The sequence below is a fragment of the Cytobacillus sp. SAFR-174 genome (genome assembly GCF_051964675.1).
Classification (GTDB): Bacteria; Bacillota; Bacilli; order Bacillales; family Cytobacillaceae; genus Cytobacillus.
In genome coordinates, this window is sequence record NZ_JBQCMZ010000009.1 from 115,343 (window position 1) to 160,748 (window position 45,406).

Consider the following 45,406-nt stretch of genomic DNA (forward strand, 5'->3'; position numbering starts at 1 on the left):
GCTCCCATTTCCAATGCAGTAATTCCGGCGGAAATTAATTCTATTGCTCCGTGGCCTACCATGTGGATCCCCAGAAGAACTTGTTTTTCCCTGCAGCTGATCACTTTTATAAATCCGTCTTTTTTCCCGCTCAATGTGCTGAATCCGTTGGCAGATAATGAGGATACACCAATTTCAATGTCATAGCCCATGTTAATGGCTTCCTGTTCCGTTAACCCTGCACTCGCAATAGGAGGCTGTGTATGTGCAGCAATCGGAATGAAGTGGAAATCTGATTCCGATTTAATTCCCGCAATTGTTTCAGCGGCTGTTTTTCCTTGTTTGATAGCTTTTACAGCAAGTGCAGGACCTTCTGTTACATCACCGGCTGCGAAAATATGTTTCTGTGTTGTCCTGCTTTGACCGTCAACCTTAATAAACCCTGCTTCACATTGCTCGACCCCTATACGGGAGAGTCCCAGCTGGTCAGTATTTGGTCGAATGGAAGATGAAACAAATAGATGTGTGCCTGAAATGGTTTCTCTTTTTCCTTTACTCTCAAAAGTTACTGTTAACAGTCCTTCATTAGTCTGCAGTTCCAATACATCCGAGTTTCTTACAATGTCTATCTTTTTCTTTTTTAAAATCCTCTTCAGTTCCCTGCAAATGGACTGATCAAAATCAAAATCCTCTTTCCCATCTTCGAGGATCAGAGTAACACTAGATCCCAGAGCCTGATAGGCCATACCTATTTCGAGGGCAATGTAATCACTGCCATAAATTAATAGTTTATCGGGTATTTCACTCAAATTTGAAACGGAATGCTGATCTAATACCATTTCACTTAACTCTCTAGTCCAAAGAGGCTTTTCCGGTCTCCCGCCAGTCGCAATGATGGCATTCTGAAATCGGAAAACATCAAATTGGTCTCCTTTTTCGATGCCAATCTTGTCCTCTGACAGAAAAAAGGCTGAACCATTGAGAACTTCTATTTTATTAGCTTGACAGAGGGCTTCAATTCCTGCCCGGAGCTGCTTAATTTTCTTCTGCTTGTATTCCTGGAGCTTGTTTAAGTTTAATGAAATATTTCCTCCTTCAAGCCCCCAATTTTCCCCTTCCTGGAATGAAGTGAATTTTTCAGCAGACTGTGTGAGGATCTTGGAAGGTATGCAGCCTTTATTTAAACAGATCCCGCCAAGCTGATCGTGTTCAACTAATGTAACATTTCGTCCCAGCTGAGCAGCGCGAATCGCTGCATGATAGCCCCCTGGGCCGCCGCCGATTACGATGACATCACACTCATGTGCCAGTTCTCCAACTACCATTTATACCATCTCCAGAACAAGCATTTTCGGATTTTTAATCAATTCAGCAAAGCGGTTTGTAAAGCGTACAGCTGTCGCCCCGTCTGCAACTCTATGATCAAAGGACATAGATATATTCATCATCGACCGAATGACAATCTGGTCATCATCGGTCACAACAGGCATCTTTTTTGTTTTATGGAAAGATACCAAAGCGGTTTGAGGATGCTGGATAATCGGAGTCGCTCCAAAGCTTCCCCCAAGCGGCCCCACATTGCTGATTGTGAATGTCCCGCCAGATATTTCTTTAACAGAAAGCTTATTCTCCACTGCTTTTTCCGTAAGCTGTTTCATTTCTGCATGAATTTCTCTGATTGTTTTATTTTCGACATGCTTTATAACCGGAACGATTAGACCTTCGTCCGTATCAACCGCAATACCGATATGATGTTCACCTGCCAAATGTATTTCTTCCTTTTCTTCATGCAGCACTGCATTGAACACAGGAAATTCCTTCAGGCAAATTGATAAAGCCTTCAGGAAAAAGGCTGTAGCAGATATATTTAGGTTTAGAAGCTTAAGATCTTTTCTGAAAGCAATCAGCTCGGTTACATCAATCTCTTCAAAATGTGTACAATGGGGAATGGTAAAGAGTGATTGTGCCATTTTCTTGGCAATCTGCTTTCGTCTGCCCCTAAACGGAATGATTTCTTTCTCAGCAGGGGGCGTTTTTGAATTATCCTTCAAAACTGTTTGCTCCTGTTCATCATGGGCCGGCTTCGTTTGAAGGGAAGCTATATACTGATAGATGTCTTCATCTAAAATTCGGCCAGCAGGACCTGTTCCCGTGATTTTCTCAATATCAATGTCATTATCGCGCGCTATTTTTCTTGTGAACGGAGAAGCAAGAACCCGTTTTCCTTTGAATGCCACAAAAGAATGCTTTTGCTTCTGCGGCGAATCTGTGTAGACAGGAATAGAAACGGCATTCTCTTTTTCAGCGCCTTCCTCACCAGCCGATTCTAAAATTAAAATGGTCGAACCCACTTTAACCGTATCGCCAGGCTGCACTGTAAATTCCTTAATAATGCCTGCTCTCGGGGCAGGTATTTCAGCAGTCATTTTATCAGTTTGTACTTCAACAAGCGGATCGTCTGCTTTCACTGCATCCCCCGGCTTAACTAAAAAGCAAGTAATATCCGCTTCCGTCATTCCTTCACCAATATCGTGCAGTTTCACCTCCACGGCTTCCCCTCCTAAAACTTCATTACTTTTTCTATTGCCTGCTGAATCCTTGCCGGAGTTGGCAGGTAATGGTCCTCAAAACCAAAGTATGGAACTGGCGCATCAAATCCAGTAACCCGTTCGACAGGTGCTTTCTGATATAAAAAGGATGTATCATTAATGATGGCAAGCACATCATTTCCGACTCCGCCGGTGGCATGAGCTTCATGAACAATAACCGTTCTCCCTGTTTTTTGGACAGATTCTGCAATCATGTCTTTATCCAGTGGAAATAGGGTTCTTAAATCAATGAAATCACAATGTACGTTATTTTCTTTCATCTGCTTTGCCGCTTTCATAGCCTCTGGCACCATTGCTCCCCATGTAATAACCGTTACATCGTCCCCATCCATGAGTTTTTTGCCTTTTCCTATTTCAACCGTATACTTCCCTTCAGGCACTTCCTCCCTGGCCGAACGATAGCAGCGCATCGGCTCAAGAAACAGAACCGGATCCGGGTCTTCAATCGCAGCAATCAGCAATCCTTTGGCATCATAAGGACTGGATGGGCAGACGACCTTGATGCCGGGCATATGAGTGAAAATAGCTTCTGTGGAATCACAGTGAATTTCCGGAGCCCTAACCCCCGCACCATATGGAGCCCTTATTACCATCGGAACAGTAAAATGTCCCATTGTCCGCATCCGAAGCCTTGAAGCATGTGTCATGATTTGTTCATATGCAGGATAGATAAAGCCGAGAAACTGAATTTCGATCACCGGCAAAAATCCATTAACAGCCATTCCGATCCCCGCTCCGACAAAACCTGCTTCACTTAAAGGCGTATCGATAACACGGCCTTCGCCATACTTGGCCTGGAGACCCTCGGTTGCACGGAAAACTCCGCCGTTCCTTCCGATATCCTCGCCCAGCAGCAAAACCTCTTCCTTTTCATTCAGCATAGTATCTAAAGCATCCGTAATGGCTTGAACTAATGTCATGGTTTTTGCTCCAACTGCTGTTTTCATTATCGGCCGCCTCCAATCAGCTTCAGATATTCTTCTTTTTGCTGCTTGATTTGCCATGTAGGCTCAGCAAAGACATAGTCAAAAATTACTGCAGGATCTGCAGGAGGAAAATCTTCCATTGCAGCTACAGCTTTATCTATTTCAGCTGCTGCTTCCTCTTCTATTGCCTGTTGCCATTTTTCATCAAATATTCCTTCGTTTTTCATCCAGCGCTCCAGCCTTAAAATAGGGTCAGTCTCCTGTCTTCTGCTAGTGCTTTCCGATTGATCGCGGTATTTGGATGGATCATCTGCTGTAGTGTGTGCACCATATCTCCATGTCACGGCTTCAATTAGCGTCGGCCCTTCACCTTTACGGGCCCGCTCTATGGCTTTCAGTGTTTCAAAATAAACCATGAAAACATCATTCCCATCGATCCTGACTCCTGGAATATCATATGCCAGGGCTTTCTGGGCAATCGTTTTTGTATTCATCTGCTTCTCAAGCGGAACAGAAATGGCGTATTGATTGTTCTGATTAAAAAAGACAACCGGAGCTTTAAATACGCTGGCAAAATTTAAGCCTTCATGGAAATCTCCCTCTGAGGTGGCACCATCACCAAAATAAGCAATAGCAGCATTGGCAGTGCCTTTTTTCCTTTCAGCAAATGCGGCTCCTGCTGCATGAGGGATTTGTGTCGCAATCGGAATGCCTGGAGGGAAAATCTTCTTTCCGTCAGGCGGCACACACCCTTCATTTCTTCCGTTCCAAAACAACAGGATGTTTCGCAGTGAGTGGCCAAAAGTCATAGCTGCTCCGTGGTCGCGATAGGTAGGAAACATCCAATCGTTCTCCCCCAGCGCAACAGCAGTTCCGACCTGGGAAGCCTCCTGTCCTTCATAAGGAGCATATGTGCCTATTCTGCCCTGCCGCTGAAGTGAAATAGCTTTGCGGTCAAAAGTACGGATTCTAACCATATGTCTATACAACTCTTTTACAAGCTTTTCAGTTACTTTTTCTTTATATTCGGAATTGATGATCGTTCCATTTTCGTCCATTATTCGCCTGATCGGAAAGTGATTTTCCATCTTCTCACCCTTTGGCTGGTAAATTATTTTAATAACTTTTATACGGTACAAATATTGTTATCCAAGCAAAAAAATTATGTTCTTACTGCCCACTTCGGGCGTTTCAAATGGGAGAAAAAGCTGTTTCTGCGTGTGCGTGCTTCAATGCGGCTCTCGCAGAATTGGTTGGATGCTTCAACTGTTGTAATTCCATTTGCTTCAGCATGTTCGTAGATGTTCAGAAGAGAGTTATAAATAGCTTTTGTTTTACGGAGTACCCTTTCTTTATTAGGTGTATATAATTCATCTGCGACCTGGATTAATCCCCCTGCATTTACAATATAATCGGGAGCATATAAAATCCCCTTATCTTTAAGGATTTGTCCATGGCGCATATCCATTAGCTGGTTATTGGCAGAGCCAACGATTGCTTTTACTTTTAAAAGGTCGATTGTGTCATCGTTAATGATTCCACCCATTGCACAAGGAACAAAAAAGTCGGCCTGGGCCTCATAAATCTCATTGCTGGATAATACCTTCACGCCGGCTCCAATTTCTTTCGCTTTGCTGAGAAGCTGGTCGATTGCCTGCTGGCTGATATCTGTGACAAATAAATCTGCCCCTTCCTCCAGCAGTCTTTCTGCGACTTTATATCCCACTTTGCCAAGTCCCTGAATGGCATAACTCTTGCCTGAAAGGTCGTCTGTTCCGCTCAGTGCTTTATTTGTTGCCTGGAGGCCGTAAATAACACCCTGCGCTGTTGGAACAGAAGAATCGCCGCTTCCCCCATAAACCTCATCAACCCCCACAATGCAGTTCGTTTCCTTTAGGGCATGAACGAAATCCTCTGTAGAAGTACCCATGTCTGTTCCTGTATAGAAGCGTCCGTTCAATGATTCAACAAATTGGCCAAAAGCACGGAACAGCTCAGGTGTTTTATCTTTTAATGGATCCCCGATAATGACAGCCTTCCCGCCTCCGAAGTCACAATCACTAGCCGCACATTTATAGGTCATGCCTTTTGATAATCGGAGGACATCCTCAAGGGCATCATCAACGCTTTTGTACGGAAACATGCGGCAGCCTCCCAATGCCGGCCCCAGCCTTGTGCTGTGGATAGCAATGATTGCCTTTAGTCCGGTAGATTCATCGTTGCAGAATACGACTTGTTCATGGTCTTTAATTTTTTGAAACATATCTGTCATTTCATTCTCCCCTTTATATATGATAGCGCTTACAATAAAATTGAATTAAAATCCCTTTTTTCCGGCTCTGATTCTGCTATTCTTTTAATCTTTCTTTAACAACTGTGCAATCCTGCTTTTCTTCAGAATCACCTGTTTGACTTCACCTTTGCCAGCAAGGATTTCTCCATTATGGACGGTTACAGTTGAGTAAACTGCATTTCCTTCCAGCTTGGATACGGTAGCTGTAATAACAATGGGGGATCCTTCAGGTGACGGAGATAAATGCCTGGCAGAAACAGCTCCACCCATCCCTTCTTCTTCCTCATCCAAATAGGGGGTGATCAGGAGTCGGGAGGCCCACTCCATGTGATAGATCATGGTTACTGTGGAATAGACAGGATGAATGACCTCTCCTTCAAATTGTGCGAACATTTCAGGTGAGACCACTGCACGGATAACTGCCTGGTTCCCAATCTGCAGCCCAGGTTTCATAACACCCCTCCCTTTTTGATCATAAATATGTATGACGTTTATTTAACGATATGATACCATTACGTTAAATGAATAGTCAATAAATTGTAAAAACTTTAAAAATTCTTTTGATTTGACGCATGTAAAAAGGATTAACCGGCAAATTGGCTAATCCTTTTTATTATTCTAAGAAAGCAGCGCACGATCACTTGCCATTTTTGTTCCGCGAATTCGCTGAAATTCATTCAACAGCTGTTCAATTGTCAGATGCTGTTTCTGTCCATCATCTACTTCAAGGATAATCTGGCCTTTATCCATCATAATCAGCCTGTTTCCTAAATCCAGCGCCTGCTGCATATTATGAGTGACCATTAAGGTTGTTAAATTGTACTTTTGAACAATTTCTTTTGTGAGATTGGTAATAAGCTCTGCACGTGCCGGATCGAGAGCTGCTGTATGTTCATCCAGCAAAAGAATCGAAGGCTCTGTGAAGGTTGCCATTAATAAGGAAAGTGCCTGCCGTTCTCCTCCCGATAATAAACCGACCTTAGCATTTAGACGGTTTTCCAGGCCAAGATGAAGGGTCTCAAGAACTTCACGGAAATAGTCTCTGCGCTTTTTCGTCACACCTTTTCGTAATGTTCTTGTTTTATTCCTTGAATATGCCATGGCCAGATTTTCTTCAATTGTCATGGATGGGGCAGTGCCGGCCATCGGGTCCTGAAAAACCCTGCCTATCAGCTTTGCCCGGTTATATTCCGACATGCCTGTGACATTTTGACTGTCGATAAAAACAGACCCAACATCAGGAATCATGACGCCAGAGATAATATTCATTAAAGTGGATTTCCCTGCCCCATTACTTCCGATAACGGTGACAAAGTCTCCCTCATTCAATGTAAGATTGATCGTATCAAGTGCGATTTTTTCATCTGGTGTTCCTTCATTGAAGACTTTATGAATCTGATTTAATTGCAGCACCAGCCTCACCCTTTCTGCCTGATGGCAACTCACTTATGTTCATGCTTCCTGCCAGTCTTTTAGCTTTCCTTTTCTTCTCCTTCGTGCGGTCAATAATCTTCGGCATTATTAATGCCAGGATGACGATAGTTGCTGTAATCAGCTTCATATCACCCGGCTCAAGGAACTCTACCCTTAGCGCCATGGTAACCACGATACGATAGATAATTGCTCCGCCAATGACCGCTAATGTAGTCCTGGCAATTGTTTTTGTTCCGAACAAGGCTTCACCGATGATAACTGAAGCCAGTCCGATAATAATCATTCCGATACCCATACCAACATCGGCGAATCCGCCCTGCTGGGCAATCAGTGCTCCTGAGAAAGCGACCATTGCATTGGAGAGGCCAAGCCCCAAAATCACCATCATGTTGGTATTGGCAGAAAGACTGCGAATCATCCTTTTGTTGTCACCTGTTGCCCTTAAAGCTAAACCAATCTCAGTCTGAAGAAAGCGATCTGTCAAAAATTTTATAGCCAATGTGACAACTAACATAAAGAGAATTATGCCCCAAGTTCTTGGGAGGCTGTCGCTCAGCCCAATCACCGACAGGATTGCATTGAAAAAAGAATCGATTCCTGTTTTATCCCAAAAATCTCTTACATGTGTAATGGCTGTTTCTGTGTTCAGGAGAGGAACATTTGATTTACCCATGATGCGGAGGTTTATCGAATACAGAGCAATCATCATCAGGATTCCTGATAACAGAGCATTTATTTTTCCGAAAGTATGAATAATACCCGTTAGGCAGCCGGCAATAAAACCGGCAAATAATGCAGTGACCGTAGCAAGAAAAGGATTAGCCCCGCTGACAATCATGGTTGCAGCTACAGCCGCTCCGGTCACAAAACTTCCATCCACCGTTAAATCCGGAAAGTCCAGTACCCTGAACGAAAGATATACTCCAAGTGCCATAATTGCGTAAATAATTCCTGACTCAAATGCACCGAATATCGCTGTAAACACTAAGAATCACACCCTTTATTTGTTTTAGCTTAAAAAGCAGCCGGCCGGATATTTGCGTTCCAGCCGGCGGATTTTTTACTCTTCATGGAACTCTGCAAAATCAGCCCATTCCTCTTTTACTTCAAGTCCCTGTGCTTCAGCTGCTTTTTTATTAATGACCAATTTCAGGCTTCCAGGAAGCTCAACCGGGATTTCAGAAGGCTTTTTGTTTCCTTTTAAAATCTCAGCGGCCATCTTGCCTGTCTGGTAACCTAAATCAAAGTAGTTGAATCCGCTTGCTGCTATAGCTCCGCGTTTCATGGAATCAAGCTCACCAACGAATAGAGGAATCTTTTTGCTGTCAGCGACAGAGATAACGGATTCAAGAGCCGACACAACTGTATTATCCGTAGGGATATAGATGGCATCCACTCTTCCAACTAGGGAGTCGGCAGCCTGTTTTACTTCAGCAGAGGTTGAAATAGAGGCTTCTACAATCTTGGCTCCTTTTGGTTCAGCAAGATCTTTTACCTGTTTAACCTGAACCTCGGAATTTTGCTCTCCGGAATTGTAGATGATGCCAATATTTTTAACACCCGCTTCATCAATCATAAAATCAATGGTTTTAGCAGTCCCTTCCGGATGGTTATCAGTAGTGCCTGTAATATTGTCTCCAGGCTGATCAAATGATTCAACAAGACCGGCTCCAACAGGATCTGTAACAGATGTAAAGAGAATTGGAATATCTTTAGTCGCATTAAGAGCGCTAACGGCACTTGGGGTAGCATTTGCAAAAATCATATCCACTTTATCGCCGACAAAATTATTAGCGATCGTCTGTGTGTTGTTCATATCAGCCTGAGCATTTTGGAAATCAAATTTTACATTATCGCCTTCTTTAAATCCCTCATCCTCCAAAGCTTTTTTAAATCCCTCTGTTGCTGCATCCAGGGAAGGATGTTCGACAAATTGTGTGATTCCAATTGTGTACTGCTTCTGTTCATTTACTTCTGAAGAAGAACCACTGGATTTCTCCTGTCCGCAGCCGCTCAAAACAAGCATGCCTGCAGCCATTAATAAAGAAAAAGCTTTCAACGATTTTTTCATTATATGACCCCCTATACTACTTTATTTAACTATCAGCTTGCTGATAGCTTATACCCTTAATGTATACGCTTACATGGTGAAGTAAATAAATGGTTATTACCATTTATATGATATTTACTTTAGATATCGTAAATACAACGTTATATTATCACCCTAAGCCCAAGAGTGTCAATAATATTCTAAAAATTTGATATATTTTAATAAATCATTTTAACAAAAAAGCAAGCAGGTGTGAAACCCTGCTTGCTAATTTAATAGCTTCTTAGCCTTTTGAAGCTGAAGATCAGCATCCTCTATCATTTTATCCAAAAGTTCCTTTACGCTCGGGAGATCACCAATCAGGCCGGCTATTTGGCCGCTGTTCATAAAACCTTCCTCGCCGTTTCCACTTATTGCTCCAATTTTATGATAATCTTCAGAAGTTAGTTTATTAAACTCATCCAGAGAGATTCCTTGTTTTTCGTAATCCAGCAATTTATTGGCATAACCGGTGGAAAGCACTCTTCGTATTCTGCCAACTGAACGCCCCACTATAAGGGTTTCATGATCAGATGCTTCAATGATTTTCTTTTTATACTCCGGATGAAATGGCGCCTCTTTGGTTGCTATGAATCTGGTACCCATTTGTACACCGCACGCCCCCAGGGCAAGCATGGCAGCAAGACCTTTACCATCACCGATTCCTCCAGCTGCCACGACAGGAACTGAGACTTTGCCTATTATTTGAGGAATCAAAACGAGTGTGGTGGTTTCAAGAGCACTATTGATTCCAGCTGCCTCATACCCTTCCGCCGCAATGATATCAGCTCCTGCTGCCTCTGCTTTTAGCGCCTGTCTTACAGAAGCAGCCACTGTAATGACCTTCACCCCATTTTCATGCAGCTTAGGTATAAAAGAAGCAGGATTTCCAGCCGAAAGGGATACTGCAGGAATCTTATGTTTAATGATAAGGGATAAGATTTCCTTAACATACGGGGAAACACTTAAGGCAATGTTAACGGCAAATGGTTTATTTGTTAAACTCTTAGTTTCTACTATTATCTTCTCAACTTCCTCCGGTGGCATTGTTCCTGCTCCGATCGTGCCAAGCCCGCCGGCTTCAGAGACGGCGGCTGTCAAAATGGCGTTGCTGATATTCCCCATGCCGCCCTGAATAATTGGATATTTAATATTTAAAATGTCTGTTACTCTATTCAATAAAATTCCTCCTTCGTTAAAATAATGTTATACTAATCTCAATAGTTTGACAATTGGAGAATTACAAAAAAAGAGCCATCCTGCTTCCTATGCAGAAGAATGGCTCTTTTTTTACTCAACCATGTAAGGGTGATTTAATGCGTCATAATCAGCATCTCTGTTTTTCAGTTCATTTCCTTCTTTAAAAACACTTTCAAAGAATCTGGATGCGGGTTCTGCCAGTTCTTTGTAATATTCACTAAATAAGGCAGCAGCATGACTGCCCAGCCACTTATCAGGCAGAAGCTCTTCAGGCAGACCAGGGTCCACAAATAGGAACTTCCGGTATTCATGCACAAGCTTCGTTCTTTCTACGAAACATTCTGCATCAGTCATATTTCCCTTCAGAATCTTATTTCTATCAATTATATATTTCTGGCTGTATTGAGAAATAAACTCCTGGTATTTTTCGTTGATTTCTGTCAGGTTCCAGCTTTTTTCTACAATTTCGATATTTTTATGCGGTCCTGCATAACGGGCAATAAAGAAATCGACATAGTTGGCAATATCATATTTCTCAATTAAATCAAATACTTGTTTCTCGAGATTATTAGCAGAGATCCAGCAGCTGCTGGACATGGATCCAAAACCGCTCCATACAAGCTCCTTGCGCAATTCATCCCTCACATTGCGTATTTCTTCCGGGATGGTATACATAAGGATGCGCCACTCGCCATCCCACTCCTCAGGCTTTAATTTAAAGATACGCTTAGCCGCTTCCTCAATCCTTTTCTGCCCTCTTGGCGTTAAGGAATAATAGCTTTTATTGCCGATCTTTTCTGCGCTTACCCAGCCCTGCTTATTCATTCTTGAAATAGCTGCTCTGACAGACTGGTCATTGTGGCCAAATTCACTTAAAAGTTTTATAAGACTGCCAATCCAAATTTTGCTTCCGTAATGTGTAATATAATCACCATAAAGTGTGAAAATCATTGATCTTGTATTCAACTTGCCTTCATCCTCATTTCATCATGTCGGTTGAACGGATAAATTTCGTTATATATTAGTGTACTAAAGTTAGGCAGTTTTGAAAATACTTTTTCGGCATACTAAAGAATTGTCTTCCTGCTGCCACGCTAAAATCGTTAAGAGCTTTAATAACCATAGAGTATAATGCCTCTATGGTCAGCGCTCAACAATCGTTGATATCCCCTGCCCGACACCCACACACATCGTTGCCAGGCCGTATTTAGAATTCCTGCGCTTCATCTCATGCAATAAAGTTGTCAAGATACGGGCGCCGCTCGCCCCAAGCGGATGGCCAAATGCAATCGCTCCCCCATTCACGTTTACCCGTTCCGGATCTGCGCCCAGTTCATTAATGCAGGCGAGGGATTGCGAAGCAAACGCTTCATTTAATTCAGTTAAGTCAATATCACTCATGGCAAGTCCCGCCCTCTTTAATGCTTTCTGAGTGGAAAACACAGGACCTGCTCCCATAATTGACGGCTCAAGCCCTGCTGCTGCGGAAACAATATAAGTTCCAAGGGGCTTTAATCCCAGTTCACCGGCTTTTTCCTCAGACATCAGCAGCAATGCAGAGGCACCGTCGTTAACCCCTGAAGCATTGCCTGCCGTTACAGTTCCGCCCTGAAAAATCGGCTTTAAGCTGGAGAGCTTTTCATAAGTTGTTTCCGGACGGGGATGCTCATCATGTGAAATGGTGATTTCCTTCCCTTTTTTATCCATGTATGTAACAGGAATGATTTCATCGTCAAATAAGCCTTTTTCAATTGCTGATTTTGCCCTCTTCTGGCTTTCAAGAGCAAACCGGTCCTGCTCTTCACGGGATATACCATATTTCTCTGCAACATTTTCTGCTGTTTTGGGCATGCTTTCAGCACCATACATGTTCTCAAGCCTGCTGTTTGTAAATCGCCAGCCGATGGTTGTATCAAACATTTCCATATTTCCTCTTGGAAACTCGCTGCTTGGCTTTGCCATGACAAATGGTGCACGGGTCATGCTTTCGGTGCCTCCAGCAATAAAAATATCTCCTTCTCCTGCTAAAATAGCACGTGCAGCATAATTTACAGCATCTAAACCAGATCCGCAAAGCCGGTTAACCGTAGAAGCAGCCACTTCGACAGGCAAACCGGCGAGCAACGCTGCCATCCTGGCGACATTGCGATTATCTTCTCCTGCCTGATTTGCATTTCCCAATATGACCTCTTCAATTTCTGCAGGATTCACCACGGGATTTCTATCCAGCAAGGCCTTAATAACAATGGCTCCCAAATCATCGGGACGGATATCCTTTAACCCGCCTTTATATCTTCCAATCGGAGTCCGGACAGCATCAACGATTACTGCTTTCCTCATTGCCTGACACCCTCTCTGGCAGTGTAATCATAAACACCTTTGCCCGTTTTGCGTCCAAGCCTGCCAGCTTTCACATACTGTTCAAGGAGCGGTGCCGGCCGGTATTTTTCACCCAGCTTGCTGTGAAGGTATTTTAAATTATTCAGGCGCGTATCGAGGCCGACAAGGTCGCCCAGTTCGAAAGGGCCCATGGGATAGTTCAGACCAAGCTTAATGGCTTTATCAATTTCTTCGGGGGTGCCGAGACCTTCCTGCAGCATATAAAATGCTTCATTCCCCACGAGCGCGCTGATCCTGCTCGTCACGAAGCCCGGAAACTCATTTATGACGACTGTTTCTTTTCCCATTTGCTCGGCAGCACGTTTTATTGACTGTGCTGTTTCTTCGCTCGTTTCAAGCCCTTTAATAATTTCTACAAGCGGCATTTTATGGACGGGGTTAAAGAAATGCATGGCAATCACTTTGTCCGGACGATTGGTAAAGGACCCAATCTCTGTTGGACTCATGGTAGAGGTGTTTGTTGCAAAACAGCAATGCTCTGAAGCGTGCTGATCGATCACTTCAAAAATATTTCTCTTTATATCCATCACTTCAGGAACGGCTTCAATAACAAGATCTGCTTCACTTACATGCTGTGCAAGACTTACAGAATAGTTAAGCCTGCTTTTGCTTTCTTCCAAATCAGCGGCTGTAATTTTCTTCCTAGCGAGCCCTTTTTCAAAGATGCTGTCAATCTCGTTTTCCGCACGGATTAATTGCTCCTGGCTGATATCTACAAGGGTTGTATGGAAGCCCCCGACTGCACTAACATACGCAATCCCGCGCCCCATGACACCTGAACCGATCACGACAATATTTTTCAAGGTATAATCCCCCTTTCAGTTTAAAAAAAGACGAGCACCCGATACGAGATGCTCGCAAACCATATAACGGGCAAATATTCTAAAAGTAATTCTAAGTTTTATAGTTTTACAAAGGCTATTTCCCTTGAAACACTGGCTTCCGCTTTTGCATAAATGCCGCTACACCCTCTTTATGATCAAGAGTAAGGCCCGCAATCCGCTGTCCTTGTGCATCCCGCTCCAGACTTTCTTCCAGAGTGGATTCCCAGCTCGCTTTCAAATTTTTCTTGATTACGGCAATCGCTGCTGTCGGCATACTGGCAACCTTTTCTGCAAAAGCAGTTATTTCAGCCTGCCATTGCTCCATAGGAATTACCTTTGTAGCAAGGCCCAGCTCTTTGGCTTCCTCGGCATTAATCTTTTCACCAAGCACAGCAAGCTCCATGGCTTTGGCATGACCGATCAGCTTTGGAAGAAAGTATAGGTTACCGGCATCTGGGACCAGCCCGACATGAATAAAAGCTTCTAAAAAACTGGCTTTTTCAGACAGGAGTCTGAAATCGCAGGCTAACGCAAGACTCATACCGGCACCTGCTGCCACCCCATTAACAGCTGCGATAATAGGTTTCTCGCATCTATGAATCTCCAATACCATTGGATTATAGAACCGCCGGAGAACCTCGCCATGATCCATGTCCTCATTTACACCCTGAAGATCCTGGCCGGAGCAGAATGCACGCCCTTCACCTGTAATGACGAGACATCTGACTTCTTTCTCTCTGCTTGCCTGTTTTACGGACTGCTGAACCTCTTTATTCAGCTGTTCGGTGAACGCATTCAGCTTATCCGGACGGTTTAATGTAATCCATGCTACACCGTTTGCTACCTCGTATTTTACGGTTTCAAACATCAGCTATGTACACCTCCTCTACTTTCCTTTAAAATGAGGCTTGCGTTTTTCAATAAAGGCATTCATTCCTTCTTTTTGATCTTCTGTCGAGAATAATAGGTAGAAGTTCTTTCTTTCGAATTCCATTCCTTCATTTAAAGGTGTGTCAACTGCCTTTAGGACTGCTTCTTTTATAAGGCGTATGGCGATTGGAGCCTGGCTGGAGATTTGCTCAGCCGCTTTCATCGTTTCTTCGAGCAGAAGCTCCTCTGCTATAAGCTGGTTGACGATGCCATGGTGAAGGGCTTCCCTCGCCGAGATTCTTTTGCCGGTAAAAAGCCATTCCATTGCTTTCGTTTTTCCCACTAGCTTAGTAAGCCTTTGCGTTCCGCCTGCACCCGGCATTACGCCAAGGTTCACTTCCGGAAATCCAAATTCCGCATTATCCGCCGCATAAAGCAAATCACAGCATAACGCAAGCTCAAAGCCTCCGCCAAGGGCAAAGCCCTGCACAGCTCCGATAATCGGTTTCTTGATCATGGCAAGACGATCCCAATCTTTAAATTGATTGCGAAGCTCAAAATCGATTGCATGATCATTTGCCATTTCATCAATATCTGCCCCGGCTGCAAAGGCTCTTCCATTGCCGCTTAATACAATGGCCTTGACGCTTGAGTCTGCCTCAAAGTCCTCCATTGCCGAAAGAATCTCTGAAACCATCGTGCGGTTAATAGCATTTAGAACCTTAGGCCGGTTCAAAGCGATTAAACCAAGTTTTCCTTGCTGTGAAACTTCAATGGTTTCATAGCTTTTATTCATCTGCTTCCTCACCGATCATAAGTGTGATAATATCACCTGCAAATTTCATGGCGTCTTTGCCTGATGCCTTGCCTTCGTCTGTTTTCATGGCTTCCTGCAATGCTTCATGGCTGTCATAGTACATTTCGCACATCAAATAGTACTTCCCTTCGCCTCCCATAGGGCTGCCCACAATTTTTGTAACTTCCATTTTGCGGAGACCCGGAATTTTGGCTGTAAGAGGCGCGTGCGTATTAAAATAATGATCATCAAATGCCTCCTTATTTTCAGGATGCTTATAAAGAGCGATTAATTTTACCATTTGTCAACTTCCTCTCAATTTTTAATAGTTTTAAGTTCTGGATTTTATTTTTTAAAAAGCCTGCTACATCATAGTCGATACTGGTTTCATAGCTTCAAAGGGGTTCTTGCAGGATTTGCAGTATAAGATGCTGCGGCAGGCTGTGGGGCCAAAAAGGTTATCCATCGTCGTATATGCGGACCCGCAAAAAGGACAATCCACATGCCATTCGCCCGTTTCACTTATGAATTTTGGAGGTGGCGCGATCCCGAATTCCTTAAGCTTTATCCTGCCGGTCTCTGTTACCCGGTCAGACGTCCATGGCGGATGATAGATAAACTGGACTTCTATTTTTTCAAAAATCCCTGCTTTCCCCAGCTCGCCTTCAACGTTTTTTTGAATAATTTCCAGGGCAGGGCATCCCATAAAAGTAGGCAGGAGTTTAACCAAAACTGACTGGCCCTCCACCTTAATCTGTTCTACCATTCCTAAATCAACGATTGAAATGGTATCTATTTCAGGGTCTTTAACATTATGAAGCGCTTCTAACGCGGTTTTTATCAATATTTGATCCTGCTCCATTTACATCACCCTTTAGAAAACTTACCAGCTTGCAGCCGGATTTATGTTATACACCTCGCTCAAAGTGGACAATGCGTCATCAAGGTCGGCAGTATGCTCTCCTATTCGTCCATTTCCAGTCTTCATAGCAAGGTCCGCTTCTGAGACTGCCAGATTGACAGATTCAAAAACAGGCTTCATGATTAACAGCCAGCGCTGCTTTAATACTCCTTCCTTTTCAATGAGGCCATGTTCAGCCATTTCTTTTGCCTGGGGCCCCAAATTCAGAACTCCTTCAAAATCTGCTAATACCTTCCCAATGGCAGCTTCCATTCTTGTTCTGGCTTCTCCGCCAGCCTGCAGCAACTGTATAAACCATGTTTTCCAGTGAAGAAGGTGGTAATAAAGCTCCATATTGACCTTTAATGCCACTTCGGCTAAAGGCCGATAAGAAGAGTTTTTCAGAGAGTCCAATCTGATTTTTTTCGCTTGGCAATAAAAATAATTTCTTACAACCGCAAATGCCCAGTCATATTGTGCTGAAGACAAGTAATGACCAGGGCCATTTACCAATTCTAAAAGGACAGCATTTCGCCTTTCAGAAGCTTCTCTTGCATGTGCAAGACTGTCTACATTGCCTTCTCCGAGATCGGACAGCAGCTGATAAAACATAGCTGCATGGCCCATGGTATCCTGGCTGATGGATGAAAAGGCGACATCCTCCTCTATATGGGGCGCCAGTCCAAGCCATTCTGAACCCCGGTAGGCAAGGATGAAATCATCGTCAGCCAACTGATACAATAATGATGTCAGTGGCGGCTTAACCTTAGTGTTGATTGGCATATTTCCTGCTGGCTCAGTCACCTTTCTTCATCCCTCCCCATGAAAGAATTTCCTTTTCATCAAGCATTTCCTGCTCATAGTGCCGCCACTTTTTCTTCAGATATCCATATCCTTTTGTCGTGCGGTATTCTTTGTTGTCTAGACGCTGAAGTGATTGCTTTTCTTCCGGCGTCAGCTTCCGGATATCAGAGCGTTTGACGACCCAGATATCAGCAACCGGCTCTCTCCTCATAAAATTTTCCTGCGCCATAACGAGTGCAAGCTCCCGATTTGGCGCCAGCAGGGAAAATTGATATTGCAGAGGCGAGGTATCGGTTCTTTGACTAAAAACTTCAAATTCCTGATAAAATCCTTCGTTACCCAAAGGTACCCCTCCCATCTGAACGGTTTAATTTGCAGTATTGAGAGCTTCCCGCACCCATTTGTTAGTATCGTAAGCTGTGCGTCGGAGGCCGAGCCGCTCCTGAGATTTTGGACCATTATTTTTAATAATGTCCTTGAACCTATTCCAATCAGGCTGCTTATAAACCCACAGCTCCCGCTCCTGATCGAAATGCATCGTCTCGTCCGGCAGCGTGAGGCCCAGCGAGAGAACGCGGGGAATATATTTTGTGAAAAAATCCTGTCTTAAATCTTCGTTCGTCTTTGTCCGGATTCTGTATTTTATCGTTGTATCCTGTTTGGAAGTGCCTGTTGTAGAGGCGTCACCCGGACCAAAGAACATTAACAGCGCTTCCCACCAGCGGTTAACGGCATCTTGAACCATTGCTCTTTGCTCGTCGGTTCCTTCAGCCAGCGCCATGATGATGGCTTCACCATGTTGGGCATGAAAAACCTCCTCTGCGCAAATTCTCTTAAGCGCTCTTGCATAAGGGCCATATGAGGCGTTAAGCATATTGGTCTGGGTAATGATCGCCGCTCCGTCAACCAGCCAGCCAATCAGACCGGCATCTCCCCATGTTGGTGCTTCCATATGAAAGACATTATGGAATTTCAGTCTGCCGCTGAATAAATCCTGCATAATATCTTCACGGGTCTTGCCGAGAGGCTTCATTAAATCCTCTGCTACACGAAGCAGCAGCTGACCATGTCCCATCTCATCCTGCACTTTCGCCATGATCCCCAGCTTGCGTTTTAAAGAAGGGGCTTTCGGCACCCATTCCTTTTCAGGAAGTGCTCCCATAATTTCACTGATTCCATGCATTGAAATTAATTTGATTAATGTCATTCGATAATCTTCCGGCATCCAATCATCCGCTTCAATTTTTTCTCCTGCATTAATGCGTTTCATAAACTGCTCATATTTTTGTTCTTCCGTCATTTCTTGAAAGAAAAGAGCTTCTGACATGTGTTTCACCCCCAGTGAGTTTAAAATGATTCATTCAGGTAACTGCATTTACCACTGCCGGACTAACAATCCTGACAGCTTTCCCTTCCGATCTTGGCAGCGTTTTGGGCGGATGGAGAACAAGTCTGATGGTAATAAAGCAGTTTTGTTTCAATGCTTCCTGAATCTTCTTTTTTACGAATTCCTCTTCTCCCATATCCCTATAAAACTCTTCGCTCCATTCAGCATGAAGCTCTAAAACTTTTAAGCTTCCCTTTTTATGCACATGGATCTGATAATGGGGAGCAAGCTCAGGCACCTGAAGAATACACCGTTCAATTTCGGACGGAAAGACGTTTACACCATTAACATTGAGCATATCGTCAATGCGTCCTTTCACACGGCTCATGCGGATCGTGGTTCTCCCGCACGCACATTTTTCTTTAGAAAGGGAGGCAATATCACCAGTACGATAACGGATCACAGGAAAAGCTTCCTTCGTTAAACTGGTAAAAACAAGCTCACCTTCTTCTCCATTTGAAAGCGGTGTCATATTTATCGGATCAATCACCTCCGCATAGAAATGATCCTCTGCAATGTGCAGCCCATCTTGAGCTTCATGGCATTCCATTGCAATACCCGGTCCCATTACTTCACTGAGCCCATAAATATCGCATGCTTTAATTCCAAGCTTAGCTTCGAGAGCTTTCCGCATTTCTTCAGACCAGGGCTCAGCACCAAATATCCCAAACTTTAATGAGGTATTTGCAGGGTCGATTCCCCGCTCCTCCATCTTCTCCGCTAAATTGAGGACATAGGAAGGAGTTCCGCAAATAACTTCCGGCTTAAAGTCCTGTATCAGCATTATTTGTCTCTCGGTATTTCCTCCAGAAACAGGTACGGTTGCCATGCCAAGCTGTTCGCTGCCATAATGGAGTCCCAGTCCGCCGGTAAACAGACCGTATCCATATGCATTATGCAATGTCTGACCAGGTTCGCCTCCTCCTATGGAGATTGCCCTGGCTATCAGATTACTCCACATTTCAATGTCATTCCGGGTGTAGCCCACTACAGTCGGCTTTCCGCTCGTTCCCGAAGAAGCGTGCAGACGCACAATTTCTTTTTTATCCACAGCAAAAAGCCCGAATGGGTAATGTTCCCGTAAATCTGCTTTCACAGTAAAGGGCAGCTTTCGAATATCATCCAGGCCGGTAACGTCTTGAGGTGCAATATTACTTTCCAAAAACTTTTTCCGATAAAAAGGCACATGGTTATATACTCTTTCCACTGTCTGCCTGAGCCGGTCCAGCTGCAATTCCTCTATCCTATCGCGGCTTTCCGTTTCAATATCATGCAGAAACAAGACATGACCTCCCAGAATATTAGGATAATAATTTAATATAACGTTTAAATATCGTTAGATAAAATAAGTGTTATATATTTAACACAAAGATACCGTGTAAACAGGAAAAAGTCAACTTATTTTCTGAAAATTTACTTTTTTATTTTAAAGTTAATAAAAAGACCTAGCCCATATAATAGAGGGCTAGGTAAAATTTCTCAGGACCATTCTTTTAACTTATTGACTATGTTATTTTTCCATTGAGAAATTAAAGGCTCTTCACCTTTTGCTGTTTTCTGTTTCTGCCATTCATTATAGCTTGCTGCAGAAATGAGAATTGAGCCGGCGATTAAAAGGTATGCCCACCAAGGGAGATTCCCCCAATATGGTCTGGTTTGCAGCAGTACATTCAGGAGCAGAACCCCGGAACCTACAAAGAAATAAGACTTTATCCTCCAAAAAGTGCCGGCCAGCATCGAGGTCAGCGAGAGCGTACCGACTATAAGTGCATCATAAACCGTATTACTTGTAAGGCCGTCCTGCACAAGCAGCAAGGATACTGCTATGAGAACTCCCCACTGAATTTTACTGGTCAGCTTTGAGTACTGCCCCTTCAGGACTTTCCTGACAAAAATAATCAGGATGATCCAAGGGAGAACATATGCCTCTCTTATAAAAAGATCCGGTATTTCAATAATCCTTAATACACTATAATATGGCTCCAGTAATACTGCTCCTGCCAGCAATCCAGGGAGCCTATAGTATTTGGATGCCACTCTGCCCTTCTGTAAAAATAAAAATACACTGATCAGGAGTCCAGGGAGAACTTCCGCCCATAGGGAAACCGCTGGAAAAAGATAAGCGGTTAGCAAAAATAGCATGGAAATCATTGTGTAGCTATCCGCTTTTTTGCCCATGAAAATTTTGGCATATACCATTTTGCCAATGAAAACCGCAGCCATGCCGAAGCCAGCGGAAATCACAATTTTCATATCTGGAGCAATACCGTTAATGAATAGGAATTTAAGTACTGCTGCATACAGTAAAAACAATGGAATAGCACCTAATATATCAAGCTGGGTTCTATGCATATATATGATCAACCCTGCTGTATAGATAATAGAAACGATAAAGGGGAGAACTCCAAAGGGATAGGACGCCAGAAAAGCCAATATCCCAATCACAGACCATGGTATAAAAAAGTAAACACTCCTCTGTTTATCCTGAGTTTTACCAGTCATCCAGAATAAGAATACAGCACAGCTGACTGTTAATATGGCATACTCACTATAGCTGTCCCCCAGAATTTGCTCCATACCCGTCAAGATCACCATAAACAAAGTTATAAATGAGCTGTAGAGGAATATCTTTACTTTCCACTCATTAGCAGAAACCTTGAAACTGATCCAATAGACTGCCAGGGTGGCTATAAATGGCCAGATACTGTTTTCCCTATAAAGGAAAAATGTCAGGATCATGGCAAAAGGCATGAAGATATGGCCAATCCAGCTGAACCCTCTTGCCAGGACAACGTCTTTCTTAGAAATATAAAAAGCCGCACCAATCAGGATCCATGCCCCTAAAGGAAATTGGACCCAATTAAAAATTGTAAAGTTAAATGGTAAAGCAATCAAAATCATTAAGTAAGCAAAAAGTGAAATCGATGCTGTCGCAAATGGTATCCAGGTTTGCTTATGGAATTGATACAGGCCAAGGTACATTGCTATACCGCCTATAAAAACTGCTGGTCTCATCCAAACTTCATTGATCGTCAAAGCAGCGGCTGTAAACAGTGAGATTGTATAATATCCCAGCGAAATTAAAAACACGTTTTTGGCTTGAGTTTTGTGCCCTTTCTTAGAAAGAATGACATAAAGGATAAGGAGGGCTATACTTGCCATTACGGTATTCATGGCCATACCCAGCTCATTCTGATAAAAGCTTGAATAACTTCGCAGATGTTCACCATAAAACATAAAGGCAAACCCGATTGACAATGGAATAGCCCAGGGAATCGTCTCTGTATAAAAAATCCGATTTTCAGCCTTATTCATGAGGTACAGGACAAAGCTGAAGATTAATAGCATGGTGCCTGCAGCAAGCCAATCAAGAAGTCCTGAAGCTATCACAGCCGAAAACAGCATAATACTGACAGCCACATCGCGTGAGCTTGATTCCACGACTTTTATTAGCGGATGTTTAAGCAGATACCCGAAACTGATAATAAGCACAAAGCCAATGAAGAAAACAGGTAAAGATAGATTGTTGAACGGGATGGCTTTATCCAGCATAAGAACTGCTTGGAATAGGGAAAAAGCTAAAAATACAGGTGCCAGGTAAGCAAACAGCCTGTTTCCCATAATATTTGCCAAATAGATAAACTGCCCCGCGAGTATTGTATAAGCCAGCAGCAGTGATACAGAGGGTTCCCCGGCCGTTAACAGGATTCCTTCGATTGAAATATAAAGAAAAGCAAGTATCGAAACTGCTGCACTGGTCAGTCTGAAAATCTTCTCCCAGGAATATTGCTTATCCATTACCATAGGAACAAACAGAAAACCAATTCCTGCAAGCGCATAGAAAACCGGGCCAGCTGCATTTAACATACTGTTTTCAATCAGCTGATAGGCACCATAGACAATCAGTAAGCTGAAGACGAAATGAAACTCCGTCCTGCCTGTTACATACACCATTGATAAATAAACGGCTGCAGTCAGCAGGATATTCACACTGTAAAAAACATGGCTATTGAAAAAGACAAGCATCAATAAAGTAGAGATCACTAAATTGATTTGAGCAAAGTAAACCAGTTCTTTCGAAAATAATTTAAGATAGGCATGCTTTTTCATGCGATGAAAGGCTGCGGACAGAAGAGCATTAAAAATCATTAATCCTAGATAGAAACTGTCATTTTCAAGACTGAATGCTGCCAGGATATAACCAGCACAAGCAGTCAGGGCAATAAAAGCAAACCAGACAAAAAGACGGGAACTCAGTTTCTTAGCAAATATACTGTATATTGGAAAGATCAATAAACTTCCAGCCGCTCCGAGTATATAGCGTCCTTCCCCATAAAAGGAAAGATATGGGCCAAGCAGTTCAAACCAGCCGACAGACAAAATGAATATTGGCAAAAATAAACTCCCAAGAACAATGAAAGCAAACGATGTTCTTTCAATTTTCAGCAGCTTTCCGGAAATAAACGCAAAGCCATAGAAAAGAAGGGAAACCACTGCAATGGATGCACTTTTCATGAAATTCGACATTGTCGCCCAGTTGCTTGTTGCCACAAAAAGTCCACCGATCAGGAGCAGGATGACTCCAATATTCAGCAGCCAGGAAATGTTCCTTTCACGGATTTCTTCCTGAGATAACTTCTTTTTCACAGTTTCTTTTGCTGGCAGAATAGGCTTTTGTCTAATTTCTTCTGCAGCTTTTGCAGCCCTAATGTGCTCTCTTTTCAGCTCTTCAAGGTCCTGATAGTACTGATGATGGGCTTTTAGAGTCATTTCATAATGTTCTGGTGAAATATAGTCCTTCTCTTTCAATTTAGTGAGTTCAGCATGAAATATTTCGTGATGATATTTTTCTGTTTGTGGGTTCAAGGGATCCACCTCTTTTAGATAGAATAATATTCGTTTGGTTCTATTAGTGTAATATTACACATTTTGAACGTATAAAGCAATCCCTGTTTTGACACTTATTACTTCTTAAGGAATGTGTATATAATCTTTATTTAATTACAGGAAAAAATGGGTTAATAAGGAAATTCATTCTCAGGTTTGACCTGGATTCTAAGACTACAATTGTTAAACCCCTTGATAGAACAAGCATTTCATCCATCCAATTCCGCTTCAAAAAAACCAAATATTATAGCTAATAACATTCCAAATAACAATTCTATCCGAAAAATATTTTTTACATTATATTATTCTAGAATTAATTATCATATTTGGAGGAACCACCATTGAAAAGACTTAGTATTGTTATAGCATCGATCCTTTTGTTGAGCCTGTTTCCGGCTGTCAGCCTGGCAGCTCCAAGCGATGAGGAAGTGGCTGAATTCCTGAAGGAAACAAATTGGTCTGAAGAAGGCCTGAATGACCACCTGGAATACTTTTGGGATATGAGTATTGAAGATTTCGAGACCATCGAAGAAATGATTGAATATCTTGGTGAGCCTATTACTGAAGAAAACCTTCAGCAGCTGCTGGCTGACTATGGTTTTGAAAATGAGGAGGAATTAACAGCACTGCTCGTTGAGAATGGGGAAATGGAAGCGGCTGATGATGTTCGCGATGTTTTCAAATATATTGATGCATTGGATACAACTGTTTCTTTTTTAACCTATACAGGCACTGAAATTAACGACGAAACTCTAAAGCAGCTATTAAATGACTACGGACTTACAAAAGAGGAGCTCATTTCTCTCCTTGAGGAAAACGATGATTCACTTGAAAACTATGAATTTATTGAGGATCTTGATATCATGGTTTCCATTTATCTGGGCGGCGATGAAATGCCCGGTGAAGACGAAATGACTCAAATACTTGGAGATATAGATCTTACCGATGAAGAACTTGAAGCATTATTTGCACATTTTATGACTTTGGATTTTGAAGATCCAGTATTGCTTGATAAAATGATGGATCTTGAAAACCGGTTAATGGCATTTGGCGAGTTTGACAGTGCCGATGACTTAACAGAAGCAGAAATTGCTGATCTTATCAGCATTATGCAGGAAATGATGAATCTGTTCCAGCTTGATGCCGAGTTTTACCTTGTGAAAGATGGTGAGAAGGTTCATTTAACAACAGCTGAAATGGTTGCTTTAGAAGATACAAAAGACTATGACCTGCTTATAGAGCTTTATAATACACAAGGCCAGTTCCTGGCAGATATGATTATTACAGCTGAGATGTTCAGTTCTGAACTAATAGAAGACACAGTGACCGATTTGAATCAGGCCGAAACGGTAATTAAAAAACAAGATCCTGATAAAGTGAAACAGGTTTCAAAGCATGTAAAAACTGTGAAAGGCGGAAAACTGCCAAACACAGCAGGAAACTATTCTGAAGGAGTTTTAGCTGGCATTGGACTTCTCCTAATAGGGATGGGCATTTTACTCAGACGGAAAGTGAAAGAGGCGTGATAAGAAAACTTACGTTAATAAAAGTTATTGGTCTGGCTTTTATTTTTGGGGGGATTTGGCTTGCCGTCTCAAATCTTATGCCTCTTATGAATAACCAAAAGACTTCAGCCCATACAGCTTCCCCCAGCAGCAATGTAAAAACAGAAGTGAAGGCCGCACAAAAAACGGAGCCTCACAACCTTTACACTGACCGTCCAAAAATGGGCGAAGAAATGGGTGTCTTGTCAATTCCGAAGATATCAGCGGATTTGCCAATCTTTCATGGCACTAATGAAGATGAGCTGGAAAAAGGCGTTGGCCATTATGCAAGCAGCGTCCTTCCTGGAGAAGAAGACAATTCTGTCCTGTCCGGCCACCGGGATACCGTCTTTCGTAAACTTGGAGAAGTAGTAAAAGGCGATCTTCTTGTCGTGAGGACTTCTGCCGGGGAATTTACCTATAAGGTGCGTAAAATCAGAATTGTCGATGCAGACGACAGAACAGTTATTGTTCCTAAACCTAGAGCAACTCTGACTGTAACCACCTGCTACCCTTTTAATTTTATTGGAGATGCACCAAAGAGGTACATTCTGATTGGGGATCTAGTTAGAAAGTAAAAAGCCCGCTAATCAGGCGGGCTTGGGGGGAGGCCGATTCCGGCCTTCCTTTTATTCTGTGATTGTGACTAACTTTACATCAGCGAAATCAAATCGGTGATAGTGACCTTCAGTACATGTCAGTTCAACATACCCTTCCAGATCTTTAATGCTCCCGATTACCTCGGATTTATTTTCTGCTTCAATCTCTTCTGTTACGGTAACGCCTTTTTCAAAAGTATAAATAACCTTAAACGTATTCATGTGTGTAAAACTCTCCTTTCCCTATTTTTGTTCCCATCACTGCAGTGATTAAAACACAAAAATTTTTATTTCAGTTATTTTCCAATATCCAGAATTATAATCTTTCAGTGGAAAGTTAATGGCATTATCTATATAAGGCAATAAAATAGCATGCGCTAGCAATATGATATTCGACAGATATCATCTGATATCAGCATAAAATTGCACTTACCGCCACTATTATTAATAGAGGTCCATTTTTTCGACAACCTTAATTTCACTTAGTGAAAATGATAATGGATTTCTAGTTTACATAACATTATTATAGAAAACTTATTAAATAAAAAAGGAGCCCAGCTATTAAGCGGACTCCTCTTCTCCATTATTCACCTAAATCAACATTATGGTATACACGCTGGACATCTTCCAGGTCTTCAAGGGCATCAATCAGTTTTTCAAATTGCACCTGTGCATCAGCTTCAAGGGTGACTTCATTTTGCGGGAGCATTGTTAATTCAGCAACAGCAAACTCATTGATGCCTGCTGACTTGAATGCTTCCTGAACTGCATGAAACTGATCGGGCTCAGCATATACAATTACCGTATCTTCTTCTTCCAGAATATCACGTGCGTCTACGTCTGCTTCCATTAGGATCTCCAGTACTTCTTCCTCTGATTTGCCTTCAATGCCGATAACAGCGGTTGAGTCGAACATATAGGAAACCGATCCGCTCACACCCATATTTCCGCCATTTTTTCCGAATGCAGCACGTACATTGGAAGCTGTACGATTTACGTTATTCGTTAATGCATCAACAATAATCATGGATCCGCTAGGCCCGAATCCTTCGTAGCGAAGCTCGTCATAGTTTTCTTCCGCTCCGCCTTTTGCTTTTTCTATTGCACGATCAATGATATTTCGTGGCACGTTATATGTTTTTGCACGCTCAAGCACAAATTTCAAGGCCTGGTTTGCTTCCGGATCAGGCTCCCCTTGCTTGGCAACCACATATATCTCAAGTGCAAACTTGGAATAAACACGGCTAGTATTTGCGTCTTTTGATGCTTTTTTTTCCTTGATATTGTTCCATTTACGGCCCATATGTCCCACTCTCTTTCAACTTTGGATCTATGAAATTTTTAAATAGTAATAGGTTCTTCTTTAACCTGAAGAACTCTCACCAGATTATTATACATTAAAACACGGGTCTTTTTCGAGCATTGTTTCATACTAAGCTGCAGGAGACACCTGAGGAGTACAGATGAAAAAAGAGACACGAATATGCCTCTGATCAGCTCAATAGGATTCTTTCTAAAACCTTTTGCACCTGGTGCCCTTCTTTAAAGGATACCAATAAGGCTTTATCTCCTCTTATTGCTTTGAGGAGTTCTGCAGGAAGACTGGTTTCTGGCTCACCAAGCTCTATAATTTCTCCGCTATTTTCAATAGTAGTATGAACCAGAATACTCCAGTTCTGCATATCCAGAGTTCCTTTATCACCAAAAACTTTAAAAGACAGATGTTCTTGCTGCCCGATTCCGGATATTCCGTTAAACACAACCGGAATACCGCCTGGCAGCGTTAATAAAGTCGAAAAGCTTGTTTCACATAATCGTTCATCTTCAGGGTATTCAACAAAAGAATGGACATTGTCCAATTCTCCGAATGCATCGTGAATCATGTGAATAAAATGGGGCGCTACTTCCCTGATAAAGCCTCCCTGTTCCCTGCTTGATATCCAATCGTTCTGCTGCCATTCACGCGGCCATTGCTTAAACTGCAGGTGCAGTTCAACTTTCTTAATCTTACCCAGCTCACCATTATGTATCTTATCCTTAAACAATTTAAAAGCTGGACTGTATGCCATGGGAAAATTCATTGCGTGTATGATCCCGGCATTCACAGCACCTTCACACATTTCCTTGGCCTCTTCAATGGAATTGGCCAGAGGCTTCTCACAAAGCAGATGCTTGCCGCTCTTTATAATATCCATTGCAATTGTATGATGAAATTTTGGCGGAACACCTAAATAGATCAGCTTGATGGTTTCATCCTGAAGTATGTCTAAATAATTGGTATGCATTGTTGTATCCGGCAGCTCAGCTTTAAATTTATCTAGTCGTTCAGCATTTCGATCGCAAAGTGAGGCAATCTCAAACTCCTCATTCTGCCGAAATTGACGGAGTATTCTTTCCCCTACGGCACCCATCCCTATCAATCCAACTTTAATCTTTTCTCTCACATACTTCACCTTCTTATGAAAAATCATGTACTAAGTGAATTATAACGTTAATTGCAAATATTCAAAAGTTTAATTTATCTTACAAGTTCTCAGAGTATGGTTCAAAAATATACCGGCCAATAATTGGATAGAAAAACGTTGTATGGGGATAATAATTTTAATAATACAATCAGGAGGTGCCACCATTGAACCTGGATAAGGATATGCAATTTGAAATCACAAGTACCTTCATGCCAAACCTTAACCGTTCCCAAACACTTAAAATTCTGGAGGTGACCCAGAACAGCGTTGTCATTCAGATGGACAGATCAAATGGCCGAGGAGTTTTTCCGGCAGAAAACTTTCATTATTGGATTAAAAGAGGCTCTCTTATTAAATTGAATGGTCACCATAAAAGAACCTCATAGAGCACTGGCGCCAGTGCTCTTAATTTTTTTTCACATTGCAGCCTATTAAAAGAGGCTGGCTCTACATCCGGAGCCAGCCCTTCTCTTATCGTTCACAAGCATAATTGTCTTTATCTCTATCATGCTTTGAATCATATGCAGGGTGTGTAGATGGCACACCATTTGGATATACCTTTCTCAACTCCGTACAGTTTTTGTAGGACTCTGAACCGCTTTCTGAAGAAGTTGAATTGCCGGCTGTACCGCTGCTGTCATTCGACCCGCTATTAGCGGCACTGCTTGACGAACCGGCTGCAGCTGCAGAATCCAGGTCCCCTTTTGTCGTTCCCTCATCTCCGAGAGCCCATAATCCTTTGTTGGCTTCTCTTGCTTCCCTGCCAAATTCTCTGAAGTATTCACTATATTTAACATCCGGATTGTAGGTGGATGGCTCCGCATAACCATTCAGTACCAAATGGGCATTGAACATTTTTTCACGTATTTCATCTTCGTCCATATCATCCGCCGGAATGTCCAGCCAAATAATTCTCAGGAGGCGGCCATACCGATCTGTGTCCGACACATCCTTTTGCACCCAGACTTTCTTGCCAGTCAGCTCAGATGTGGTAAATTGGCTTGCTTCTTTCCCGTATTCTTCTACTCTTGTTGTTGATTCTGGAGTGTTTACTCCAATCAGGCGGACTTTTCTGCCATCAGAGGTTTCAATTGTGTCACCGTCTACTACTCTGCCAACGGTAACTAATTCCAGGCCCAAGCTCTCTGCAGCCTGCCTTTGTTCCTGTTTTTGCTTTTCAGCCTCTTCCTGCTTCTGTTTTTCTTCCTGTTCTGCTTCTAGCCGAGCTTGCTCCTCAGCTTGCTTTTTTGCTTCCTCTTCTTCAGCCTTCTCTTGGGCAAGCTTTTCGTCTTCAGTTTTTTTCTCTGCTTCATTCTCTTCTGATTGTATTTGTTCCTTCTCAGGCTCATTTACCGTTTCGGTTGCATCGGAATCTGCAGTTGCTAAAAATATGGATAAAATGAAGCCTGCTGCCATAATCCAGCCCGATTTATTAAAATTTATTTTATATTTACGGTGCTGGTTATTTAAATATAAACCAATTAAAAAGATTGCTAACCCAATAAATGCCGCAGGAGCAGCTATGCTCATTAAAAGCATAAACACAATAACAATAGTAATAATAGTTCCTCTTATAACTTTCAAAACTCTTTTTTCTCTCCCCTTTTAAAAATAATCCAAAATAAGCATACCTTTTTTCCTTCCAAATTTAAACACCAATTCGCAAATGAATTGGTGTTTATAAGCCATTAAATAAAATTACTGCTTTTTACCAAAAATCTCTTCCTGCAGTCTTCTGCCGGTAGGCGTTGCAGCGAGTCCTCCCTCAGCTGTTTCCCTTAGTGCTGACGGCATAGATTGCCCGATAAGGAACATTGCGTTAATGACTTCATCACATGGAATTCTGCTCGTAATTCCGGCAAGTGCCATATCTGCAGCTGTCATGGCATTGGATGCACCCATGGCATTCCGCTTTACACATGGAACTTCTACTAGTCCGGCAACTGGATCACATACAAGGCCCAGCATATTCTTAAGTGTAATTGCCATCGCTTCGGCGGCCTGCTTTGGTGTTCCGCCTGCCAGTTCTACGATGGAAGCTGCCGCCATGCCGCTTGCAGACCCGACCTCAGCCTGACATCCTCCAGCTGCACCTGAAATGGAGGCATTGTTTGCCACAACAAAGCCAAAAGCTGCGGAAGTAAACAGGAATTCGATCATTTCCATCCGTGTGGGTTTGAGGACTTCTTTTACAGCGAACAACGTACCCGGCACCACGCCCGCTGAACCTGCTGTCGGTGTGGCACAGATTATACCCATTGCTGCATTAACTTCATTGGTTGCGACTGCTTTGCTGACAGCATCCAATAAAATATTTCCTGATAAAGCCTTTCCGCTCTGAATGTATTTTTGCAGAAGAACTGCATCGCCGCCTGTAAGTCCTGTAACAGATGTTACCCCTTTCAGTCCCCTCTCAACTGCCTGTTCCATGACAGTCAAGTTGCGGTCCATTTTGGCAATAATTTCATCACGTGTTAATCCCGTTACTTCTATCTCCTGCTGAATCATAATTTCAGCTATTTTTACACCTTTATTTTCAGCGAGCTCTACAAGCTCAGCAACATTTCTAAATAACATTAGACTTTCCCTCCTGATGACCAGCTAACTATTAGTCAACCATTCTGATTATTTGCGTTACATTTGGAAGCCCTTCAAGCTCCGTCATCACATCCTGGTCGATCTTCTGATCCACTTCAATAACCATGATGGCCATTTTTCCTTTTTCCTTGCGCGAAACTTCCATATGCCCAATATTGATCTGGTGCTTGGATAAAATATTCGTTACAGCGGAGATAACACCAAACTGATCGTTATGAACAACTAAAATGGCAGGATGCTCCCCGGATAATTTAAGTTCAAAGGAATTCAGTTCAGTTATTTCAATGGTTCCGCCGCCAATGGATATTCCTACAAGTTCAATTTCACGATCACCATCAGTCAGCTTCACTCTTACCGTATTAGGATGGTCTGTAACAGTATCTTCAACTGTAAAAATGACTTCAATCCCAGCTTCTTCAGCTAATTGAAGGGCAGAAGGAATTCGCTCGTCAAAGGTGTCAAAGTCAAGGATACCGCCAACAATCGCCACGTCCGTGCCATGTCCTTTATAGGTTTTTGCAAAAGAACCATATAAGGAAATCTCTGCTTTGGACGGCTGTTTTCCAAAAAGAGTCCGGGCAACACGTCCAATGCGTGCCGCTCCTGCTGTATGAGAGCTTGAAGGACCGATCATAACCGGGCCGATAATATCAAATGCTGATCTGTATTTCATTTTGTATGCCCCTTTACTGTTAAGGTCTATAATTGGATAAAGCTGTAATGATAACAGCATCTATTTTAATAACTACTCTTATTTATGCTCCAGGGCTGCTTCCGGCTGGAGCTCATTTATTGTTCTGATTTTCTGAAGGTAATTATAGATGGTAAATTTCGAAACCCCCAGAACCGATGCGACATAATCAGTTGCCCCTTTAATGAGGAATGTCCCTTTATCTTCAAGCTGGCGTACACATTCAACTTTTTCTTCAAGCGTCATCAATGAAGGTGCCTTCTTAAAGCTCTGAAGAACCTGATCTACCATCTCGTGAATAACATCCTGAACGGAATTAAAAAAGGTTTCCGATTTAGATGAATGTTCATCAAAGCTGATAAATTGTTCAATTTCTCCTCCGAATTGCATGAGCAGACTAATATCATAATTAAGGCATAATGCGCCAATTACTTTATTTTCATCATCCCGGAGAAAAATCGTAGATGATTTCATGACATTTCCTTTTTTGGACTGTGTTTTATAATTCGCAATATCATTTACATCGTTTTTATGTTTGGCTAATTCATTCAATACAAGGTCGGTGATGGGTGACCCGATCTTTCTTTCGGTTATATCTCCTGCTATATGGATAAGCGATTTTTTTAAGTCGCTGAAATCGTGCACGGCCACTTCACAGCGGGAACCAAACATTCGCACAAGCATATCTGCAGTCCGGATCGCCAAATCAAAAACAGGTCTATGGCATTCCTTCAACTTTGTCACTTCCTTTAATGAAATCGCTTTCAATATTATACTACTCTATATTTCTCTTTAATTTCATAATAACATAAAAACAATATAGTTAAAATAAAATTTTAATAGCTACAAAAAAATTGTAATGCACATAAAAAATTGCCGCATATAAATCAGAGGCGGCAATTTTTTATTAAACATTCTTTAGTACAAGGTAAAGCCTGCTGACACGTTCTGTTCGTTCTTCTTCAGAAGCAAGATCAAATTTTTTCAGCAGATGGAAGACCTCATTTAAGATATCCTGTGTATGTTCCTGCTGGAAAAATGCCTGAAACAGCGGGTTCATATCTTCCGGGAGAAAACCTCTCTGCTGTTCAAATTTTTTTTGAACATCTTCCGGAGTATGATCCAATTTACATTCGCTCATTTAAAATACCTCCTGTATGACTGTATACTTATTTTTCGTTAGTATTAATCCTTATTCTATTTTACCTTCTACAGTCCTATTAAAACATATACCTCTTCTGCATCGTTTCTTCAAACATTTCGACTATAATAGAAGTAATTGATTTGAAATGAGTGAGTTCTTTGAAAAAACTTTCTATGAAGCTCGGTCTGCTGTTCCTTCTGATCCTTTTTGGCCTAGAAACAACTATGTTCTTCTTTTTACATAGTACCCTTGTTGAATCACGTGTGGAAGAAGAGCTCATAGCCTTGCAGACACGCGGCAATTCACACCGTGCTATACTCGAAAATCATTTTGATGAAAATACGATTTCCCATGTAGCTCTGATGGAATCTGAAGCCACTACAGATGTAGTTATTACAAATTCAACCAAGGAAATCCTTGGTTCTTCTGTTGATAGCAGTTTGATCCAAAGGTACATAGAAAAGCCGGCTACATCTTCTGATAGGGAGGGCAAAACCATTGGTGACAATTGGAAAGAAGAAGATTATATTTCAACTGTCAGCCCGATTGAACAGGATGGTGTGCTGATTGGCTATGTATATATGTTTCAAGATACAGCCTGGATTCAGTCGTTAATCTCACGCTTAAATGAACAATTTCTAATAGCCGGGTTCATTGCCGTCATTTTTACCATTACGATCATTATCTTTTTATCAAAGGCTCTGGCGAAACCGCTGATTAAAATGAAGGAAGCCACCTCACAAATAAGCAGCGGTGATTTTTCAGTTTCCCTTCCTAAAACCGGTGACGATGAACTTGGGGATTTAGCACGGTCCATCCAGTTATTGGCGGGCGACCTGAATTATCTCAGAGAAGAACGCAGTGAATTTTTATCCAGTATTTCCCACGAACTTCGCACTCCTCTTACTTATATAAAGGGGTATGCGGATATAGTTCAGAAGCGGAACCTGAGCCCGGAAGAGAGAAATCAGTATTTATCGATTATCCTGGAGGAAACCAACCGGCTTTCAGATATGGTTAAAAATCTTTTCGATTTGGCAAAGATTGATAAAAATACCTTTGATATTATAAAAAAACCAATAGACTTGAAGAAATTAATGAATAAAATTGAAACAAAATTTTCTCCGGCTTTCGCTGAAAAAGGCATGCAGCTATCTGTCAGCTGCCGTGAATCAATCATCCTTTCGGCGGATGGATCAAGGCTGGAGCAAATCATATTTAATCTTCTGGATAACGCGATTAAATATTCCTCAGCTGGAGATAAAACAACAGTAGAGGTAAGCAGGACTAAAAAACATGTCATCATCAGAATAAATGATTCCGGAAGAGGAATCTCTGAAGAGGAACTGCCCTTTATCTTTAATCGTTTTTACCGGGTGGATAAATCACGTGCAAGAGCTTTTGGGGGTACAGGTCTTGGACTCGCCATTGTGAAAGAACTTGTCCATGCCCATGGAGGGACTATTTCTGTCTTCAGCAGAGAAGGTGAAGGAACAGAATTTGAAATTGTTTTTAAGGGAGAAACGGAAAGATGAAAACAATACTTTTGGTTGACGATGAAACTAGAATGCTTGATCTAATTTCTCTATACTTAGCGCCGCGCGGCTACAATTGCATAAAATTGACTTCAGGTTCAGATGCCTTGCTTTACTTGGAAACCCATTCTGCAGATCTGGTCCTTTTAGATGTCATGATGCCTGAAATGGATGGATGGAGTGTATGCAAGGAAATAAAAAAATATTGGGATATTCCTATCATCATGCTTACTGCCAAAAGCGAAAAGCCGGACATTGTAAAAGGATTGAACATTGGAGCAGATGATTATATTTTGAAGCCGTTCGATGAAGAGGAATTATCTGCAAGGATTGAAGCGGTTTTAAGAAGAAGCAAAAAAGATGGAAAAACCAAAACCTTTAAAGGGCTGGAACTTAAAGAAGATTCTTTTGAGCTTTCCTATAAAAATAAGGAAATTCTGTTAACTCCAAAAGAGTTTTCAATGTTAAGCCTTTTCCTCTCAAACTTGAACAGAGTATTTTCACGTGAGCATTTAATAGGCTCTGTTTGGGGTTATGGAGTGTCAATCGAAGATCGCACCATTGATTCGCATGTAAGAAATTTACGTGAAAAATTAAGGAAAGCCGGGTTTCCTGCAGATGAGTATCTGACGACTGTCTGGGGTTTAGGCTATAAATGGGCCGGAAAGGATTAATAGATGTTTTCTGATATCATCGAATCGCTTTCAGATGAACCGATATTGGCGGCTTTATTTAGTATATTCATGAACATTGCTGCAGCAATAACTGGATTCCTCCCAAGTGCCTTTATTACGGCTGGAACAGTTGCCGCTTTTGATTTAAAAGCGGGTCTAGTCCTTTTGATCATCGGAGAAGCAGCCGGAGCAATTATAAGTTTTATACTTTATCGCAAAGGAATCACCAAGCTTACTTCCTCTTTTCCTCAGCTTAAGAATAACCAATTTTTTTCTAAGCTTCAGAGTGCGGAAGGTCCAGATGCGTTTTTCATGGTTGTTTTGCTGAGGGTCTTGCCTTTTGTCCCATCAGGTGCAGTCACACTGGCAGCTGCATACAGCAAAATGAGGCTTCTGCCCTTCGGCATTGCCAGCACGATCGGTAAAGTACCTGCACTGTTCATGGAAGCCTTTGCTGTTTCACATATACTAAAATTTGAAAGGGAGCTGCAAATAGCCATTTTTCTCTTAGTTGCGTTCTTCTTTTTAATTTACTATTTATATAAAAATTATAAATTAAGTTAAAGAGCTTATCTTCTGCAGATAAGCTCCTTAACTTTCTATATTATTCAGCAGGAGAAAGCTCGTTTTCTGTTACCCACATGTGATTTTTTACTTCCTGCCCGTCAGCTGTAGTAAAGTCAACCATATAGACAGTTGTTTCCTTCACAGAATCGATTTCGGCAGCTGCTCCTTCCATCCCCTTCATGTGGCTTGCATTTAATGTTACCTCGTCGCCTTCTTTAAATGGTTCCTCCCCTGCATCAGCAATCTCCTCATGAACTACCCATTTATGATTTTTAACTTTTTTTCCGCCAGTGGTTGGTGTATAAGAGACCGTATATACGATTGTATTATATGCACCTGTAATAGTTGCTTCTGCTCCCTCCATCCCCTCCATATGTCCTTCTGTAATAAAGGCTTTGCTTCCAACTTCATATTTAGGGTTTTCAGCTTCCTTTATTCCTTCAGGAACTTCTCCGGAGCTGGAATGATCCATGCCTGAATGGTCTCCTGAATGGCCGCTGCTTTCATTATTCGTTGTGCTCTCTTCTTTGCTGGCACTTTCCTGTCCATTATCCCCGTCATTTCCGCCGCAGGCAGTTAGAGTTAGCGCGGCAGCCAGAGAAACAAACCAAATGGCGAATTTTTTTCTTGATAACATATTCAATTCCTCCTTTTCTTCATGAAGTTAGTATGGCAATAAATTGTGCAGAAATTATGAAACAGGTATACAAATGTCTATTTTAATTAATACTGCCCTGGCAGATGGAAAATATGTACAATATTGCAATAATCCAGGATGAAAACAGACACCCTGCTGGATGTCTGTTTTGTCTGCTAATTTAAGCAGCCATTTTACGGCATTCTTCTGCACACTTAAAGCATGCTTCTGCACAGAGCTGGCAATGATCGTGATCGTGTTTTTTGCACTCATTTCCGCACGCATCGCATATATCTGCACATAGATTGCAAATTTGCTTGACAAAGGGGCTCTCAGACTGCATTGCCTTAGCAGCAAAGGCACAGATATCAGCACACTCCCTGTCCAGGCGAATACATTCTGCCATCATTTTAACATTCTCTTCTTCCAAGCATGCATCATAGCACACATTACAGGCTTTCATACACTCTAAACAAGCTTGGATGCTTCTTCAAAAGATTGGCTGTACATCCTTATCACCCTTTCTTTATATCTTTTCAATGATATTCTACCCTTGCATTTTCTCAGTAAACTCCATACTTTCTGCATATATTTAAGGGTTAAAAAAAAGAGCAGAGAGTAATCTCTCCGCTCCTGAATCTTACTTCTGTACACCAGGCCCATTTCTTTCCTCTTTAAATGGGACCTCTTTCTTAATATATGAATAATCATTCCGGTTGATTGGAACAAATCCTTCCGGCTTATAAAAACGAAGCAGGTCCTTGTAAACAATGTTGTCTGACATTTCAAGCTCTTTTTTCGCCTGATCGGAAAATGGCTTACATGCATTAGCTTCAGCTATTTCTCCAGTATCAGTAAAATAGCAGGTTTCTTCAATTTGGGTATATTCCGGTGAAATAAAGTTGCCGTTTCGGAATGGGACAACTTCACGGTGTTTTGCCGATAACAAATCTGATCCCATTTCAAGATGATTTTTTGTATCAATGCCCAGCAGGTGAAGTAATGTTGGACGCACATCTACCTGTCCGCCGACGTTGTGGACAATGCCGCCTTCCACTCCAGGTACATGTATGAACACTGGCACCCTTTGAAGCTTGGCATATTCGAATGGCGTAATTTCTTTTCCGATCACCTTAGCCATTGCCTCATTATGATTTTCGGAAATTCCGTAATGATCCCCATACAGAACAACTACGGTATGATCATACAATCCGGAATCCTTTAAATCGATAAAGAATTGCTCTAGTGCCTGGTCCATATAATTCGCAGACTGGAAATAGTGATTCACCACATCATTATCTGTTTCTCCTGCAGGAAAGTCAGTATCCCACTCATCCATTTTAAAGGGAAAGTGATTTGAAAGCGTGATGAACTTTGTGTAAAAGGGCTGTGGCAGACTGGTCAGCAATGGCATGGATTCCTTGAAAAACGGCTTATCCTTCAAGCCATAGTTTTTCGTGTTTTCATTGTTCATATCGTAGTACTCTGCATCAAAAAATTTATCATAGCCCATGGTTTTATACATTTCGTTACGATTCCAGAATGTCTTGTAGTTTCCATGGAAAGTTGCTGAAGTATAGCCATGTGGCTTTAAAATAGCAGGTGTGCCATGGAATGTATTTTGCGCTTTTGTTACATAAACGGCTCCCTGTGACATGGGATATAGCGATGTATCCATCATGAACTCGGCATCGGAAGTCTTTCCCTGTCCGGTTTGGTTGACTATATTATCAAAGTAAAATGTCTTGCCGCTATGTGCAAGTGAGTTCAGGAATGGGGTAACTTCTTTTCCATTCAGCTTGTAGTCTATAATAAAAGTCTGCAGTGATTCCATGGATACATAAATAACATTCATGCCCTTGGCTTTTCCGAAGTATTCAGGGTTTGGTGGTGCATATTTTGCTTTAACATAGTTCTCCACTTCAGTCACATCGTTCGTATCCGCAAGAGCTCTCTGGCTGGCAGACTTCGCATTCTGCACTATATCATAAATCGTGAAATTGTATGCTCCCAGGTATTTCACCAAATAATTGCGGTCAAAAGAACGTGTAAGCAGTTCAGGGCGGTCATTCTCGGCCATTCCAAGATTAATGAAGAATACAATGATCCCTGCTGCCATAACAGCCAAAGCTGGTTTACGGGTGATTTTCTTTCCCGGATTGTACCACTTCCTGACTGCCAGAAAAAGAAGCAGCAGTGTATCTGTAAAATAAAAGATATCCCAAGGAGTCATTAACGACAGAGCGCTATCTCCCAGCTGCCCTCCATTTACTTTTGCCTGCATGAGAACAGGAACAGTAATAAAATCGTTAAAGAATCGGTAATAAACGACATTTGCATAAAGCAGGAAGGATAAGAAGAAGTTCAAGCCAATAAGCATGCCGGATTGCCATTTCCCTTTGAAAAACAAAGCCAACCCCAGGAATACCAGTGTAGAACTTAACGGATTCAAAAACAACAGAAATCGCTGTATGTCATTATTAATCCCTAAGTTAAATTCAATGCGATAGGCTCCATATGTTTTTAGCCAAAAAAGGATAACAGTCAGAAAGAATACAGCAAGGCTGCTTTTAGCTAATTTGTCAGGCGATTTGAATAACTTTCTCATTAGTGTGGTTTCACCTCTTAAATTGTACACATGCGAACTTAGCAGCGGCTAAGTTTTTGTTATGTAAAAATTTTGTAGCAGCAGCATTAATAAATGGTGAACGAATGTAAAATAATATAGCACAATTCCAATTCAATGAAAATGGATTTCGCCTTAATATCTTTCGCCTTTTTACCGCAAAAACCAACAATTTTTAATAAAATAACCTGTTGCCCAATATATTTTAATGGTAAAATGAATTTTCCCTTCATAATTTCAATGCTGAAGGAGTATTGATGTTCAAAAGGGCCAAGCTAAAATTAAACATAGTTGGATTGGAGAGTCTTCATGAAAGAACGTCTATTATTTTTTGTTATTGGGATGCTGATCCTGACAATGGGTGTAGCCCTGATTATCAGGTCAAACCTCGGAGCTTCTGCATGGGATGCCCTGGCTGTTGGTGAATCGCAAATGTTTAACTTAACAGTTGGCACCTTTGTTTTTATAAATGGAATCGTGCTTATTTTTATAAATGCCTTTCTAATGAAAAAAAAGCCTGAAGTCCTTGCAGCCATTTCCATTTTGATTATTGGCGCACTGATTGACTTTTGGCTTCTCATCATTTTTGGTGACCTTTCGCCGCAGACATTGGCAATGCAATCGATCATATTATTCGTCGGAATTCTTTCGATGGGAATGGGAGTTGCCATCTATCTTCAGGCTAAATTTCCGGCAAGCCCTATGGATACATTAATGGTAGCCATTCACACCAGATTCGGATTAAACTTAAGGAATTCAAGGATCATCAGCGAGAGCTTTGCTTTGCTGCTTGCGTTTTTATTCAGAGGTGCAATCGGAGTAGGCACAATCGTGGTAACATTGACACTTGGACTTGTAGTACAATTCTTTTACCCGGTTTTCGAAAGAGCGCTCGGAAAAATGCAGGACCCGAAAGGTCCTGTCATTACTAAATAATACGATTACATCCTGCTCAAAGAGCAGGATGTTTTTAACTTCTTAATACTTTAAAATCCTTCCATTCCACTGGCAGCAGAGCCTGATATTTTGCCTGCACATACCTGTCATCCATTAAAACAATCATTCCTGTATCGTCCTCAGAGCGGATCAATCTGCCCCCTGCCTGCAGAACCTTGTTCATACCAGGATAAGTATAGGCATAATCATAGCCGTCTTTTCCTTGCTGATTAAAATAAGCTTTCATAATGTTGCGTTCAAACCCTAACTGTGGAAGCCCTACCCCCACCACGAATACACCGTTCAGCCTATCTCCCTGCAAATCAATTCCCTCTGAAAATATCCCGCCCAGGACGGCGAATCCCAACAGAGTTCCAGAAGGATTTGACTGAAATGCATCCAGAAACTTCTCCCTTTCCCCTTCATCCATTCCAGTCCTTTGAATGATTGTATGTACCGGCAGTTCCTCATCGAGTAACCGACAATAGACATCCTCCATATATTGGTAGGATGGAAAGAAGATCAAGTAATTCCCCTTCTGTTCCTTTAACATGCTCTTAATAGTACTGACGATCGGTCCAATAGACTCTTCCCGGTCGCGATATCTAGTGGAAAGCGGCTGTATGTATACCTTAGCCTGATCTTTTGAGAAAGGGGAAGGAACAGATAAAATAAAATCTTCTTCTTGAAAGCCAAGCATGTCCAAATAATAATTAAGTGGCATTAAGGTAGCTGAAAAAAAGATAGCTGACTTATATCCTTTTCTGGCCTTGTACAGAAGATTAGATGGATCGAGGCAAAATAGCTTGATATTCAGATCATTTCTCTGCTTTTGAATATACGTTACAAACCTTTCATCATACAGTTTACCTATTCTTACGAAGTTCTGGGCAGCAAAAAATACTTCCAGCAATTCCTCATCCGTATTGTTCCTGTTTTGTCCCAGATAGTCTTCGGCATATTGAACAAATTCCTCAAGAACTTCAAAAAGTTCTTCAGGGGGATCCTTTTCTGCGATTTCCTGATTTTCACCACAATTCTTTTTTAATGCAATAAAAATTCCATTAACCTGTTTTGCACTTTTTTGAATCCTTTCATCCTTCCCTTTAAAGCTTCTGCTCAATTGAAGAAAAGATGATTTCTCAAGCGTGCTTGAATACATTTCCCTTCCGCGGTCCACTAGATTATGTGCTTCATCGATCAGGAGCGAAGTTTTCTTTTTCTCCTCTTCCAGCAATCGCTTCAGTGAGACCTTCGGATCGAAAATATAATTATAATCACCAATAATGGTGTCAGCTGCATATGCAGCATCCAATGAAAATTCAAAAGGGCAGACTTTATGCTTCATCGCATATTTTTCAATTGTCGTTCTGGTTATCAAGTTCTCATTTGTCAGGAGGTCAAGTAATGCATTATTAATCCTGTCGTAATACCCATTGGCAAACTCACAGCTGTCTTTATGGCAATTAGTTTCTTCCTTAAAGCAAATTTTGTCCTTGGCCGTGATTGTGACTGATTTAAGATTCAATCCATTTTCCCGCATTAGGTTAATGGCCCCTTCTGCAGCCTGACGGGTAATGGTTTTAGCTGTGGCATAGATGATCCTCTGAATATGTCCTTCCCCAATGGCTTTTAATGCTGGAAAAAGGGTGGAAATGGATTTGCCGATGCCTGTAGGTGCGTTGGCAAATAAGTTTTTCCCTTCAGCAATTGTTTTGTACACTGCCCCTGCAAGTTTCCTTTGGCCATTTCGATAAGCTGGAAAAGGAAAAGTCAGTTCCTGAAGACCTTTTATTAAATCCTTTTGATGCCGAACCCTTAATTCTGCGTAAGGAGAATAGGATTCAAGAAGATGCACTATGAATTCTTCCAGTTCACAAAAAGAATAACTGTGCTGAAATCTTTTCACTTCATCTGTTTTAGCATGTACATAAGTTAATTGAATTGTTATTTTTGAAATATTATGGTCTTTCGCATACATGAAAGCATAGCATTTAGCCTGAGCCCAATGGACAGGATATGCAAATTGATCAATTTCAGATAGTGGGATAGATACAGACTTAATTTCATCAATAATCCGTTCGCTATTATTGATGATAAGCCCGTCACATCTTCCTTCGATCTGAAAGTCGAGATTATTGACGGTTAATGCTGTTTGCAGATACACTTCTTTTTGATCTTCTTCGCCATACAGTTTTTGAATTCTCTGATGAATTCTTGTTCCTTCTAAAAGCGGCACTGCAGAACGGAAGCCTGTTTCAATGCTGCCGCTCTTATATACATATTCAACAAGCGATCTTACAGAAATTTTTATCTTTTTATCCATTGAAACGGCCCCTTAGTTTACTATCACTCCATTATAGCACATACGTTCTGCAGATAAGAAAGATTTGCAAAAGAAGGAAATAACCATTTACAATTTAAGAAGAAGGAAATGGGAGGAGTGTGAACGGAACTGTTCGTTTCTCAGAGCAGCCCATAAAGTTGAAAAAAATTATTTTTTGGACTATCACTGGAGGGTCTTTTATTCTACTGGGTTTTCTCATTTATTTTGCTTCAATGAATTTGATATCAAATAAAGTAATGACAGAAGTTGCCGGCAGCATATCTGAGGATGATCTTGCGATGCTTGCCAATGATCCAAACGTAGAGGCTCTGCTTGGAAACAGTATGGATGATTTAAAAGCTGCAGATCTTCAAAAGACATCATTGCCGATCAAGACAAAAGAAGAAGCGGTAAAGAAGATTTCAGAAAGCTTTTCGATTGATGAAATCAAGCAGAGTGTCTCAAAAGTAAAAGGCGGACTGACTGCTGAAGAACAAAATGAATTATACAGTCTTTTAACTGAAAGATTATCGGATGAAGAATTAACTGCTCTAAAAATCATAGCTGTACAGGAAGCAAATCAGAATCAATAAAGTGAAACTTCAATCAGTGGGGGTTTTCCTAATCCCCCACTGATTGTTAGTTGAGGCCCACAGGACAAGGAAGGCTTCGTCAGCATGAGCATCGCACGACCAAATGCGACAGCTTTTGGGAGGAACTGGGTCACAAAGATGTTGCCACAGGACAAGGAAATCTACGGCAGCGATACATCGCACGACCGAAATCGGCAGCTTTTGGGAGGACGTGGCGTTCTTAGTCTTTGTTCGTTTTCGGCCCTTTACGGGCAGTTTGACCTCCGCCTATCCTCCTTTGATTCCTCTGAGTCCTGAAGTGGGGTATTACTGCCCGTTAGACTGCGATAAATAATTCCAAAGAACTGTTTTTGCGTTATTCGGAAGATTCGGGATATTAGACCAAGCAAGATTCCTTCATTTTCATACGTTAGTATGGAAGGGAGGGATCTATAATGTATCAATTGGCATTATTATATCTTGCATGTATGCTTGCTGGCTACGGCATGACAATGGTACCTGTTTCTGCAGTTATTACTTCAGGTATTGCCAGCTTTTTCACCATTGTCGGCAGTCTGGCTATGATCATCTTTGGTCTTGCCATTCTTTATCTTGGAGTGAAAGCTCTGTTGGGAAAATAGATTTCACGTTGGAAAACACCAGCCCTTAGCAGCTGGTGTTTTCGTTATTTCTACTGCTTAACATGTATTGTCACTCACCGGGCAGCAGCTGTGCTGAGGCAAGTTCAATTCCGTTCAAATAAAAACTCTCTGCAATTACATGCCTTAGCCGGCTTTCAAATTTCTGCTTGGCTTCAAAGTTTGCAACAGGGACCTCTATCAGAAAGTCCATGGCTTTGCTGCGAAAATCAACAAAACGGATATCAGGCGCAGGTTCCATTAAAACTCCTTTTGTTTTCGGCACTTCCAAGTCCACTGCCTCTCTCAGAAGCTTTTCTACTTTCTCAGTATCAGTGCCGTACACTACGCTGATTTGAACCTGGGCAAGCATTTCTGAGCCCGTCCGGTTCTTGATGATCTGTTCTATAAAGTATTGATTTGGCACAATCAGGGTTCCCTCTTTAGCCGTACGGATGATAGTGGATCTGAGACGGATGCTTTCTATTTTACCGATTTTGTTGTTTATCTCAATTACTTCCCCAATTTCAATCGGCCGTTCGAAGAGGATGATAATGCCTGAAATAAAGTTACCGGCAATATTTCGCATCCCGAAACCTATCCCAATACCGAGAACACCCAGTATGGCAGCCGCCGCTGTTAAATCCAGCCCAACCGTTGTCAGGCTGATGGCGAGCGCTGCAACCATGACGGTATAATAGATCATTCTGTTGAATGAATAACCGAGCCCGCGGTCAACTCCATAGAATTCATAAACAGATGTTAATACATATTTGGTGAATACTTTTACGATCCGGTTTGCGAGCGAGACTGTCAAGAACGCTACAATTATTAAATATAGCGTTACATCTACCTCTCCTGCTGTAAACAAGGTATAAAAAAGCCATTTCTCCTTTGAAAAATAATAAAGGAAAAGAATGATGATTCCATAAAAAGCAGCCCAGTTCACGAGTGAAGAAACACCCTGCATGATCCGGTCATTCTGAATCGACTTGCCCCTCCTCTTATTCACCAGTAAGTTAACTGTCCATTTGGCAGCGAGTATCAATCCTGCAAACAATAAAAACAGCAGTACTTCCTGCAAGGTTACATTCTTAAAAAATAGCATCGGCAGCTTCCCTCACCTGTAATATAGTTCATTCTTAAACTATTCCTCTTACATAGATTCTTAAACCGGTGTTTAATACTGTTTAAAAAAAGGAACAGTGAGTAGTAAATACATATATAAGGGTTGGGGTATATGCATGTGGATCAATAAACCTTTTTTTAAATATGCAGCAGGCACCATTTTTGTGTTAATCATCATTTTTCTCCTTGGGAAAATTGATTATTTTTTATGGCCGATCCGTGCTCTAATTGCAACTATTTTCTTCCCTGTATTAATTGCCGGCATTTTTTACTATATACTAAGACCCCTCGTCAGGCTGGTTTCAAGGGCTGTGCCAAAAACAGCGAGCATTCTGCTTATTTTTGCTGCGGTCCTGGGTTTAGGATATTTAGGTTTTAATCTGCTCGGCACAACAATTGGCAGCCAGATAGCAGAAATCAGCGAAAATCTGCCTGCTAAGATGGAAGACTTATCGGATGAAACGGAGAAAGTGGTTGAGGAAAATAATATGGGCACCTTCTCCTATGACCGTGTAAAAAATAAAGTACTGAACTTCCTGGAAACACTTTTATCAGGGGCAGGAGAAAACGTAATGAAAGTTTTTTCTACCATTACAAGTATTGTCACTGTCATCGTTGTTGTACCTTTTATCCTTTTCTACTTCCTTAAGGATGACCACAAGCTCAGGCCTTTTCTTTTAAAATACCTTCCTGACAAACACGAGGAAGAAGGCCAGCGGATTTTGGGGGATATAGACAAGACCTTATTTTCCTATGTAACCGGCCAGTTTATTGTGGCAGTCGTCGATGGCGTGTTAATGTATGCCGGGTATAAGATTATCGGATTGGAATACGCATTGATACTAGCTGTGTTTGCGATGTTCCTGACTGTTGTTCCTTTTCTCGGTCCTGTACTCGGAATCATTCCTGCAATATTCATCGGGTTATTGCAGGGACCGGGAATGGTATTGAAAATTATAATGGTACTGATTTCAGTTCAGCTTCTTGAAAGCAATCTCGTCTCACCTCATGTGATGGGCAAAAGACTTAATCTCCATCCGCTTACAGTCATTATTATCTTAATGGCTGCAGGATCGATTTATGGTTTTATCGGAATCCTGATTGCTATACCTTTTTATTCTGTCATAAAGGTTCTCGTAAAAGACTTCAGAAGGTTTTACCGATTAAGAACAAGGAAAAGCCTCCTATCCGAAGAAATATAAATAAATGGACTGCCGTTAAGGCAGTTCAGACTGTAGACAAACTCGATGAAAAACGAGCTTGTCTGCAGTTTTTTTATTTAGCGTGTAATCGAGGCTGTTGATTTCCGTTCCAGGCGCTTCGCTTT

At 41.7% G+C, this 45,406-nt stretch carries 45 protein-coding genes (1 of these 45 only partly in view); 10 read left to right on the top strand and 35 right to left on the bottom strand.

Annotated elements, in window-relative coordinates; all coding sequences use genetic code 11:
* From lpdA to ACTHRG_RS11640, 22 genes are all read right to left on the bottom strand, one after another.
* Window positions 1–1,304 carry the 5' portion of a dihydrolipoyl dehydrogenase gene (gene lpdA, locus ACTHRG_RS11535; protein ID WP_440231216.1) on the bottom strand. 139 nt of this gene lie to the left of the window's left edge, so the window shows 1,304 of its 1,443 coding nt (coding positions 1–1,304); its start codon is at window positions 1,302–1,304; its stop codon lies beyond the left edge, outside the window.
* Window positions 1,305–2,528 carry a dihydrolipoamide acetyltransferase family protein gene (locus tag ACTHRG_RS11540; RefSeq protein ID WP_440231217.1) on the bottom strand — a complete coding sequence of 408 codons (1,224 nt, stop codon included), beginning with the start codon at window positions 2,526–2,528 and terminating at the stop codon, window positions 1,305–1,307.
* A gap of 11 nt (window positions 2,529–2,539) precedes the next feature.
* Window positions 2,540–3,535, bottom strand: coding sequence for an alpha-ketoacid dehydrogenase subunit beta (locus tag ACTHRG_RS11545; protein WP_440231218.1), 996 nt, complete (start codon window positions 3,533–3,535; stop codon window positions 2,540–2,542).
* On the bottom strand, window positions 3,535–4,602 hold the full coding sequence (pdhA, locus tag ACTHRG_RS11550; protein WP_440231219.1) for a pyruvate dehydrogenase (acetyl-transferring) E1 component subunit alpha: 1,068 nt from the start codon (window positions 4,600–4,602) through the stop codon (window positions 3,535–3,537). The genes ACTHRG_RS11545 and pdhA overlap by 1 nt, the downstream gene beginning before the upstream one ends.
* 74 nt (window positions 4,603–4,676) lie before the next feature.
* Entirely contained in the window at window positions 4,677–5,786 is a 1,110-nt protein-coding gene (locus ACTHRG_RS11555; RefSeq protein ID WP_440231220.1) for a Leu/Phe/Val dehydrogenase, read from the bottom strand.
* A gap of 84 nt (window positions 5,787–5,870) precedes the next feature.
* Window positions 5,871–6,260 (bottom strand): thioesterase family protein, encoded by a 390-nt coding sequence (locus tag ACTHRG_RS11560; protein ID WP_076256300.1) that lies wholly within the window; start codon window positions 6,258–6,260, stop codon window positions 5,871–5,873.
* Between the two features lie 165 nt (window positions 6,261–6,425).
* Window positions 6,426–7,220: an ABC transporter ATP-binding protein gene (locus ACTHRG_RS11565; RefSeq protein ID WP_035332534.1), complete on the bottom strand. Its 795-nt coding sequence runs from the start codon at window positions 7,218–7,220 to the stop codon at window positions 6,426–6,428.
* A complete protein-coding gene (locus ACTHRG_RS11570) occupies window positions 7,195–8,226 on the bottom strand; it encodes an ABC transporter permease (protein WP_440231222.1) in 1,032 nt (343 codons plus the stop codon). The genes ACTHRG_RS11565 and ACTHRG_RS11570 overlap by 26 nt, the downstream gene beginning before the upstream one ends.
* Before the next feature lie 75 nt (window positions 8,227–8,301).
* On the bottom strand, window positions 8,302–9,312 hold the full coding sequence (locus tag ACTHRG_RS11575; protein WP_440231223.1) for an ABC transporter substrate-binding protein: 1,011 nt from the start codon (window positions 9,310–9,312) through the stop codon (window positions 8,302–8,304).
* 246 nt (window positions 9,313–9,558) lie between these two features.
* Window positions 9,559–10,509, bottom strand: coding sequence for an NAD(P)H-dependent flavin oxidoreductase (locus ACTHRG_RS11580; RefSeq protein WP_440231224.1), 951 nt, complete (start codon window positions 10,507–10,509; stop codon window positions 9,559–9,561).
* Window positions 10,510–10,620: 111 nt separating this feature from the next.
* Entirely contained in the window at window positions 10,621–11,496 is an 876-nt protein-coding gene (gene paaX / locus ACTHRG_RS11585) for a phenylacetic acid degradation operon negative regulatory protein PaaX (protein ID WP_061790851.1), read from the bottom strand.
* 177 nt (window positions 11,497–11,673) lie between these two features.
* A complete protein-coding gene (locus ACTHRG_RS11590) occupies window positions 11,674–12,870 on the bottom strand; it encodes a thiolase family protein (protein WP_440231225.1) in 1,197 nt (398 codons plus the stop codon).
* Complete coding sequence (locus ACTHRG_RS11595) at window positions 12,867–13,733, bottom strand: 3-hydroxyacyl-CoA dehydrogenase (protein ID WP_076256290.1); 867 nt, start codon at window positions 13,731–13,733, stop codon at window positions 12,867–12,869. The genes ACTHRG_RS11590 and ACTHRG_RS11595 overlap by 4 nt, the downstream gene beginning before the upstream one ends.
* Window positions 13,734–13,848: 115 nt before the next feature.
* Complete coding sequence (locus ACTHRG_RS11600) at window positions 13,849–14,622, bottom strand: enoyl-CoA hydratase-related protein (RefSeq protein ID WP_076256288.1); 774 nt, start codon at window positions 14,620–14,622, stop codon at window positions 13,849–13,851.
* Between the two features lie 18 nt (window positions 14,623–14,640).
* Window positions 14,641–15,420, bottom strand: a complete 780-nt coding sequence (locus tag ACTHRG_RS11605; RefSeq protein ID WP_440231226.1) for an enoyl-CoA hydratase-related protein — start codon at window positions 15,418–15,420, stop codon at window positions 14,641–14,643.
* Window positions 15,413–15,721, bottom strand: a complete 309-nt coding sequence (locus ACTHRG_RS11610; RefSeq protein ID WP_076256284.1) for an EthD family reductase — start codon at window positions 15,719–15,721, stop codon at window positions 15,413–15,415. The genes ACTHRG_RS11605 and ACTHRG_RS11610 overlap by 8 nt, the downstream gene beginning before the upstream one ends.
* Before the next feature lie 63 nt (window positions 15,722–15,784).
* The gene (paaD, locus tag ACTHRG_RS11615; protein WP_440231228.1) at window positions 15,785–16,282 is read right to left on the bottom strand and encodes a 1,2-phenylacetyl-CoA epoxidase subunit PaaD; all 498 of its coding nucleotides are present in this window, start codon (window positions 16,280–16,282) and stop codon (window positions 15,785–15,787) included.
* Window positions 16,283–16,303: 21 nt separating this feature from the next.
* Window positions 16,304–17,104, bottom strand: coding sequence for a 1,2-phenylacetyl-CoA epoxidase subunit PaaC (paaC, locus tag ACTHRG_RS11620; protein ID WP_440231237.1), 801 nt, complete (start codon window positions 17,102–17,104; stop codon window positions 16,304–16,306).
* 13 nt (window positions 17,105–17,117) lie between these two features.
* Window positions 17,118–17,468: a 1,2-phenylacetyl-CoA epoxidase subunit PaaB gene (gene paaB / locus ACTHRG_RS11625; RefSeq protein WP_139325590.1), complete on the bottom strand. Its 351-nt coding sequence runs from the start codon at window positions 17,466–17,468 to the stop codon at window positions 17,118–17,120.
* A 24-nt stretch (window positions 17,469–17,492) separates the two neighbouring features.
* Window positions 17,493–18,452, bottom strand: coding sequence for a 1,2-phenylacetyl-CoA epoxidase subunit PaaA (paaA, locus tag ACTHRG_RS11630; protein ID WP_076256276.1), 960 nt, complete (start codon window positions 18,450–18,452; stop codon window positions 17,493–17,495).
* A gap of 34 nt (window positions 18,453–18,486) precedes the next feature.
* Window positions 18,487–19,794: a phenylacetate--CoA ligase family protein gene (locus ACTHRG_RS11635; protein WP_440231229.1), complete on the bottom strand. Its 1,308-nt coding sequence runs from the start codon at window positions 19,792–19,794 to the stop codon at window positions 18,487–18,489.
* A 197-nt stretch (window positions 19,795–19,991) separates the two neighbouring features.
* Complete coding sequence (locus ACTHRG_RS11640; protein WP_440231230.1) at window positions 19,992–23,378, bottom strand: hypothetical protein; 3,387 nt, start codon at window positions 23,376–23,378, stop codon at window positions 19,992–19,994.
* A gap of 362 nt (window positions 23,379–23,740) precedes the next feature.
* On the opposite strand from ACTHRG_RS11640, the gene ACTHRG_RS11645 reads away from it, so the two are divergent.
* Both ACTHRG_RS11645 and ACTHRG_RS11650 read left to right on the top strand, forming a co-directional pair.
* Window positions 23,741–24,925, top strand: coding sequence for a processed acidic surface protein (locus ACTHRG_RS11645; RefSeq protein ID WP_076256270.1), 1,185 nt, complete (start codon window positions 23,741–23,743; stop codon window positions 24,923–24,925).
* A complete protein-coding gene (locus ACTHRG_RS11650) occupies window positions 24,922–25,521 on the top strand; it encodes a class D sortase (RefSeq protein ID WP_076256268.1) in 600 nt (199 codons plus the stop codon). The genes ACTHRG_RS11645 and ACTHRG_RS11650 overlap by 4 nt, the downstream gene beginning before the upstream one ends.
* 51 nt (window positions 25,522–25,572) lie before the next feature.
* Here the strand turns inward: ACTHRG_RS11650 and ACTHRG_RS11655 are convergent, their stop codons facing one another.
* From ACTHRG_RS11655 to ACTHRG_RS11665, 3 genes are all read right to left on the bottom strand, one after another.
* Window positions 25,573–25,764, bottom strand: a complete 192-nt coding sequence (locus tag ACTHRG_RS11655; protein WP_035332513.1) for a hypothetical protein — start codon at window positions 25,762–25,764, stop codon at window positions 25,573–25,575.
* 361 nt (window positions 25,765–26,125) lie between these two features.
* Window positions 26,126–26,845 (bottom strand): YebC/PmpR family DNA-binding transcriptional regulator, encoded by a 720-nt coding sequence (locus tag ACTHRG_RS11660; protein WP_048010155.1) that lies wholly within the window; start codon window positions 26,843–26,845, stop codon window positions 26,126–26,128.
* A gap of 190 nt (window positions 26,846–27,035) precedes the next feature.
* Window positions 27,036–27,986, bottom strand: coding sequence for a Gfo/Idh/MocA family protein (locus tag ACTHRG_RS11665; protein ID WP_286147688.1), 951 nt, complete (start codon window positions 27,984–27,986; stop codon window positions 27,036–27,038).
* Between the two features lie 176 nt (window positions 27,987–28,162).
* On the opposite strand from ACTHRG_RS11665, the gene ACTHRG_RS11670 reads away from it, so the two are divergent.
* Window positions 28,163–28,393: a hypothetical protein gene (locus ACTHRG_RS11670; protein WP_286147686.1), complete on the top strand. Its 231-nt coding sequence runs from the start codon at window positions 28,163–28,165 to the stop codon at window positions 28,391–28,393.
* A gap of 85 nt (window positions 28,394–28,478) precedes the next feature.
* On the opposite strand, the gene ACTHRG_RS11675 is transcribed toward ACTHRG_RS11670, so the two are convergent.
* The 5 genes from ACTHRG_RS11675 to ACTHRG_RS11695 form a co-directional block, all read right to left on the bottom strand.
* A complete protein-coding gene (locus tag ACTHRG_RS11675) occupies window positions 28,479–29,591 on the bottom strand; it encodes a thermonuclease family protein (RefSeq protein WP_139325589.1) in 1,113 nt (370 codons plus the stop codon).
* Between the two features lie 114 nt (window positions 29,592–29,705).
* On the bottom strand, window positions 29,706–30,584 hold the full coding sequence (gene sdaAA, locus ACTHRG_RS11680; protein WP_048010158.1) for an L-serine ammonia-lyase, iron-sulfur-dependent, subunit alpha: 879 nt from the start codon (window positions 30,582–30,584) through the stop codon (window positions 29,706–29,708).
* A 31-nt stretch (window positions 30,585–30,615) separates the two neighbouring features.
* Entirely contained in the window at window positions 30,616–31,278 is a 663-nt protein-coding gene (sdaAB, locus tag ACTHRG_RS11685) for an L-serine ammonia-lyase, iron-sulfur-dependent subunit beta (protein WP_076256264.1), read from the bottom strand.
* A 78-nt stretch (window positions 31,279–31,356) separates the two neighbouring features.
* Window positions 31,357–32,040: a helix-turn-helix transcriptional regulator gene (locus ACTHRG_RS11690; RefSeq protein WP_286147791.1), complete on the bottom strand. Its 684-nt coding sequence runs from the start codon at window positions 32,038–32,040 to the stop codon at window positions 31,357–31,359.
* Between the two features lie 163 nt (window positions 32,041–32,203).
* Window positions 32,204–32,437 carry a group-specific protein gene (locus ACTHRG_RS11695; protein ID WP_076256260.1) on the bottom strand — a complete coding sequence of 78 codons (234 nt, stop codon included), beginning with the start codon at window positions 32,435–32,437 and terminating at the stop codon, window positions 32,204–32,206.
* Window positions 32,438–32,598: 161 nt separating this feature from the next.
* Here ACTHRG_RS11695 and ACTHRG_RS11700 point away from each other — a divergent pair, with 161 nt between their 5' ends.
* Genes ACTHRG_RS11700 through ACTHRG_RS11710 form a run of 3 tightly spaced genes read left to right on the top strand, consistent with a single transcriptional unit; the run spans window position 32,599 to window position 35,213 of the window.
* Window positions 32,599–33,975 (top strand): ATP-binding protein, encoded by a 1,377-nt coding sequence (locus ACTHRG_RS11700; protein WP_440231232.1) that lies wholly within the window; start codon window positions 32,599–32,601, stop codon window positions 33,973–33,975.
* Window positions 33,972–34,649 (top strand): response regulator transcription factor, encoded by a 678-nt coding sequence (locus ACTHRG_RS11705; protein WP_076256257.1) that lies wholly within the window; start codon window positions 33,972–33,974, stop codon window positions 34,647–34,649. Before ACTHRG_RS11700 ends, ACTHRG_RS11705 begins: the two co-directional genes overlap by 4 nt.
* 3 nt (window positions 34,650–34,652) lie before the next feature.
* Window positions 34,653–35,213 carry a TVP38/TMEM64 family protein gene (locus tag ACTHRG_RS11710; RefSeq protein ID WP_076256255.1) on the top strand — a complete coding sequence of 187 codons (561 nt, stop codon included), beginning with the start codon at window positions 34,653–34,655 and terminating at the stop codon, window positions 35,211–35,213.
* Between the two features lie 40 nt (window positions 35,214–35,253).
* Here ACTHRG_RS11710 and ACTHRG_RS11715 read toward each other — a convergent pair whose 3' ends face one another.
* The 3 genes from ACTHRG_RS11715 to ACTHRG_RS11725 form a co-directional block, all read right to left on the bottom strand.
* Entirely contained in the window at window positions 35,254–35,853 is a 600-nt protein-coding gene (locus ACTHRG_RS11715) for a DUF1541 domain-containing protein (protein ID WP_440231233.1), read from the bottom strand.
* A 181-nt stretch (window positions 35,854–36,034) separates the two neighbouring features.
* Window positions 36,035–36,316 carry a four-helix bundle copper-binding protein gene (locus tag ACTHRG_RS11720; protein WP_440231234.1) on the bottom strand — a complete coding sequence of 94 codons (282 nt, stop codon included), beginning with the start codon at window positions 36,314–36,316 and terminating at the stop codon, window positions 36,035–36,037.
* Between the two features lie 177 nt (window positions 36,317–36,493).
* Window positions 36,494–38,461 carry an LTA synthase family protein gene (locus ACTHRG_RS11725; RefSeq protein WP_076256252.1) on the bottom strand — a complete coding sequence of 656 codons (1,968 nt, stop codon included), beginning with the start codon at window positions 38,459–38,461 and terminating at the stop codon, window positions 36,494–36,496.
* A gap of 327 nt (window positions 38,462–38,788) precedes the next feature.
* Between ACTHRG_RS11725 and ACTHRG_RS11730 the strand changes: the two genes are divergently transcribed.
* Entirely contained in the window at window positions 38,789–39,415 is a 627-nt protein-coding gene (locus tag ACTHRG_RS11730; RefSeq protein ID WP_076256250.1) for a YczE/YyaS/YitT family protein, read from the top strand.
* Between the two features lie 34 nt (window positions 39,416–39,449).
* On the opposite strand, the gene ACTHRG_RS11735 is transcribed toward ACTHRG_RS11730, so the two are convergent.
* Entirely contained in the window at window positions 39,450–41,741 is a 2,292-nt protein-coding gene (locus tag ACTHRG_RS11735) for an ATP-dependent DNA helicase (protein WP_076256249.1), read from the bottom strand.
* A gap of 158 nt (window positions 41,742–41,899) precedes the next feature.
* Between ACTHRG_RS11735 and ACTHRG_RS11740 the strand changes: the two genes are divergently transcribed.
* The gene (locus ACTHRG_RS11740) at window positions 41,900–42,334 is read left to right on the top strand and encodes a hypothetical protein (RefSeq protein WP_076256615.1); all 435 of its coding nucleotides are present in this window, start codon (window positions 41,900–41,902) and stop codon (window positions 42,332–42,334) included.
* Between the two features lie 434 nt (window positions 42,335–42,768).
* Window positions 42,769–42,954: a hypothetical protein gene (locus tag ACTHRG_RS11745; RefSeq protein ID WP_076256247.1), complete on the top strand. Its 186-nt coding sequence runs from the start codon at window positions 42,769–42,771 to the stop codon at window positions 42,952–42,954.
* 70 nt (window positions 42,955–43,024) lie between these two features.
* On the opposite strand, the gene ACTHRG_RS11750 is transcribed toward ACTHRG_RS11745, so the two are convergent.
* Window positions 43,025–44,059, bottom strand: coding sequence for a mechanosensitive ion channel family protein (locus ACTHRG_RS11750; RefSeq protein WP_076256245.1), 1,035 nt, complete (start codon window positions 44,057–44,059; stop codon window positions 43,025–43,027).
* A 136-nt stretch (window positions 44,060–44,195) separates the two neighbouring features.
* Between ACTHRG_RS11750 and ACTHRG_RS11755 the strand changes: the two genes are divergently transcribed.
* Window positions 44,196–45,281 (top strand): AI-2E family transporter, encoded by a 1,086-nt coding sequence (locus ACTHRG_RS11755; protein WP_076256243.1) that lies wholly within the window; start codon window positions 44,196–44,198, stop codon window positions 45,279–45,281.
* The last annotated feature ends 125 nt before the right edge of the window (window positions 45,282–45,406 follow it).

Excerpts from the sequence above, each read along its gene's own strand:
- ACTHRG_RS11545 (WP_440231218.1), bottom strand. The coding sequence starts at position 3,535 with ATGAAAACAGCAGTTGGAGCAAAAACCATGACATTAGTTCAAGCCATT.
- pdhA (WP_440231219.1), bottom strand. The coding sequence starts at position 4,602 with ATGGAAAATCACTTTCCGATCAGGCGAATAATGGACGAAAATGGAACG.
- ACTHRG_RS11555 (WP_440231220.1), bottom strand. The coding sequence starts at position 5,786 with ATGACAGATATGTTTCAAAAAATTAAAGACCATGAACAAGTCGTATTC.
- ACTHRG_RS11560 (WP_076256300.1), bottom strand. The coding sequence starts at position 6,260 with ATGAAACCTGGGCTGCAGATTGGGAACCAGGCAGTTATCCGTGCAGTG.
- ACTHRG_RS11575 (WP_440231223.1), bottom strand. The coding sequence starts at position 9,312 with ATGAAAAAATCGTTGAAAGCTTTTTCTTTATTAATGGCTGCAGGCATG.
- ACTHRG_RS11590 (WP_440231225.1), bottom strand. The coding sequence starts at position 12,870 with ATGAGGAAAGCAGTAATCGTTGATGCTGTCCGGACTCCGATTGGAAGA.
- ACTHRG_RS11600 (WP_076256288.1), bottom strand. The coding sequence starts at position 14,622 with ATGTTTGAAACCGTAAAATACGAGGTAGCAAACGGTGTAGCATGGATT.
- ACTHRG_RS11605 (WP_440231226.1), bottom strand. The coding sequence starts at position 15,420 with ATGAATAAAAGCTATGAAACCATTGAAGTTTCACAGCAAGGAAAACTT.
- ACTHRG_RS11610 (WP_076256284.1), bottom strand. The coding sequence starts at position 15,721 with ATGGTAAAATTAATCGCTCTTTATAAGCATCCTGAAAATAAGGAGGCA.
- paaD (WP_440231228.1), bottom strand. The coding sequence starts at position 16,282 with ATGGAGCAGGATCAAATATTGATAAAAACCGCGTTAGAAGCGCTTCAT.
- paaC (WP_440231237.1), bottom strand. The coding sequence starts at position 17,104 with ATGCCAATCAACACTAAGGTTAAGCCGCCACTGACATCATTATTGTAT.
- paaA (WP_076256276.1), bottom strand. The coding sequence starts at position 18,452 with ATGTCAGAAGCTCTTTTCTTTCAAGAAATGACGGAAGAACAAAAATAT.
- ACTHRG_RS11655 (WP_035332513.1), bottom strand. The coding sequence starts at position 25,764 with ATGAATACGTTTAAGGTTATTTATACTTTTGAAAAAGGCGTTACCGTA.
- ACTHRG_RS11660 (WP_048010155.1), bottom strand. The coding sequence starts at position 26,845 with ATGGGCCGTAAATGGAACAATATCAAGGAAAAAAAAGCATCAAAAGAC.
- sdaAA (WP_048010158.1), bottom strand. The coding sequence starts at position 30,584 with ATGTTATTTAGAAATGTTGCTGAGCTTGTAGAGCTCGCTGAAAATAAA.
- sdaAB (WP_076256264.1), bottom strand. The coding sequence starts at position 31,278 with ATGAAATACAGATCAGCATTTGATATTATCGGCCCGGTTATGATCGGT.
- ACTHRG_RS11695 (WP_076256260.1), bottom strand. The coding sequence starts at position 32,437 with ATGAGCGAATGTAAATTGGATCATACTCCGGAAGATGTTCAAAAAAAA.
- ACTHRG_RS11705 (WP_076256257.1), top strand. The coding sequence starts at position 33,972 with ATGAAAACAATACTTTTGGTTGACGATGAAACTAGAATGCTTGATCTA.
- ACTHRG_RS11710 (WP_076256255.1), top strand. The coding sequence starts at position 34,653 with ATGTTTTCTGATATCATCGAATCGCTTTCAGATGAACCGATATTGGCG.
- ACTHRG_RS11715 (WP_440231233.1), bottom strand. The coding sequence starts at position 35,853 with ATGTTATCAAGAAAAAAATTCGCCATTTGGTTTGTTTCTCTGGCTGCC.
- ACTHRG_RS11720 (WP_440231234.1), bottom strand. The coding sequence starts at position 36,316 with ATGAAAGCCTGTAATGTGTGCTATGATGCATGCTTGGAAGAAGAGAAT.
- ACTHRG_RS11725 (WP_076256252.1), bottom strand. The coding sequence starts at position 38,461 with ATGAGAAAGTTATTCAAATCGCCTGACAAATTAGCTAAAAGCAGCCTT.
- ACTHRG_RS11730 (WP_076256250.1), top strand. The coding sequence starts at position 38,789 with ATGAAAGAACGTCTATTATTTTTTGTTATTGGGATGCTGATCCTGACA.
- ACTHRG_RS11735 (WP_076256249.1), bottom strand. The coding sequence starts at position 41,741 with ATGGATAAAAAGATAAAAATTTCTGTAAGATCGCTTGTTGAATATGTA.
- ACTHRG_RS11745 (WP_076256247.1), top strand. The coding sequence starts at position 42,769 with ATGTATCAATTGGCATTATTATATCTTGCATGTATGCTTGCTGGCTAC.
- ACTHRG_RS11750 (WP_076256245.1), bottom strand. The coding sequence starts at position 44,059 with ATGCTATTTTTTAAGAATGTAACCTTGCAGGAAGTACTGCTGTTTTTA.
- ACTHRG_RS11755 (WP_076256243.1), top strand. The coding sequence starts at position 44,196 with ATGTGGATCAATAAACCTTTTTTTAAATATGCAGCAGGCACCATTTTT.